Origin of the sequence: Arthrobacter sp. UNC362MFTsu5.1, assembly GCF_000685965.1 — a bacterium.
Lineage (GTDB): Bacteria > Actinomycetota > Actinomycetes > Actinomycetales > Micrococcaceae > Arthrobacter.
The window spans coordinates 1-57,671 of the sequence record NZ_JMLE01000008.1 but is presented as its reverse complement, the minus strand read 5'-3'; the positions used below and the strand labels follow the sequence as shown (position 1 = coordinate 57,671).

The window sequence follows — 57,671 nt, the reverse complement described above, 5'->3', positions numbered from 1 at the left end:
GTCCGACGAAGGCGGCGCAACGCCCGCCGGCGCGGCCACCAACTCGAACCCTGAGCGGACCTAACAAACCCGACAGCAATAAAGCGACGGCAGTCACAGCGACAGCACTACCGCCGGCAGCACCCACGCCGACCCGTCCGGACCATTGGTTCCGGGCGGGTCGGCCTGTTTCCACGGAACCGGCGCAAGGGTCCAAAGAACCTTGCCGGAGGCGGCACGGAAATTTAGAATGTGGGTGGCTAAGCAGTCAGCCGTTGAATCCTCGGTCCGGAGTGAATTCATGAGTTTCCGACGCCTGGCCCCCGTCCCCCCGGCTTTTGCGGTGCGGCCCCTTGCCCGGCGCCGGCCATGAACGGCTGGAACCTGGACACGGCCGGCTCCACCGGCCACAACGCCGTGACCATCGTTGAAGGATCGTCGTTCTTCATTTCCGCCGGCAACGGGGACCTGGATCCCGGAATGGCCCATGGTGTTTTCTACCAGGACACCAGGATCCTGTCCCGCTGGAACCTGCTGGTGAACAACCACGTGGTGGAAGGGCTCATGGCGGTGAACCCGGAACCTTACCGGGCTGTCTTCACCGGCCGGGCGCCGCAGCCGGACGGAGCCGCCGACCGGCCCATGGTCATTGAGCGGGACCGGCAGGTGGGCGACGGCATCCGCGAGACGCTGACCGTGCGCAACTATTCCAACGCCCCGGCGCCCTGCAGCATCAAACTGGCGGTGGAGGCGGACTTCGCGGACCTCTTCGAGGTCAAGGCCGGCCGGAAGACCCGCCAGCTGCGCCCCTCCCACCGGCCGGAAGGCGACCGGCTGGTCATCAGCGGCCGCCACAACAACAGGCTGCTGGGCGTGACGGTACGCGCGCCGGGGGCAGACGTGAACCGCCACGGCGTGATGTACAAAGTGGTTGTTCCCGCGAAGGGTTCATGGACCGCCACCTTGGTGGTCACACCCAGCTCCGACGGCAGCGAACCCGCTGGCAAGTTCTCCGCCAGCACACCGCAGCACGAATCGGCTCCCGCCCTCCGCCACCGGAGCTGGGGCGCCGCCGCGCCGGTAATCAGCATGGACAACCCCTCGCTCGAAAGGATCCTGCGCCAGAGCCAGCGGGACCTGGGCTCCCTGCGGATCGCGGACCCGGCCCATCCGGACCGCACCGTGGTGGCGGCCGGCGCGCCCTGGTTCATGGCACTCTTCGGCCGCGACTCCCTGCTGACCTCGATGATGGCGCTTCCGGTTGATCCCGCCATCGCGCTCGGCACGCTGCAGACGCTTGCCGACTACCAGGGCCAAAAAATCAACAAGCTCACCGAGGAGGAACCCGGACGGATCCTCCACGAGGTGCGCCTCGGTTCAGGCGCCGCCCTGTCCCTCGGCGGAGACAAGACCTACTACGGAACGGCGGACGCCACCCCGCTGTTCGTCACGCTCCTGGGTGAAATCAGCCGCTGGGGACTGGAACCGCGGGCGGTCCAGGAACTCCTCCCCAACGCGGACCGCGCGCTGGACTGGATCACCAACTACGGCGACCGTGACGGGGACGGTTTTGTGGAATATGAGCGCGCCACCGGGCACGGCCTCCTCAACCAGGGCTGGAAAGACTCCTACGACGGAATCAACTTTGCGGACGGTACCCTCGCCGAACCTCCCATCGCCTTGTGCGAGGTCCAGGGCTATACCTACAGCGCCTACGTGGCCCGTGCCCTGCTTGCCCTGGACGCCGGTGACGGCGCACTTGCCCGCAGCTGGGGTGACCGTGCCGCCGCACTGAAGGAGGAGTTCAACCGCAGGTTCTGGCTGCCAAAGCGCGGGTACTTCGCGGTGGCCCTGGATAAGGACAAACGGCCCGTGGATGCGTGCGCCTCCAACATGGGGCACTGCCTGTGGTCGGGAATCGTCGACGACGAGAAGGCACCCCTCGTGGCGCAACGGCTCATGGAACCGGACATGTTCTCCGGCTGGGGTGTCCGCACCCTGGCTTCGACCATGGGCGCGTTCAATCCCGTGAGCTACCACAACGGCTCCGTGTGGCCGCATGACAACGCACTGATTGCTGCCGGCTTGATGCGGTACGGCTTCATCGAAGAATCGCAGCGGGTGGCCATGGCACTCTTCGACGCCGCGGAGGCCTTCGGCGGCAGGCTCCCCGAGCTATTCTGCGGTTTCCCGCGCGAAGCGGGCCGGCCCCCGGTGTCCTACCCGTCGTCGTGCTCTCCGCAGGCCTGGGCAGCGGCCACGCCCATCCACCTCATCCGCGTCCTGCTGCGCTTCGACCCTTCCGCGTCCACCGGGCGGCTTTGGTTGAGCCCCGTGTTTCCGGACGGATTCGGCTACCTGAAGAAGGAACAAGTGCCGCTGGCAGGCTCCCGCCTGACCATCGAGGTTTCGCGTAACGCCGCCCAGGTGACGGGGCTCCCGGCGTCAATTGAACTGCATCTGGGGACGCAGGAACCCCTGGCGGACCTCATCCGGGTCCACCATGACCCCGGCCGGAGGGCCGGCTGATGTAGGAGGCAACATGCGTATTGGCATCCTGGCACCACCATGGATCCCCGTTCCCCCGCCGAGCTACGGCGGGACGGAATCCGTGGTCCACACCCTTGCTGCGGGGCTCGCGGAGGCAGGGCACGACGTTGTGCTTGCCGCCTCGAGCGACAGCACCTGTCCCGTTCCGAGGGTTGCGGGGCTCTCCGACTCGTCCGAACTCAGCATGGACTCGGGGAGGCAGGAGATCCTGCATGTCCTGCGCGCCTACGAATCCATGGCGGACGTGGACATCATCCACGACCACACGCTGCTGGGACCGCTGTGCCAGCGGGAGATGCCCGACGTTCCCCGCGCCGCCACCCTGCACGGGCCTTTCGACGACGAACTCACGCTGATCTACCGTGCCATGCAACGGGAGACAGCACTCGTTGCCATCTCGCACCATCAGGCTTCCACGGCCCGCGGCGTTAAGGTGGACGCGGTCATCCACCACGGGATTGACGTCCGGGGTATCCGGTACAGCCCGTCGCACAACGGCGGTGCGTGCTTCCTGGGGCGGATGCATCCGAACAAGGGCCTCCTGCAGGCCATCATGGTGGCGCGCCGGGCGGGCATTCCGTTGCGGATCGGCGCGAAGATGCGGGAGCCGTTTGAGCTGGACTACTTCCACGACGTGATCGAACCCCTCCTGGGCGCGGACGTTGAATACCTCGGCGAGCTGGGGACGGCGGACAAATTCCAGCTCCTGGGCGAGTCCGTGGCCCTCCTGAACCCGATCCAATGGCCGGAACCGTTCGGAATGGTGATGATTGAGGCCCTCGCCGCCGGCACACCGGTGGTGGCCACCCGCCGGGGGTCCGCTCCGGAAATCATCAACGACGGCGAAACAGGGTTCCTGGCGGACAGCGTCGAGGCCCTCGCGGAGGCACTTCAGGGCGCCGGCTGGCTGCGCCGCAGCGACTGCCGGCGTGCGGCCGAGCAACGCTTCAGTTCCCAGCGGATGGTCCAGGAGTACCTCCGGTTCTACTCTGACCTGCTTGCGGGATCACAGCGGGCTGCCGAGGAACCCGCCGCCGCCGGATTCTGAGCTACCGCCGGTTCTGGGCCGCGTCGCCGATAGAGGCTGCGCCGATCGCTACTGTGGCGTCCAGCTCCGGGTCGCTGGCCAGCCTGGCGGTCAGTCCTGCCCGCCGCATGAGCCCGATAGTCCGGCGCGCCTGCCCCCGGCTCGTCTCGATCAGCACGTGCCCGCCCGGGCCAAGCCAGGCCGGCGCCTCCGCGATGACCCTGCGCTGGATGTCCAGCCCGTCCGGACCGCCGTCCAGCGACATCCGCGGTTCGTGCGTGCGGGCTTCCGGCGGCATGGTTCCGATCGCCGCAGTGGGCACGTAGGGTGCGTTGGCCATCACGACGGCGATGCGGCCCCTCAGTCCGGGCGGCAGCGGTTCGAAGAGATCACCCTCGTGGACGTGCCCGCCCACCGGCTCGATGTTGCCTTTGGCGCACAGCACTGCGGCCGGATCCAGATCCGAGGCATGCAGTTCGATTCCGGTCACCCGGGCCGCCAGCGCCACCCCCACGGCTCCGGAACCGCAGCACAGGTCCACGACGACGGCCCTCCCCGCGGTGCGCCGCCCGCCGTCGTGCGTGCCTCCACCGGAAGTCGCGCCTTCGGAGGTCGCGCCTTCGTGCGCGCCTTCGTGCGCGCGGAGCAGCAGCTCCGCCTGCCGGACCAGGAACTCGGTGCGGCGGCGGGGCACAAACACTCCGCTGGCCACGCCGATGCGGAGTCCGCAGAATTCCACCCAGCCGAGGATGTGTTCCAGCGGCAAGCCGGCCGCGCGCCGTCCGATCATGGTTTCCAGTTCCGCAGCCGAGGCGGCGGCGTCCGTCAGCAGTCCGGCCTCCTCCTCGGCGAACACGCAGCCCGCGGCCCTGAGGCGGCGGACGGCGTCTTCCTGAAAGCCGGCCGAACCGGTCAAGCGGGGCCGGAATGAGCGTTCTGGCGGCAAGAGCAGGCTCCCTCAGCTGCGGGTCGGTGGGTTTCATGCTACCCAACGGGAGCGGATACAAAGCAACCTTGGGATTAGCTGGAAAAAGTCGGTGCAAGCGCTTACAGTTGTGACTTGGCTCTCAGATGCCGCACTCCAGCATCATCCTTCACAACAGCACCGTCGCTCTCCGGAAGGTCTCCTTATCGTGTTTTTCCGCAGTCCACACCACAAGAATCCACCCTGCAGGCAGCACGCCAGAGGCGTCGCCGCGGTGGTCGCAGCACTGGTTGCCGCCGCCTCGCTGGCCGCCCCGGCCCATGCGGCGCCGCAGCCGAAAGACCCCGGCGCACCGGCGGCCTCCCACTCGCTCCGGGCGCCGGTGACGGATGAGAACTTCTACTTCGTGATGGCGGACCGCTTCAGCAACGGAAGCACCGCGAACGACGACGGCGGGCTGGGCAGCGACCCGATGGTTTCCGGCTTCGACCCGACGAAGAAGGGCTTCTACAACGGCGGCGACCTCAAAGGCCTGCTCGACAAGATCGACTACATCCAGGGCCTGGGCACCACATCCATCTGGCTGACGCCCAGTTTTAAGAACAAGGCAGTCCAGACGGAGGACAAGTCGGCCGGGTACCACGGGTACTGGGTCACGGACTTCACCCAGATCGACCCGCACCTGGGCACCAACGCCGAGCTGAAAGCACTGATCGACGAGGCGCATGCACGCGGGATGAAGGTCTATTTCGACATCATCACCAACCACACAGCGGACGTGATTGGCTACAAAGACGGCGCGCGCAAGCCATACGTCTCCAAGGACGCCGCGCCCTACAAAACAGCGGCCGGCGAGGTGTTCGACGACCGCGACTACGCCGGAACGGACACGTTCCCGGAACTGGACCCGTCCACGTCGTTCCCTTACACGCCGGTCTTGGAGAAAAGCGAAGAACACCTCAAGGTGCCGGACTGGCTCAACAACCCCGCGCTGTATCACAACCGCGGCGACACCACTTTCCAGGGCGAGGACTCCTTCTACGGTGATTTCTTCGGGCTGGACGACCTCTTCACGGAGAACCCTGAAGTCGTGGACGGCATGACGAAGGTCTACGAAGACTGGATCAAGGATTTCGGGGTTGACGGCTTCCGGATCGACACCATGAAGCACGTGAACGACGAGTTCTGGCAAAAGTTCGGGCCCGAGGTCCTCGAATACGCCAAGGCACAGGGCAAGGACGAGTTCTTTATGTTCGGCGAGGTCTTCGACACCTCCAAGAGCTTCACCTCGCAGTTCACCACCCGCAACAAGATGCAGGCCGTGCTGGACTTCCCGTTCCAGGACGCAGCCCGGAACTTTGCCTCCCGCAGCCAGTCCGCCAGCCAGCTGGAGACGTTCTTCGCCGGGGACGACTGGTACACGGATGCCGACTCCAACGTCTACGAACTCCCCACGTTCCTGGGCAACCACGACATGGGCCGGATCGGCAGCTTCATCGCCGCGGACAACCCTCGCGCGGACGACGCCGAACGCGTTGCCCGCGACCGGCTGGCCCACGAACTGATGTACTTCTCGCGCGGCAACCCGGTGGTGTACTACGGGGACGAGCAGGGCTTCACCGGTCCCGGCGGGGACCAGGATGCGCGCCAGACCCTCTTCGCCAGCAAGGTGCCGGAATACTTGGACGACGACCTGCTGGGCACCGATGCCAGCCACGCGACGGACAATTTTGATACCGGCCACCCGCTCTACAGCAAGATCAGCGAGCTCGCCGCGCTGACCGCCGAGCACCCGGCACTGCGCAACGGCGCCCACCAGAACCGTTATGCCGCCCAGGGCCAGGGAATCTACGCGTTCTCCCGCACTGACGCGAAGGACCAGCGGGAGTACGTCGTGGCAGTGAACAACAGCGGGTCCGCGCAGACCGCCGCGGTGCCCACCTACATCGCCAAACGCAGCTACACCCGAATTTACGGCGGCACAGGCGACGCGGCTACCGCCGCAGAGGTCAAGACGGCCGACGACGGCAAGCTCACCGTCACCGTTCCGCCGCTGTCCGCAGTGGTGTACGAATCGTCAGGGCGGATCCCCCGCTCCAAAGCGGCTCCCGCCGTCGCCCTTCAGCAGCCGGCCACGGCGGAAGGCGACAACGGCAGGATCCGGGTGGCGGCCGACGTCGACGGTTCCTCGTTCTACGAGGTCACCTTCCAGGCGCGGACCGCGGGCGGAGAATGGGAACCGATCGGAACGGACGATACCGCCCCGTACCAGGTGTTCCACGACGTCACCGGGCTGAACCCCGGCACCGCTGTGGAATACCGGGCTGTTGTCCTCGACAACGGCGGAAACACCTCGCTCAGCGCCGCACGCAGCGGCACCGTACCCGCCCCGGTCCTGGCCATGCAGAAGCCGGCAGAGGGCAGCAGCGTGGACGGCAAGGTGGAAGTCAGTGCCACGGCCAGCCCGGAAAAGGCTGACTACACGGTCAGCTTCGGCCGCAGTGTGGACGGCGGCGAATGGACTCCGATCGGATCAGACAGTTCCTCGCCCGCGTACACGGTCTTCGACGACCTTTCGGCCCTGGGCCTGGCAGACGGAACCAAAGTCCGATACCGGGCCACCATGTCCGTTCCGGGCGCGGAGAACGTGGTGAGCGATATCCGCACCGTGGTGGCCGGGGAGATCCCGCAGCCGGACTCCGTGACCGTGGCGGGCAGCCTGAACTCGGAAATGGGGTGCCCGGGCGACTGGCAGCCTGCGTGCGGAAAGGCCTTTATGACATTGGACCCGGCGGACAAGGTCTGGCGCCTCACAGTGCCTAACCTGCCGGCGGGAACGTACGAGTTCAAGGCGGCACTCAACGGCAAGTGGGACGAGAACTACGGCGCCGGCGGTGCGCTGAACGGCGGGAACATCGTGCTGGAGCATCCGGGCGGTGCCGTGACGTTCCGCTACGACCACACCACGCATGTGCTGAGCCCGGCCTACGCCTCCCAGCAGCCCGGGGCTGTGGCAGCAGCGGGAAGCATGAACTCCGAGCTCGGCTGCCCGGAGGACTGGATGCCCGCCTGCGACCAGGCGCAGCTGAAACTCGACCCGGCCGACCTTGTGTGGAAGCTGTCCGCGGACCTGGCCGCCGGAAACTACGAGTTCAAGGCAGCCCTGAACCGGTCGTGGGATGTCAGCTACGGCGCCGGCGGCTCGCCCAACGGCGCCAACATCAGCCTGGCGCACAAGGGTGGTCCCCTCACCCTCCGCTACGACCACTTCACGCATGTGATGACCGCCGGGTAGCTGTGCCGCCGGCGAAACGGTAATGGCACAAAGCAGCGCCGCCCTCTCCTGAGGACGGCGCTGCTTTCGGTTGTTACCGCGTGGGGTCGCTGACGCGGCCTGGGCTAGCTGAGCGTCGCGGTGTCGATCACAAAGCGGTACCGGACGTCGGAGGCCAGGACGCGTTCGTAGGCTTCGTTGATCTTCTCGGCCGGAATGACTTCAATCTCGGCACCGAGGTTGTGCTCGGCGCAGAAGTCGAGCATTTCCTGGGTCTCGCGGATGCCGCCGATCATTGAACCGGCGAAGGAGCGGCGGCCGCCGATGAGCGCGAACGCGTTCACCGGGAGCGGTTCCGCCGGAGCACCGACGTTTACCAGCGTGCCGTCGAGGGTCAGCAGCTGCAGGTAGGAGCTGATGTCGATCGAGGCGCTGACGGTGTTGATGATCAGGTCGAAGCTGCCTGCCAGGTCGGCGAAGGTGTTCTCGTCGCTGGTGGCGTAGTAGTGGTCGGCGCCCAGCTTCAGGCCGTCTTCCTGCTTCTTGAGTGACTGGGACAGCACGGTGACCTCGGCGCCCATGGCGTGCGCGATCTTGACGGCCATGTGGCCCAGGCCGCCAAGTCCGACGATGGCCACCTTCTTGCCGGGGCCGGCGCCCCAGTGGCGCAGCGGCGAGTAGGTGGTGATGCCGGCGCAGAGCAGCGGCGCGGCGACGTCGAGCTCGATGCCCTCGGGGATCCGGACCACGAAGTCTTCGGTCACCACGACGTGGGTGGAGTAGCCGCCCTGGGTGATGGTTCCGTCGCGGTCCACTGCACCGTAGGTGCCGGTGTTGCCCTTGAGGCAGTACTGTTCCTCGCCCTTCTGGCAGTTGACGCATTCGCGGCAGGAATTCACCATGCAGCCGACGCCGACGCGGTCGCCGACGGTGTGCTTGGTGACTTCAGCGCCCACTTCGGTGACGATTCCGGCGATTTCGTGGCCGGGCGCCAGCGGGTACTGCTGGGGTCCCCAGTCACCGCGGACCGTGTGGATGTCCGAGTGGCAGATGCCGGCAAACCTGATATCGATCAGCACATCGTGGGGGCCGACGTCGCGGCGTTCGATGGTGGTGGGGATGAGGTCTCCGTCAGCGGACGGTGCGGCGTAAGCGTTAGCGGTAAGCAATGTCTTCTCCAATGTTGGGTGTTCGTTGGATTCGTTGGGTATGAGGTTCGGTGGGTGGGTGAACGTCAGCGTTAGGGGCGGATGAGCACTTTGAGCGCTGTACGGTCGGCCATCGCGCGGTAGCCGGCAGCGACGTCGTCGAGGGCCACAATGTGGTCAAACACCATGCCGGGCTGGATTGTTCCCGAGGGAATGTCCGGCATGAGTTTTTCGATGTAGGCCCGGGCCGGGGCCACGCCGCCGGTCAGGGTGATATTGCGCATCACGGTGCCTAAATTCATGGGCACATCGGTGTACTGGGCAGCTCCCACCCTACCAACGGCACCGCCGTCGCGCACGGCGGCGATGATGTCCGTGGCGCCGAGTTCGCTGCTTAGCCGGCGTGCGCCGTCGTCGGCTGCTCTTCCGGCTGTTGTTCTGCCAGTACTTCCTTGAGCGCCATGACGGCTGTCATTGCATTGGGCCAGCCGGCGTAGAACGCAAGGTGGGTGAACATCTCCACCAGCTCGTCGGCGGTGACGCCGTTCGCGAGGGCCAGCCGCAGGTGGGACGGCAGCTGGCCGGTGCGGTAGAGCGCCGTCAGCGTAGCAACGGTGATCAGGCTGCGGTCGCGGGGCGAGAGGCCGGGCCGTTCCCAGACATCGCCGAACAGGACATCGTCGGTGAGCTGGACCAGCTTGGGCGCGACGTCGCCGATCAACTGCTGGGCCCGCGAAGGGGTCTCTGTTGCCATGGTGGTGCTCCTTAGGAAGTTTTCGCTGCGTATCCAGCAAACCGTTTTGCAGCTGAGCGCGGAAGGTTCTGTTGATACAGGTACTGGCAGGGCCTCCCTGCAGCCCGGTGAGGCTCCTATTGTTGAGCAGTGGAAAGCCGCCCCCACAGGGGCGCGTAACCATGGATGGAGGAAAACAGTTGGAAATCCAGCCCAGCACACCAAGCAATAAGGGGCCGGCGGACATGTTCACCGGCGACGTCTGGTTCGACGTCATCGCCAAGGGCGAGGCACCCTCGCAGCTGCGCGTAAACATGGTCCGATTCGCCCCGGGCGCACACACCGCCTGGCACTCGCATGCGAACGGCCAGACCCTGCATGTCACCGAAGGCCGCGGCCTGGTCCAGGCCCGCGGCGGCGAAGTGATCGAGATCCGTCCGGGCGACACCATCTATACGCCCCCGGGCGAAGAGCACTGGCACGGCGCCGCCGCTGACCACTTCATGTGCCACCTTGCCATGTGGGAAGCCCTGGGCGAAGGCCAGGAAGGCCCGGAAACAGCGTGGGGCGAGCACGTGACGGATGAGGAATACGGCGCGAGGTAGCCGGGCTGGTTCGCGCCGGGACTGCGGGGCTTGCGGCGGGACTGCGCGGCCTAAATTGTCGGACCCTCGCGGCAGAGTTATCCCATGGAGGTCTTGGGGGAACTCGCAGAAGCAAGAGGGGCGATGCGGTGGGTAGCATTGCCCGCCGGCGCTTCTGCTTTTCGGCCCGCTTCCGGTCCGGGCCTGCGGAGCGTGCCCGCCGGAGCGCAGCCTTCTCACGCGTTAGCGTCCGACGGCGGTGGGTCCGGTGATCTCGCCCGGAGCCTTGAGCTGTTCACAAGTGCCACTTCGACGGCGGTCCAGCGCGCCGGGGTGATGGGCTTCCGGGAGGCGGCTGACTTTGCCGCCTGGGTCGAGGAACACTCCCGGAACATGGAATACCTGCAGGTGGTTGCGGCCGGGGCAGTGGACCGGACCCGGCGCGAGGCCAGTGCTGCTGCGCGGGCTGGCTCCGGTGCGGGCTCGGGTGCAACGGTTGGTTGGACCACCGGGTGGGGCGAAGCAACCGCCGTGCACGGCCCGATCGGCTGGGCCACCAGTAAAACGGACACGAGCCAAACCGATGGGGACCAGGTTGCCGGGGTGGCGGTGAGCGACGACGCCCCGGACCTCTCCCCAGAACCGGACCCGGCGGATGACGGCTGCCGGAACACCACCGAGTTCCTGCGTGCCCGGTTGCGGATCGGTGCCGGCGAGGCCCGACGGCGGCTGGCGCTGGCCGAGACGCTCCTGCCCCGCACCGGCATCACCGGCCACCCCCAACCACCGGAACGGCCCGAACTCGCCGCCGCCGTCGCCACCGGGACCGTCGCGTCCCGGTCCGCGACCATCATCACCCTCGCCCTGGACCGGGCCGGCCACCACGCGGATGCGGGAGTGACAGCCCGGATGGAACACGCCTTGACCCGGGCCGCGGTGGAGCACGACACCGACTTCGTCGCCCGCGTCGCCCGGCAGTGGACCGAAGCCATCGACCAGGACGGATTCGAACCCACCGAGGTAGAGCTCCGCCAGCGTCAGGGTGTGTTCATCAGACAGCCGCGCCGCGGACTACAGCGGATGGAAATCCTCGCCACCACCGAGCAAACCGAACACCTGCTGACCGCGATGAACATCGCCACCAACCCCCGCACCCAACCAAGCACCGGTGAGGGCAGTTGCGGCGAGGGCAGTGGCGGCGAGTGCGGTGGCGGAGACAGCGACACGACCGGCTCCGGAGGCACGGAGCCGGACCTCGACCAGCGGACCCGCCCGCAGCAGCTCCTGGACGGCCTCGTCAATGCGGTCAAAGCAGGACTAAGCACCGGCGGCCTTCCTGCCGCGGGCGGGCTCCGCCCCCAGGTCATGGTCACCATCGACTACCGCCACCTCCTCGCCCGGCTCGAGAACCGCGAACACACCACCGAGACTTCAGACACCGGCACGGGTACAGGCATGCGCGCAGCCACCGGCATCCCGGGGACGGGCTCCTTCACGTTCACCGGCCCCGTCACGCCCGCCATCGTCCGCAAAATCGCCTGCGACGCGGACATCATCCCCGTCCTCCTCGGCAGCCAGGGACGGATCCTCGACATCGGACGGACCACCCGGGTCTTCCCGCCGCACATCCGCAAAGCCCTCACCGCACGCGACCAAGGCTGCACCTTCCCCGGCTGCACCATCCCCGCCCCCTGGTGCGAAGCCCACCACATCACCTACTGGTCACACGGCGGAACCACCAGCACAGACAACGGCACCCTGCTCTGCAGCCATCACCACCACCTGATCCACAAGGAACAGTGGCAGATCCACGTCAAAACCGGGATCCCCTGGTTCATCCCGCCACCCCACATCGACCCACGCCAGACCCCGCGGCGAAACACCTACTTCAGATGCTGAAAGTTGAGTGTCCTGACTAGTGGCTGCCCCACGCCGAAATGTATTTCACTCATTGGAAAGCCCGACGCCCCGGCGCCTCGTTTGAGGGCATGCTGGTGACCACGCCACGGCGAAGCTCCGGACTGGAAAGAAGGAACCAATGTCCCTCAGCGTTGAGGAAATGAACACACAACTCCCGGTGGCGAACGCGCTGCCCGGCGAGGCTGTCCCCTATTACATGGCGTCCGGCGAGGGCGCCCGGTACGAAATCAACGGGCAGCTTGTCACCGTCATCGCCCGATCCGCGGACACCGGCGGCATCTTCAGTGCCGCCTACGTCTCGGGCGGAATGGGGGCCGAGTCTCCCTTCGTCAGCCACAAGGTGGAGCACAAAACCCTGTACGTCTTCGACGGCATCCTGCACGTGTGGCTGCCCGGCGAGAGCCGCATCCTCACGCCCGGCGACTCCGTAGTCATACCGCCAGGAACCCCGCACGCCTACCGCATGGCCAGCCACTACACACGCTTCCTGAACTGGATGACGCCCGGCGGCGCCGAGGCCTACTACGAACGCGTCGGCACTCCCATCGATTCGCATGTTCCGCCAGTGCATGCCGGCCACAAACGCAGCGCGCAGGAGCAGGCCGAAGTCGGCGCCGAGTTCGGCATCACGTTCCCTGAAGTGGAGCGTGCTGCACCCACCTTCCAGCAGGACGCCGGCCTTCCCTCCACCCAGAGCCCGTACTTCCTCAGCGCGGGCGAAGGCGAACGCCTGGTGAGCTACCAGACCATGTTCACGTACCTCTCAAGGCCTGCGAACACGGGCTCAAACTACTTCGCGGTGCACACCAAGGGAGCCAAGTCGCCCTACATTCCGCTGCACTTCCACTCGGAACATACCGAGAACTTCCTGTGCACCGAGGGCCGGATGTGGCTCTACGCCAACGGCCGCGAGATGCTCCTGACCAAGGGCGACTTCGTGCACGCGCCGGCCGGGACCGTCCACTCCTTCGCGTTCGACTCACACCACACCCAGATGGTGGGTTTCCTGACGCCGTCGGTCTTCAACGGCTTCTTTGAGTACTTCAACAAGCCCACGGACGATTACATGTACACCGAAGGCGGCACGCCGTACATGGATATGGAAGGCTTCGGCCGCGCCCAGGCAGAGATGGACCTGACCGTCGTAGGACCCCCGCCGCAGCGTCGGGCTGCCCTGGACATCTGAGAAGGACCACCAAACGCCAATGGCCCGGACTTCCGAAAGGAAGTCCGGGCCATAGTTGGTTTCCGGGAGCCATCGATTGCTCCGTGGGCGCCCTTTTCACCCCGGAAAACGGCTGTTACGGAGCAATCGACGGGAAGTGGCGCACGAGTTCGCGGCCATAGTCGTTGCCATGGGGCGTGCGCAGGACCGTATGCATGTGGAACGGTGCAGGCTCTTCGTTGCTGAGGAAGACCCCCGTGTGGTGGTCCAGTTCCATCACCACCACCGGGCTCTGCAACCGGAAGTAGAAGGCCTCCTGCCCCTCCCAGCCGCCGATCCAGCTGAACCAGCTCTCGCCGAAGTGCTCCTGGATCTCCCTGCGCCGCGCAGCCCTGGGTCCGTCCGGCAGGTAGGCGATGAAATCCTCCACCACCTCCTCCAGCACGGCCAGCGCTACAGGCGGCATCGAGCTGACCGGGATGCCCTCGTAAGGAATCACCCGGTTGTCCTGGAAGCAGCCGCCCAGGTGCCGTTCATCCCCCGGGTGGATGCGCCCCTCGGGCATGGCCGGGTCCACCATGGCGGCGTACACGGTCGCCTCCTTTCGGAGCCCCTCGGGCAGCGCACCCATCAGTTGCCGGGCCAGCGCGATGCGTTCCTTGAAGACCTTGACGCCCCGGTGCGGGCCGGCGTCGATCACGTCCGGTTCCGCGCCGAGGAACACGGGCGAAATCACCAGTTGCGTGCCCGCGACCAAACAGTTGAGCGCCACGTGATGGCCGAAGAGCTGCCAGCCCCACGGTTCCGTCTCCGAAGGCTCACCGAACAAGGCGAAGTTGTAACTGAACTCGTTCATCAGCAGCGGAAGCTCCACCAGTTCACCCAGGAATCCGTTGATCCGCATGAGGTTCCTGGCCAGGTCGAAGCCGGCCGGGCTCAGGCTCTCCTCCACCACGGCCAGCGCGGCATCGCGGACCGGCGGATCCAGTTCATCAAGGCGCAGTCCGGTGTCGTGCTGCATGAACTCCGGATTCGCCCAGCTCTTCCACTCGTGGGCGTCCACGGCGTAAGTCAACCGGGTCACCTGCTCCCGTGTGGCCACCTCCAGCAGCTTCCGGCCGGCGGCAACCATCGACGCTGTGGGCGCTTCTTCGCCGTCCCGTGCGGGTGCCAGCGGATAGAGCCCCGGGCGGAGGACGCCGTCGTTCGTTATGCCGCTAAAGGGTTCCGGGTAGAGCGCGTCCCAGCCTTCGATCATGGGCCCGGCAAAGGAATCGGTCTTGGCGGCCTCGGCGTAGTCCCGGGCGGCCAGGCCGCGGATCCCGGCCACCCGCGGATGGTCCGGGGCGAAGAGAAAATCACGGAATGACGGCGCTGACACGGGAGCCCCTTTCGTTGACGTGTGAGGGGTTGGACGGAGAAGGGACGGGCTGCGAGGAGTTGTGCCCCAAAGAGTGCCGGGACGCTGCGCTCCAGCCGGCGGCAACGGCAAGCGCTGCCGCGGCCGCCTCTGCGGAAGTACCGCGCCAGGCCACGTGCTGGTCCGGGCGGACCAGCACCGAGTCGGCTCCCCACAGGTCAGCCATGGGCGTCCCGTCCTCGGAAGGTCCGACGGCGGTGATGGTCACCGGGATGCCCTGCCGGGCTGCAGCTTGGACCACCGGCGCAAAAGCCTGGGCTTCCGGCACCCCGCCCAGCGCAGCGGCGTCGGCCAGGAGGGTGAACCCTGCCCCCAGCAGACTGTAGACGGACGTGGAGTCGTCCAGCCATGCATGCGGCAGCAGGGCCCCCGGGCTGGCCGAAGCGACGTACCGGATGGGGTCCTCAGCGGGAACCGGCGACCCGTCCGGCACCACCAGGGGCGAATCCGCGTAGGAGTAGCCGAGCACCAGTCCCAGCGAATCGAACTCGCTCTGCTTGACCGAGAGCGCCTCGTACGCCGCCTGCCTCGCCCGCACGCCGTCGCTGCCGGTACCGCGCAGTGCCGGATCCGCGAAATGGTAGGCGAGCGCCTCGCCGTTGCTGGCGGCGTCGCGGATGGTCCGCGCCGCCACCGGACGGCGTTCCAGCCCGTAACTGGCCAGGAGTTCCGGCCCGCCCCAGCCGGCCACGCTGGCCGCGATCTTCCACGCAAGGTTCGCGGCATCGCCGATGCACGTGTTGAAGCCGTGCCCGCCCCACGGAGGATTCAGGTGCGCCGCGTCGCCCACCAGGAACACGCCGTCACGGCCGTAGCCGGGGGCAAGAAGCATGCGGGCGGTCCAGGGATCCGTGGCCACCACGTCAACGTCCACCTCTGCCCCCACCAGTTCGCGGACCATGGCGACGGCGGCATCATCCGCCAGCGCGCCCGCAGCTTCCGCGTCCACGCCCTGCACGATGGCCCACCACGTATCGGCGAGGTCCATCCGGCCCACCATCCCGGCGGTTTCCCCGCCCACCACCCAGTACTGGACGGCAGGTTGCAGCGCGATCGCGGAACCAAGGTCCTTCGAACGGAACATGATGCTGATGTTGGACAGCTCCGCGGAGCCGCCTTCCAGGCGGATGCCCAGGCTGCGGCGCACGGCGGAGGAACCGCCGTCGGCCCCGGCCACGTAGTCGGCGGTGATGGTGCGGGTCCGTCCGGTACTGTCCGCCACCACCACGGCGGTCCGGCTTCCGGTGCCGGCGGTCCGGCTTCCGGTAGCGGCGGTTCCGCTTCCGGTGCCGGCGGTTCCCGAAGGAACCGCACCGGAATGAACACTGACGTCCTGCACGTGCCACCCGGTCAGCAAGGTGACCAACGGGGCCTCGGCCGCGGCAGCTCGGAGGACCTCCTCCAGGACAGGCTGCGGGACCTGCTGGCCGCATTCAGGCTGCGGCCCGTAGCGGCCCGGCACCAGCTGGAATGCGTGCCGGAACGTCCGGAGTTCATGGGCGGAAGGGCCGGTAAGGCCGGTGCAGAAGGTCACGTCCTGGGCGTAGTCCACGGCAAGCGGGGCCGCGGCGCGGAGTGCGTCGGCCAACCCCAGCCGGCGGAGGTGGGTCATGGTGCGCGCGTTGGTGGTCTTGGCCCGGGGCCGGGCCGGATCCACGGTGGTCCGTGGTTCAACCACCGTGCTCGGGATGCCGCGGGATGCGAGGTCCAGGGCGAGGAAGAGCCCGCTGGGGCCGCCGCCGGAGATCAGGACCTGCACCTCCTCCGGCAGCTCGTCGGGAGAGGCGGATTGCAGCGTGACCATCAGGCACGGCCACGGAGTGAGATGTCGCCAACGGGGGTGGTGAGCGTGCCGAGGCGGTCGATTTCGACTTCAACGGTGTCGCCCGGCTGCAGCAGCCACTGCGGTGTGCGGGCGTACCCCACGCCCTCCGGGGTTCCGGTGGCGATCACATCGCCGGGGTGGAGCGTGAGGGTCTGGCTGATCAGCGAGATGATGGCCGGCACGGAGAAGATCATGTCCCGCGTGTTGCCGTTCTGGACCTCGGTGCCGTTCACCCGCGTGCGGACCTGGAGGCCGTCACGGAGATCGCCCACGTCGTCCCGGCTGACCAGCGGGCCGAGTGGCCCGGTGAGGTCGCCGTTCTTACCCAGGGTCCACTGCGTGGTGAGCTTCTGAGCCCGGCGGGCGGTGAGGTCATTGAATGTGGAATAGCCGAAGACCGCCCCGGACGCTTCGGCCTCGTCCGCGGATTCCACTCGCCGGCCGATGTACGCCGCCACTTCGCCTTCCCAGTCCAGTCCCGCTTCGCCGGACGGCACGGGCACCGGCACATTCCCTACTGACAGGGAAGCCGTCCAGCGGCCGAACAGCGTGGGATACGGAGGGAGCTCCTGGTCCTTGTAGCTGCCTTCCGCGGCATGGGCTTTGTAGTTGAGGCCCACACAGATGACGCGGGCCGATGCGGGCACCAGGGGCACTTCGGTGACGCTGCCGCGCCCAAGCCAGCCGCCGCCGTCGGGCTGAGAGGTACCGGACGTCAGGGAGACAGACTTGTCTTGCCAGCCGGCGGCGTCTGCCCAGAACTCGCCCACGGGTGCCAGCGGGAAAACGCGGGAGTCCGCCACGACCGCTGCCCAGGGTTCGCCGCGGTGGTTGATGCCGATGTACTGCATGTGGAGCCTTTCAGGTCTAGCCCGGGCACCGGGAATGCCGGTCAGGCTGGTTCAAATTCAAGAGGTTCAAAATCAGTGGGTGCAAAATCAGGAGGTGGCTGGTCACCAGGTGCCGGGTCAGGTGATCCGGGCATGCCTGCGGAAGAAATCGATGGTGGCGTCCAGGACCTTCTGCGCCGCTGCCGGGCTTTTGTCCGGCAGCAACCACATGTGGTCGGCACCTTCGATGAGGAGAAGTTCGACGTCGGCGCCGGCGGTTTCCAGCGCCGCGGCAAACGTGGTGGCCTGGGCCGGCGGGACGAACCGGTCCGCCGTGCCGTGGGCCAGGAAGAACGGTGGCGCTTGGCCGCCCGCATAGCTCAGCGGGCTCGCCGCGGCTGCCCTGTCCGGGGCATCAGCGGGCTGGGCTCCGAGGAGGAGCGCTTCGCGGGAACCGGGGTCGTCGGCCGTTGCCACGGCATCCGGCAGGGCCTGGCTGCCCATCCGGACAAGGTCTGTTGGCGCGTACCAGGCCGCGACGGCGGCGACTGCGTTCGCACCGGACGCCGCGGTGCCGGACCCGTCACTGCCGGGCACGTGAGCGCCGAGGCCCACCAGGCAGGCCAGGTGCCCGCCTGCCGAATCGCCCCAGGTAAAAATCCGGCCCGGGTCAACGTTGTACTGGGCAGCGTGGGTCCGGAGCCACGAGACCGCCGCTGTGGCATCCTCGTGCTGGGCCGGAAAGACGGCCTGCGAGGACAGCCGGTAGTCCGCCGAAACCACTACGAACCCGGCAGCAGCGAGGCGCTCGAAAGGCATCAGCGCAAAGGCGTCGGTCAACGGGCCCAGGGAGGAACGCTCCCCCATGCGCCAGCCGCCGCCGTGGAAATGCACAACCGCCGGCACCGGACCTTGGGGGGATCCCTCCGCCGGCAGGTAGAGGTCCAGCAGCAACGGCACTCCGCCGGGACGTGAAAACTCTATCCCCTTCAGGACTTGTCCTGCAGTCATCAATGACTCCATCCGTTGCCATGGCCGGAATCAGGATCGATCCGGCGTCTTCTTCCCTAAGCCTGCTGGACGGAAGCCCCGGCGGAAACGGGAATTTCCAATCATTGAAATGGCTTCGCCGACGCCACTTCACCGGCCAGGAACTGCAGGCCGCGCTGCACAATGCGCAGTCCGGCCGAGTGGTTGAGGAAGCCGTGCGTGGCGCCCGGTTCCATGCGCGCCTCCACGGCGATCCCGGCCGCCCGGAGACCGTCCACGAACAGCTCGCCGGAATGGCGCAGGTCATCGTATTCGCACACCAGAACGGCAGCCGGCGGCAGGCCGGCAGGGTCCGCGTAGCCGGGCATGGCGTAGGAAGACGCCATCAGGAGGGGACCTCCGATGTAGTTCTCCACCATGGCGCGGCAATCGTCCGCCGTGAAGCGGAGGATACGCGGAAGACCGGCGATGCCCTCCTCCCGAAGGTCCCCTGACCCCGGATCTCCCGGCTCCGGCAGGTCCGGCGGCACCGGCAGCTCCGCATGCAGGAACGGGTAGGCGAGCACCAGCTTCGCGGGCAGCTGGCGGCCCGCATCCTTCAGAAACAGGGCAGCACCGACCGCCAGGTTGCCACCGGCACTGGCTCCGCCCAGGCAGAGGGTCCGGGCGTCAGCCCCCAGCTCAGCAGCGTGCTCCACGGCCCACAACCAGGCTGCCAGGACATCCTCGTGCGGCACCGGAAAATGCACCCCGCCGCGTGCCAGCCGATAGCCCACGGACAGCACCACCCCGCCGGTCCTGTCGGCCACTTCCCGTGCCAGCTGGTCCGCTTCCCGCATGTCCAGGCCGCCCCCGGCAAAACCGCCGCCGTGAACCCACACGAGGGCCGGGAGCCCGTCTCCGGCAGCGGCCGGGCTGTCCCCGGAAGTGTCCGGGGCGCCGACGTAAATGCGCACCGGCACCGGGCCGTTGGGGCCCGGCACGTCCACGGTCCGGACTGCGACCTCCGGCGCCGCATACGCGGCCGTTCCGGCGCTGAAGGCCTCCAGCCGCTCCAGGCCGGAGGGATCTGCCAGGAGCTCGGCGAAGGACCCTGCACCGGCCACGTGGTGCATGAGGCCCGCCAGCTCCGGATCCAGTGTCATGGCTGCGCCGCGAGCTCAGGTGCCCTGACAGCGCGGTCGGGCATCACAGTGCAGCTGAACGAGTGCGTCCCCGAACCCACCTCGTGCGCTGTCGCGTCCATGTCCGGCAGCACCACCGTTGCGGTGCAGCCCGCCGGCACGGTCACCTGCAGCGTGAAGTCCGCACCGGCCAGGTCCCAGCTGGCCTCGGCCGTCCCGTACGGCGTTTCGTGACTGGCCCGTGCCCATCCCAGCCCGCCGCCGGGCCGGGGCCGGACCAGCAGTTTCCGGTAGCCGGGTCCGGCCGGAGCCAGTCCCGCCAGGCTGCGGTGCATCCAGTCGGCCACGGCACCCAGGGCGTAGTGGTTGAAGGACGTCATTTCGCCCTCGTTGATGCTGCCGTCCGGAAGCATGGAGTCCCACCGCTCCCAGATGGTGGTGGCACCCATGGTCACCGGGTAAAGCCACGACGGGCATTCCGTCTGGAGCAGGAGCCGGTAGGCGGCCGTCGAGTAGCCGTGGTCGGTCAGTGCGTCGCAGACCAGCGGGGTCCCTACGAAACCCGTGGCAATCCGGTAGCCGTCGGCTTCCACCGCGCCGGCCAGCCCCGCGGCCGCGGCCGCCCGTTCCCCGCCTTCCAGCAGTCCGAAGCTCAGCGCGACGGCGTAGGCCGTCTGCGTGGGCGGCATCAGCAGCCCGTCACCGGATATATAACGCCTACGGAATACATCGGCGGCCCGCTGCGAGAGCTCATCCAGAGTGGAGGAGTCCTCCCCCAGCAGCCGCGCGGCCTCGCCGGCCACCCGCGCCGAGTACGCCAGGTAGGCCTGCGCCACCAGCTGCCACGGCGTCCGGGCAGCGCCGGGATCGTTGGGCGGCGCTGCCGGGTCCAGCCAGTCGCCGAACTGGAACCCCTGCTCGAACCGCAGTTCCGGTCCGGCAGCCTGGGCGGCGGCATCCAGCCACGCGATCATTCCCGGCAGCTGGCGCCGCAGGAACTCCAAGTCACCCGTTCGCTGGTACAGCACCCAGGGAACCAGCACGGCCGCGTCACCCCACGCGGCCATCACCGGCCGGACAGGGAACGGCGGCTTATCGAACGTTACTTCGGGGACCACCAGCGGCGGAGGACCGTCGGTACCCTGCTCGGCGGCCAGGTCTTTCAACCAGGAGGCCGTGAACCCGGGGATCCGGTAGAGGAAGGACGCCGTTGCCGCGAAAATCTGGAAGTCGCCGGTCCAGCCGAGCCGTTCGTTGCGCTGCGGGCAGTCCGTTGGAACATCGACGAAGTTGCCGCGCATGCCCCACACCACGTTGGAATGGAGCTGGTTCAGCATGGGGTCGGAACATTCGAAGGAACCGGTCCGCGCGAGGTCTGAGTGGACCACGACGGCGGTGAACGCGTCCGGGTCCAGGTCACCGGCCCAGCCGGTCACCTCCGCGTAGCGGAAGCCGTGGATGGTGAATTCAGGTTCCCAGATTTCCTCACGGCCGCCGCGCAGGATGTACCGGTCGGTCTGCCTGGCCACCCGCAGCGGCCTGGTGCCGAGTTCTCCGTGTTCCAGGACCTCGGCGTGGCGCAGCACCACCTCCGCGCCGGCCTCTCCGCTGACCCGGAGGCGTACATGTCCCACCAGGTTCTGGCCGAAGTCCAAAATGGTCTTCCCGGACGGTGTGGCCAGCACTGCGGCCACGGGCAGTTCTTCTGTGGCGCGCACCGGCGGACCGTCCGGCGCCACCAGCACCGACGCATCGAAGTCCTCCACGGCCACCGGGCCGAGGGCGGCGTCTTCGGCACCTGCCCAGCCGCCATCTTCCAGCCGGGCATCATACGTTTCGCCGTTGTAGAGATCGGAGCCGAGCACCGGGCTCCTGCCAGCCAGCCAGGAACTGTCGGTTCCGATGATCGTGATGCTGCCGCCGTCGTCGGCGATTTCCAGTTGCGCGATCGCCGCCGTGCGGTCGCCGTAGGTGTTGCGCTTGTCCTGGAAGCCCAGGTTGCCGCGCCACCAGCCGTCGGCAAGTTCAAGTCCGATGACGTTGGTGCCGGGCTGCAGGTAGTCGGTGACGTCGTGGGACTGGTAGCGGAGGCGGTGGTGGTAGCTGGTCCAGCCCGGCGCCAGTCGCTCGCGGCCGACGCGCCGGCCGTTGATCGAGGCCACGTAGACACCGTGGGCGCTGGCATAGAGGCGTGCGGAGGCCACGGAGCCCGTGACTTCGAACGTGCGGCTCAGCCGGGAGGCGGGCTCGGTGTCTTCGCTGGCTTCATCCCGGGCCGGCCGGATCATGGCCGCCTGCCAGTCTTCCGGGTTCAGGAGCCCGGCTTCGACGTAGGTGACGGGACCCCACTCGGAGGGACCGCCGTCGTCGTTGCCCCACACACGGACCCGGACCGCGACGCGCTGGCGGCTGGTCAGCGCGGGTGCCGGCCACGGCTGCAGGAGCTGTTCCACGGATTCGGTCCGGCCGTAGCTGACCAAGCGCGTTTCATCAGCGCCCAGCTCGAGTTCGTAGGCGCACTGGACCCAGCCCGGCGTTTCGGCGGTGACCCGCCAGGAGAGCCGCGGCTGCTCCTCGCCGATACCGAAGGGCTCTTCGTGGTGTTCGAAGCGGAGGGCGGAAGGTCGGAATGGTTGAGTCAACGTCGGCTCGATTCGTTACGAAGGGGAAGTTTCGGGGCTTCCCCAAGCGTCCCGGGAACGGCCTTGCGCCCGCTAGCGGAGTTTCATTGACTGAAAACTGCGCCCGTGGACCCCTGGAATCCGGCGACGCGGAACCGTCAGCTCAGGCAGAGGCAAAACGGGTGGCCGGCAGGGTCCAGGAAGACGCGGAAGGTGGTGCCGGGCTGCGTCTCAGCCTTGGTGGCGCCCAAGCTGATGGCCTCTTTTTCGCCGTGGTCCAGGTCCTCCACCACCATGTCCATGTGCATCTGCTGCGGGTGGGCCTGGCCAGGCCACTCGGGCGCCTGGTAGCCGTCCACCTGCTGGAAGGCAATGCAGTTGCTGCCGTCGTCGGGCCGGATCTCCACCCAGCCATCGTCGACCCTCTCGTTCCAGCCGAGCAGGGCACCGTAAAAGCCCGCGAGGGCTTTCGGATCGGGGCAGTCGATGACAAAGCTTGGGAAGCGTGCGATAGCCATAGCGGCATGCTACCGGCCCGCCGTCGGGCCTGTCCTTAAAGCTCGCTGACGAAAAAATCCACTGCGGTGCTGAGGATTCCGTCCAGCTGGTCTTCGGCGAAGAAGAAACAGTGGTCGCCGCCTTCGACGGTGACCAGCTCGTTGCGGACACCGGCATCCGTCAGCGCCGCGGCCAGCAGTTCGCTCTGGGCCAGCGGGACCAGGCCGTCGCTGTCGCCGTGGATGAGCAGGAACGGCGCCGCGCCGGCAGTGACGTAGCCCAGCGGGCTGGCCGCCGTTAGCAAGGCAGGATCGGCGCTGCCGCCCACCAGCATGGGGCCGGGTTCCATGGTCATCCCCGGTGGCACTGCAGCCACGAGCGGGCCGGACATGAGCCCGGCGGGCGTGTCCATGGGCGGCATGTCCGGCAGCGAGGACACACCGTAGAAGTCGACGACGGCGCTGACGCTGCTGGAGTGCCCCTGCACACCAATCCCTCCCTCGAGTTCCCCGCGGGCCCCGGTGACCCCGAGCAGTGCAGCGAGGTGCCCGCCGGCCGACTCGCCCCAGGCGCCGATGCGGTCCGCGTCGATGCCCAGGACCTCGGCGTGGCCGCGCAGGTAGCGGACCGCGGCTTTGAGATCGTGCAGCTGCGCCGGGAAGGGCGCTTCCAGTGCATGGCGGTAGTCAACTGTGGCGCAGGCGATGCCGGCCTCGTTGAGCAGCTTGAAGACCGAATCCGGGGCGAACGTGGGCGGCAGGTCGCGGCGGTCACCAAGCTGGAACGCGCCGCCGTGGATCCACACCACCACGGGGACGGGTCCGGCGGTTTCGCGCGGCAGCCAGATGTCCATTGCCAGGCGCCGGAAGCCGACCGCGATCGCGTAGCTGACCTCGCGGTGCACCGTGGACACGGCCGATGCCACCTGCGGGGTTGCCGGCGCGTGGAAGGCCGGGAACGGCGGCGGCGCAGGCATCCGTTTCCGGTGATCCGCGGTGGTGACTGTTTCAGGGGTCATCGTGCGCTCCTTGCGAGGTCAGGGGCCGCCAGTGCGGCGGCAAAGGAATGAGTTCCGGGCCCGACGGCGGCAATCGGCTCACCGGGCAGGCGGATGTCCGCTGTGGTTCCGGAGGGGACGGCGGCCGTCAGCGTCAGCACGCCGTCGTCGATGGCCCAGTCCACCTCGATGAGGCCCTGCGGGCCCCGGTGCGACGTGCTGGAGGACGTCAGTCCGGCGCCCGGCCGGGGTTCGATGATGATCCGCTGCCAGCCCGCACTCCCCGGCGCCTGGCGCAGCCCGGCGGTGTAGCGGTGCAGGAACGAGACCACGGCACCCTTGCTGTAGTGGTTGAGCGAGCCCGTGGCACTGCCATCGGCACCGATGCCGTTCCAGTCCTCCCACATGGTGGTGGCGCCGCGGTCCACCATCACCAGCCAGGAGGGCTCAGAGTCCTGCATCAGGAGCTCATAGGCGAGGCCCAGGTGGCCGTTGTCGGCAAGTGTTGGAAGCAGGTACGGCGTGGCCAGGAAGCCGGTGCCCAGATGGGTGCCCGCCGCCCTGACCAGGCCCGCCAGCTGATCCGCGACGGCAGGACGGGCAGTGTCCGGCACGAGGTCGAAGGCGAGCGCCCGCACGCAGTTGGCCTGCGTGCCGCCGCGCACCGTTTGCCCGGATACGGTTCCGTCAGCCTGCAGGTATTCCCGCTGCCACGCGCGGCGGACGTTCTCGGAGAGGTCCCCAAGTTCGCCAGCCTCGGCGGTTCTGCCCATCACGGCGGCAATCCGGGCCATGATGGCGGAGGAGTGCCGGTAGTAGGCGGTGGCCACGATGCCGTTGTCCGCGGACCGGGAGGCGAAGAGGTCCGGCGCCGGCCCGCCCGGTTCCATCCATTCGCCGAAATGGAAGCCGGTGTCCCAGAGGTACTGCTCATGCTCTTCGGGGGCGGGGCGGCCGGCTGCCCTGGCCGGGTGCCGGTTCCCCTGTGCGGTGCTTCGGATGAAGCCCAGCCACCGGTTCATCGCGTCCCAGTTCTCTTCGAGTATGCCGGTGTCCCCCGTGGCGAGATAAAGCTCCCAGGGCACCGTGACGATCGCGTCTCCCCACCCCGCTGACCCGTTGGTGAAGGCCATGAACTCGGCGCTGGTGACCCCCGGTCCGGGCGACGGCGAAATGTTGGCCACCACCCCGTTCTCCCATTGGTCGGCACGGACATCGTTGAGCCACTTCCGCGAAAAGCCCGCCACGTCGTAGAGGTACGCGGCGGTGGGCACAAAGAGCTGCCAGTCGCCGGTCCAGCCGGCCTTCTCGCGCTGCGGGCAGTCGGTCGGGACCTCGCAGGCGTTGCCGCGGAAGCTCCAGTCCACGATGTCATGGAGTTTATTGAGCCTGCCGTCGCTGCAGCTGAAGGTGCCCAGCCGTTCCAGGTCGGTCTGCACCATGCAGCCGGTGATGTCCCCGGGCTGCAGCGTTTCGGCCAGGCCGCGGACGGAGACGAACTGGAACCCGTGGGCGGTATGGCGCGGCTCGAAGACCTCACCAGGAGTGCCTCCGGACACCACCGAATCCACCTGCCCGGCACCGAGGAACTGGCCGGGGTTCTTGAAATCGATGGGGCGGAGGTGGTCCTGGGTGACCTCGCCGGCCGCGTCCAGGGCCTCGCCGTGCACCAGGGTCACTTCGGTGCCTGCTGCGCCCAGCCGGCTGAGCCGGACCCAGCCGTTGATGTTCTGCCCCAGGTCCACGATCTGATTGCCGTTGGCCAGGCGGGAGATGGACACCGGTTCAAGCTCCGCCACAATCCGGGTGGGCGGTGCCACCGGACCGGTGAGGGTGGCGAAGCTGCCATCGCGCAGCACGGCGGGCCGGGCTGGCTCACCTTGAACAGCTGCCCGGAGATCCACTCGCTGGCCTTCCATCAGGTCAGCGGAGAGGATCTCCGTGGCGGAAACCAGCCATGATTCGTCGGTGCCGATAACGGTCAGCGCTCCCCCGGACTCCATTTCCAGCTGCGCCAGGAAAGCAGTCTGCGTTCCGTACATGTCGGCGTCGCGAGTGAACCCGAAGGACCCGCGGAACCAGCCGTCCGTGAGGACGGCCCGCACGGTGTTGGTGCCGCGGCGCAGCAGGTGCGCGATATCGAACGTCTGGAACTGCAGGGTGCTGTGGTAGCTCGTGGAGCCGGGGGTGAGCTGCTGGTCCCCCACCCGGTGGCCGTTGAGGAAGAGCTCATAGATGCCGTGCGCCGTGGCGTAGGCCCGCGCAAAATCCGGCACGGCGTCCACGGTGAAGTCCCGGTGCAGGGCATAACCGGGGCGCTGCCCCGGCGCCGGGACCAGGGGCTCGTCCGGCAGGCCCGGCTCGTCGGGCCCGATCCACCGGGCGCTCCAGTCCGAGGCGTCCAACAGGCCCAGCTCCACGGCCATCGGCTCGGACCAGCCGGACAGGACCTCGGTCCCGTCCGCGGCCACGTTCCAGGCCCGGACTTTCCAGTCGAAGCGGTCGCGGGAGCCAAGGTCCGGCCCGCGGTAGGGCACGAAGCTGTGCACCTCCGAGTCCACGCGGCCCGTGTCCCAGCCGTTGCTCGTGCTGAGCTGGTAGGCCGTCTGCCGGACGGTGCCGTGCGGCGGCGTCCAGCTGAACCGCGGGGCGGTGTTGGTGATGCCGACGGCCTGGCGCAGGTTTTCGGTCCGAAGGCGGGTGGGCTGAGCGGATGCGTGATGGTCAGGCAACGGTGCCCCTTTCAGGCGTAGTGGCAGGCGACGTCGGAGGCCCCGACGCGGCGCAGCGCGGGCCGTTCGGAGGCACACAATTCCGTGGCCAGCGGGCAGCGCTGGCTGAAGGGGCAGCCGCCCGGCGTGGCCGCGACAGCGGCGGCAGTGCGAACCCCCAGGGCTTCGCGGACAGCGCGCCGTTGGGCCTGTTCCGCGGGCCTCGGCACCGGCGAGGCTGCCACGAGTGCCTGCGTGAACGGGTGTTTGGGTGCCTCCGTCACGGCTGCCGCCGGTCCGCTTTCCATGACCTGGCCGCGGTAAAGGACCACCACGCGCTGGGCGAGGAACTGGACCACCGAAATGTCGTGGGCGATGAACAGGTAGCTCAGGCCGCGTTCGTCACGGAGGTCGGCCAGCAGGTTGAGCACCTGGGCCTGGGTGGAAAGGTCCAGGGCGCTGACCGCCTCGTCGCAGACCACCAGTTGGGGGTCGCAGATCAAGGCGCGCGCCACCGCGATGCGCTGGCGCTGGCCGCCGGAGAACTGGCTTGGATAGCGGTCCACTGCTTCGCGGGGCAGGCCCACGCGTTCCAGCATGGCTTCGGCCTTGTCCCGGGCTTCAAGGGCAGTGGCTCCGCGGAGTCGCAGCGGTTCGGCCAGCGAAGCACCGATGGTCTGGCGCGGATTCAGCGAGGAATTGGGGTCCTGGAAGACGGCCCGGAGTTCTCCGCCCAGGGCGCGGCGCTCCGCAGCTCCGGCGCGGGTGATGTCCTTGCCCTGGAAGGTGATGGTGCCGCCGGCGCTCTTCTGGAGGCCCAGAATGGCTTTGCCGATTGTTGACTTTCCGGAACCTGACTCCCCCACCAGGCCCACGGTCTCGCCGCGGAGGATGCTGAAACTCACCCCGTCCACCGCTGCCGGCACCGCCGCAGCTTTCCGCCCGCGGCCGTAGCGGACCACGAGGTCCTTGACTTCCAGCATGGGCTGCTCGGGCGCAACCGCCGCTGTGTCCTGCCGTTCTGCCGTCTCGATGATCATGCCAGGTCCTTTTCAACGATTTTCAGTACTCGGTGCGTGGGCACTTCGGTGGCAAGCCACTCGAGGCCCTCCACGGCCAGTTCGTCGGCTTTGACGCAGCGGACCAGCCCGTCCTCGGAGCCGGAGGCCAGCAGCGGCACCGGGGTGGCACAGGCCGATCCGGCGAACTGGCAGCGGGCCGCAAAGCGGCAGCCGGCGGGCCAGTCCTTGGGCTGCGGCACCTGGCCGCTGATGGTGGCCAGCCGGTCGGGCATGTCCGCCGCGGAGTTGGCATGCGGGTCCGCGGCAAGAAGCGCCAGCGTGTAGGGGTGGCGGGGGCTGTCCAGGATGTTGGCGGTCCGGCCGCTTTCCACCACCTGGCCCGCGTACATGACGGCGACGTTGTCGCAGATGTCCGCCACGACGCCGAGGTCGTGCGTCACCATCACCACCGACATGCCGGTGTCCTTCACCAGCGAGCGGAGCAGGGACAGGATTTCCGCCTGGACCGTGACGTCCAGCGCGGTGGTGGGCTCATCGGCCACCAGCAGCCGGGGCCGTCCGGAGAGGGCCAGGGCGATGGCCACGCGCTGGGCCATGCCGCCGCTGATCTGGTGCGGGTAGGTCTTAAGGATGCGTTCGGCGTCCACGATGCCCACCTTTTCCAGCAGGCTGAGGGCTTCCTTCCGGGCGTCCGCCTTGCCCGTTTTCCGGAGCCGACGGATGGCGGAAGTGAGCTGGTAGCCCACCGTGAACATGGGGTCCAGGGCCCGCATGGGTTCCTGCGAGATCAGGGCGATCTCACGGCCTCGGATGGCTTCCATCTCGCGGTCGGTGGCGGCGGCCAGGTTCTTGCCGTTCCACAGAATCTGCCCGCCGGCCGCGGCCACCCCGGAGGGGAGCAGGCCCAGCAGCGACAGCGCGGTCATGGTCTTGCCGCACCCGGACTCCCCCACGAGCCCCAGCACGGTTCCCTGCTCGACGTCGAAAGAGACGTCCGTGACCAGGCGAGGACCGCCGTCGACCCCTACCGAGAGTCCGCGGACGCTGAGGTGGCCGTTCGCGGGTGCGGCGTCAGAGTCGGCTGCCGTTGCGGCCACGGCCAGGGCTGAAACAGCCTTGACCCGCTGGCGGCGGGCCGCCGCTGACGGCAGGTGAGACGCGCTGGCGTTGGGCGCCTTGCCCAGGGCGTTGCCGATGGCGTTGGCGGCCAGGACGGTCAGCGCGAGCACGGCGCCGGTGGGGACCATCAGCCACGGGGCGTCGTAAACGTGCTGCGATGCGCCCTGGATCATGCCGCCCCAGCTGGGCTGCGGGATGGGCGGGCCGAAGCCGATGAAGGCCAGGCCGGCCTGGATGAGCATGCCGACGGCGAAGATGAGGGCGGACTGCACCACGATGGTGTTCGTCAGGCCGGGCAGGACGTGCCGGAGGCTGATGCCCAGCGTGCTGACGCCGTCAACCTTGGCGGCGTCCACGTAGAGCTGGGACTGAAGGGACTTCGCCTGGCCGAGCATCACGCGGTAGATTCCGGCGGAGATGAGGACGCCGAGGATCGCCATGATCAGCGGGATGTTGGTCCCCACTGCGCCGATGACGGCCAGGATAATCACCGTACCGGGCAGGGACATCATGATTTCGGTGACGCGGCTGATCACCGCCTCAGCGCGTTCGCCGGCGGCGGCCGCCAGCATCGCCAGGACCGTTCCAAGCCCGACGCCGACAATCACCGTGATCAGTGAGGTTCCGAGCGTGCCTGCGGCGGCAGCGAAAATGCGGCTCAGGAGGTCCCGGCCGAGTTCATCGGTACCGAGCCAGTGGGCAGCGGTGGGGCCGGAGAGGACGGCGGTGAAGTCCTGGTCTTCGGTTTTGAACGGCAGCCACCACGGGGCAGTCAATGAAGCGGCCACGATGGCCGCCAGCCAGATGACGCCCGCCAGGCCGGCCGGGGAAGCGAAGAGGCGGTGGGCGGAGAACCGGGCGAGGGCGTTCTTGCGCTGGAGCGGGGCGGGAGCGACGGAGGGGATCATGAGGCACGCAACTTCGGGTCGAGGAACTTGGTGGCGAGTTCCAGCACCAGGTTTACGGCCACCACCACAACGGTGGCGATGACCACTACGCCCTGTACGGAGGGGGCATCGTGGGTGCTGACGGAGTTTTGGACTGCCTGGCCCAGGCCCGGCATAGCGAACAGCTGCTCCGCGATGACGGAGCCGCCGAACAGTCCGATGAACTGCAGGGCGATGCCGGCCACGATGGGGAGGCTGGCGTAGCGGAGGGCGTGGATGTAGAGGATCTTCCAGGTGGGCGTGGCCGTGGCGCGGAGCGTACGGATATGTTCCTGCTGCAGCGCCTCAAGCATGGAAGCCCTGGTCTGACGGGCGATGAACGCCGCACCGCCCACGGCCAAGGTGATCACCGGCAGCGCCAGGGACATGGCCCAGTCCTGCGGGGAGACTTCGAAGGGAACGTAGCCGGTGGCGGGAAACACCGAGGACTGGACAGCGAAGAGGTACACAAAGATGATGCCGATCCAGAAGGCGGGCAGTGCCACGGCCAGGCCGCAGATTCCGCCGACGATCCGGTCCGCGAGGCCTCCGCGCACAGCGGCGGTCACGCCGAGGAGAACCCCCAGTACAGCGCTCAGCACGGTGGCGCCGGCCGCGAGCGACGCGGTCACCGGGAGCCTACTGGCCAGGTCAGCGGACACGGAACGGCCGTCGATGAGCGAGACCCCGAGATCGCCCTGGACCGCGCCACCCAGCCAGCCGAAAAACTGGACCAGGAGGGGATCGGACCAGCCAAGCCGACGGTTGACCTCGTCGATGGCTTCCTGGGATGCGCCGGCTCCGAGCGAGACCGCTCCGGGGCTGCCGGGCATTGCGTGCACCAGCAGGAATGCCAGCACCGCGACCACCAGCACGGTGGCGAGCGCCATCAGCAGGCGCTTGGTAATGAATAGTGCCATGGTGACCTCCATCGGTCAGGACCTGCCGGGCCGCCCTCCGTTGAGGACAGCCCGGCAGAGCCGGTGTTGGCTTGGTTCGGGTATTAGCTGGCGGGTGCGTAGGACGAGAGCAGCGGGTAGGCGTTGGTGCCGGCGAACTCCACCTGCTTGATCTTCTTGGTGTTGTAGCCCTGGTTGGTGAGTGACTCGTAGAGCGGGATCATCCAGCCGGATTCCACCAGGCGGGTGTTGAGCTTGGTGAGCGCGGTCTTCCTGGCGGCGTCGTCCTTCGCGGCAGCAGCCTCGCCCGTGGCGGCGGTCAGCTGCTCATCGGTGGCCTTCTGGACGTTGGTGAAACCGTTCAGGACGACGCCGTACATCAGGCCCACCGGGTTGTCCCAGCCGAGGGAGGCGTAGCCGAGGGGCGTGGTGGCAACTGCCGCGAACGCTTCATCGGTGGAAGCGGCCATCTTGACGTTCATGGTGATCCCGACGGCGGCCAGATCCTTCTGGACGGCCTGCAGGTCCGTCTGGGTTTCAGCGCTGCCAACAATGGTGAACTCGAAGCCGTCAGCGAAGCCGGCCTCAGCCAGGAGGCTCTTCGCCTTCGCCGGATCATAGGCGAACTTGGTGTTCAGCTCTTCGGTGAAGCCGGCAGAATCCTTGGGAAGTGCATTCCAGGCGGGGATATCCCCCTTGTGCAGTGCGTCCACCAGTGACTGGCGGTTGATGGCGTACTGGAACGCCTGGCGGACTTTCTCGCTGGCGAAGGCGGGGGCGGTCTTCCCGGTCTTGTCGAAGGAAACCATGGTGTGCAGGGTTCCTCCGATCTGGGAAACGCCCAGGCCCTTGGACTTTGCGAAGTCCACCGTGGGGGAGGTGAGCATGGCGACGTCGGCCTGGCCGGAGACGAGGGCGTTGGCACGCGCCTGGGGATCCTGGATGACGCTGAAGGTGACCTTGCTGAAGGCGTACTTTGAAGCGTCCGGGCTCTTCTCGTTCTTGACCAGCACGTACTTGTTGCCCTTCACCGTGGACGCGTCAAGGGTGTACGGGCCGGAGCCGTCCGGGGTCGCGGCCAGGCTGGCGGTGTCCGCCACGCCGGTCTTGCCGACGATCATGCCCATGGTTCCCGTGAGGTTCTTTTCAAAGCCCGGCTGGGCCTTTGCGAACGTGAGGGAAACCTGCGCGGGGCTGACGACGTCAACCGAGGTGATCTCCTGGGCGCCGCCCTTGGCCACGGCGGAGTACGCACTCAGCGCCGGATCCGTGCGGCGGTCGAAGTTGGCTTTGACCAAGGCTGCGTCCAGGGTGGAACCGTCCGTGAATGTGACACCCTCTTTGAGGGTGAGCGTGAGAACCGTGTTGTCCGCGTTGTAGCTGAACTCCTTGGCCAGGCCCGGACCCGCGGATCCGTCCGGCTGCAGGGTCATCAGGTTCTCGTAGAGGCCTTCGAAGAACTGGCGCTGCGCGTCGGCAACCCGCAGCGGATCAAACCCGAAAGAAGCAGCATCGCTGTCGACGGCGAGGGTCAGGGAGCTCGTGTCCGCCTTGGCAGTTGCCTGGCTGGAACCGCCGCAGGCGGTCAATGATCCCAGGAGGAGCGCTCCGGCCAGGACGGCGGAGCTCCCGCGTGCGGTGGAGTTCAGAAGTTTCATGTAGTGCGCCTTTGCATTCTGATGTGACAACGGGAAGAACAGTTAGGGGCGCCAGGCGGGTGGCCGGCTCCCCTCAAGCATCAGCGGGCGCTGTTTGATGGAGACACGAGGATTTCATTGGTTGAAATACTTCTGTGGCGGGCGTCACGGCATCGCATCAGGGGCCGGCAGCTCAGGCGATGAGTCTTTCAATCAATGAAAACGGCTGCCCATGGTCCGGCGCCGGGCACAGAGGATGGACAGTCAGCCCCCCGCACAGTCGCCTGGGGCTCGCATCGAAAGGAACCAGATGACCGACTCTTTTGCCTTCCCGCAGGATTTCCTTTGGGGCGTCGCCACGGCAGCCCACCAGGTCGAGGGAAACAACGTCAACAGTGACTGCTGGTTCCTGGAAAGGCTTCCCGAAACGATCTTCGCCGAACCGTCCGGGGACGCCGTGGACCACTACCACCGGTACCGCGAGGACATCGCCCTGATCGCCGGCCTGGGGTTCACCAGCTACCGCTTCTCGCTGGAGTGGGCCCGCATCGAGCCCGAAGAAGGACATTTCTCGGTGGCGGAACTGAACCACTACCGCCGCGTCCTGGAGGCCTGCCATGAGCACGGGCTCACCCCGGTGGTCACGTTCCACCACTTCACCTCGCCGCTGTGGCTTCTGGCGGCCGGCGGCTGGGAAGGTCCGAGGACCGCCGGGCTCTTTGCCCGCTACTGCGACCGGGCCATGGCGCACCTGGGCGACCTCATTGGCATCGCCTGCACCCTGAATGAACCCAACCTTCCCTGGCTACTGAAATCCATCGGACTGTTCAGCGAGGCCCCGGAAGACCGCGGTTCTGTTCCGGTTTGGGCTACAGCCGCGGAGCGTTTGGGCGTGCCCGCCAGTACGGTGGCCCCGTTCCAGTTCACTGCCACAGAGGCCGCGTTTGACGTAAAGCTGGCGGCGCACCGGGCCGCCACGGCAGCCATCAAGGCCAGGCGGCCGGAGCTGCAGGTGGGCTGGACGCTTGCAAACTCCGATATCCAGTCCATCGACGGCGGCCAGGACTTTGCTGACTCGGCCCGCCGCGACGTCAACGAACGCTTTCTGGAAGCCTCCCGCAGCGACGACTTCGTGGGAATCCAGACCTATGGCCGCACCGTCTTCGGTCCGGACGGATTGGCTCCGGCTGCGGAGGGCGTCCCCACCAACCAGATGGGCGAGGAGATCTACCCCCAGGGCCTTGAGGCCACCATTCGGGAAGCTCACCGCGTTGCCGGCATTCCCGTGATCGTCACGGAGAACGGCCTTGCCACCGAGGACGACACCCAGCGGCTTGCCTACCTCCGCACGGCGGTGGACGGCGTTGCCTCCTGCCTGGCGGACGGGATCGACGTGCGCGGCTACATTGCGTGGACTGCCTTCGACAACTACGAGTGGATCTTCGGTTACCGACCCAAGTTCGGCCTCATCGCGGTGGACCGGACTACCCAGGAACGGACCCCGAAGGAAAGCGCCAGGTTCCTCGGCAGCCTCGCCCGGGCGAAAGTGGTGGAGTCCGTCTGAACCGGTGCTGGTGACGCCCCGCCCAGTGAGCGCGGAGACCATGGAACACCGGCTAGGAGTTTCATTGGGCGAAACACTATTGTGGTGGGGGTCACTGGCGACGAAGAAGGAACGGTGTGAGATGACAGCAGTCCCGACTAGCGGTCCGGACGTTGCCGCTCCTGTCCGCGGCAAGCGCCCCAAGCAGGGCGAACCGGTCATTGACCGGGCCCTGAGCCTCCTCGCGGTCTTCACCGACCGTCGTCGTGCCCTGACGCTGTCCGAAATGGCCAGGTACGCAGACATGCCGGCGCCGACGGCGCTCCGGTTGATTGCCCGGCTGGTGGCGTGGGGCGCCTTGGAAAGGCTCGACGACGGCCGGTACGTGGTGGGCGTGAGGCTCTGGGAAGTCGCATCGCTGTCGCCCCGCGGCCACGGTGTGCGGGAAATCGCGCTGCCCTATCTGGAGGACCTCTTTGAAGTAACGCGCCACCACGTCCTGCTGGCGGTCCGGGACAAAAACGAGGCCGTGCTGATTGAGCGGCTGTCCTCCAAGGAGGCCACCGAGGTGGCCTACCGGGTGGGCGGCCGCGCGCCGCTACGGTCCACCGCCGTCGGCCTGGTTCTCCTCTCCGGCGCGGACGCGGATTTCCAGGAGGCTGTGATCCGTCAGCCCGCCGACGTGGAGGCCGGGGTGGACGCCATGCCGGAGGGCCAGCTCAGGCGAACGCTCTCCGACGTCCGCCGCACCGGCGTCGCGATGATCAGACGGTCTGCGCCCTCCCGGACCGTTTCCGTGGCGTCACCCATATTCGATGCCCAGGGTGCCGTGGTTGCCGCACTGTCCATTGTGGTCCCCGACGGCGCCACTCCCCCGAACGTCCTGGCGCCGGCAGTCCAGGCTACGGCCAGGGCGGTGTCCCGAAACCTCGGGTACCGGGCCGAAGTCAGCTCCGGCGTGCGGGACGCGGGGCGGCCATAACAGCCCGTCTTACGTTCCAACCATTGAAATCCCCGGTCCAGCCGCCGGACCGGGCGCCCTAACGTAGGAACTGCCGGCCCCAGAAAGCCGGCAGTGAACACTTTGCTACGGATGGAGCCCTGATGATTGACAGTGCAGCGGAACTGGCGCGGCCAGCCACATCGTCCGCCGCCATCACACCGGTCATCCCCGGCTTCTTCCCGGACCCCACCATCTGCCGCGCGGGCGACGACTATTTCCTGGCTACGTCCAGCTTCGAATACTTCCCCGGGGCGCCCATCTTCCACAGCCGCGACCTCGTCAGCTGGGAGCAGATCGGGAACATCCTCACGCGGCGGAGCCAGTTTGCCGCCGGGGACCGCCGGCCTTCCGGCGGGATCTTCGGATCGACCCTGAGGTACCACAACGGCCGGTTCTGGTTCGTGACCACGAACATGAGCGACTTCGGCGGCGGCCACCTGCTGATGCATGCCGGCAACGCGGCGGGGCCCTGGAGCGACCCGGTCCGGATTCCGGGGACCCTGGGCATCGACCCGGACATCGCGTGGGATGCGGACGGCAATTGCTACCTCACCTGGGTGGGCTTTGGACCCGCTGAGAACGAATCGGGGATCGTCCAGGCGCTCCTGGATCCCCTGTCCGGTCAGCTGCTGGAACGTCCGCGGAAGGTTTGGCAGGGAACCGGGCTCGCATTCCCCGAAGGCCCGCACCTTTATCAGCACGGCAACTGGTGGTACCTGGTCCTCGCCGAGGGCGGCACCGAACGGGGCCATGCCGTTTCGGTCAGCCGGAGCAGCTCGCCGGCGGGCCCCTTCGAGCCGTATCCGGACAACCCGGTCTTCAGCCGCCGCAGCACTGCTGCCACGGTACAGAATGCGGGGCACGCCGACCTGGTCGAAACGGCCGACGGCGGTTGGGCGGCGGTCTACTTGGGCGTACGCCCCCGCGGCGTGGTCCCCGGCTACCACGTCCTGGGGCGGGAAACCTTCGTCGCGGGCATCAACTGGGCTGACGGCTGGCCCGGGTTCGACGAGGACCGCTACCAGGTGCCAGCCGTGGACACCTCCTTTTCCGATGATTTTTCCGCGGACCAGCTCCATCTGCGGTGGATCTCCCCGGGCAATGATCCGGCGTCCTTCACGGCCCCGGCCACAGGCGGTCTCCTCGTCAGCAGCGGGGACCCCGGCGCCGCCGGAGATTCCGGCGGCGCCGGTGGGCCCGTGGGCTCCGCACCCGTCCTCGCGACCAGGGTCAGGGACCACGCCTGGAGCGCCAGCGCCACTGTCCGCCTGGCGGCAGGCACGGCGGTGAGGCTGGTGCTGAGGATCGACGACTCCCACTGGTATGCGGTTGAAGCGTCCGACGGCGAAGTCAGGGCCGTGGCCCAGATCGGGCCGCTGCGGCAGGTGCTGGCGACGGCCCCGCGGGATCCGTCAACGAGCCCTGTATCAACGAGCCCTGTCCGGCTGGAGGTCAGCTGCACCGACGCTCCCTTCGCGGGCCAGCCGGGCAAGAACACCGGCCCGGACCAGATCCTCCTCGGATTTCAGCAGGGCGGCACCACCGTGACGCTGGCCCGGCTGGACGGGCGGTATGTGTCCACCGAAGTCGCAGGCGGTTTCACCGGCCGCGTCGTCGGCGTGTGTGCAGTCGGGGGGAGCGCCGTCGTCGAACGGTTCGACTACGACGCCGCCCCCTGACCTGCGCGCCTCAGCCCGGTCGTTACCGGAGGGCGCCCACGGCGAGGTGCTGCGCCTGCCCGTCCACGAACGTGGCCAGAACCCGGGCGGCGGCCAGGTCATCCGGGGAAACCGTCAGCGGGTCGGCGTCGAACACCGTGAAATCCGCGCGCTTGCCCACGGTGACGGACCCGGAAACAGCCCACTCCCCGGCGGCCCGGGCAGCGTGCGAGGTGTAGCCTTCGAGCGCCTGCAGGGCCGTGAGGGCCTGGCCCGGAACCACCGGTTGTTCGCCCGGATGGCCGGACCGCCGTCGTAATTGCGCGTCCGCCAAAATCGGCAGCGGCTCGAAGGGGGCGATCGGCCAGTCGGAGCCGAGCCCCAGGGTGGTTCCCGCGGCGCGGAGGTCCGCGCACCGCCAGGCGTTGTTCGCGCGCTCCTCCCCCAGGCGCGTGGACCAGTTGTCCGTGTGGTCGGCGCGGGAGTAGTGGGTGCAGTGCGTCGGCTGCATGCTCGCCACCAGGCCGGCGCGGGAGAACCGCTCAATGAGGGCGTCCGGGACGGTTTCGAGGTGCTCGATCCGGTGCACGGCCTCCTGTGCAACCGGCCACGCCGCGGGAGGCAGGGACTCGAAGGCGTCCAGGACCGCGGCCACACCGGCGTCGCCGATCGCGTGGGTAGCCGTGGAAATCCCGCGGCCGGCGAAGAAGCGCACCGCGGCCGCATACTCCTCCGGGCGGGGCCAGAACGGGGTCACCGACTGCCCGTAGGTATCGGGCTCAAAGAGCCACGCAGTGCCGTTGTCCACCGTTCCGTCAACGAAAAGCTTGATGCCGGCTACCTCCCAGCGTTTCCCGCCCACCCCGATCTGTTCCGCAAGCCGCTGCCAGTCCTGCTCGACGCTGCCGGGCATGCACCACGGTGAGATCCGCAGGCGCAGCGGAAGGCCGCCGGCCCGATCATGCCCGGGGTCCTCTTCTTCGAGGGCCTCTTGTTCCAGAGCACGGTAAAGCTCCAGCGAGCCCTCCCCGCAGTCCATCACGTGCGCCCCGGTCAGCCCGGACCGCGCGAACTGTGTGAAGAGTTCCGCCAGCCTCGCCTTCCGTTCGCCGAAGGACTCCGCCGGCATCACCTGCGCAACAAGCTCGACGGCGGCGGCCTCCAGCAGGAGCCCGGTGGGCCTGCCGCTGCGGTCACACACCACTTCCGAGGCCTGGTCGAAAGCCCGCGGGCCGGTGACTCCGGCCAGTTCGAGTGCCCGGGAACTGGCCAGCGCGGAATGCCCGTCGAAGAGGCGGATGAGGCACGGGAGCCCGGAGACGACGTCGTCAATCAGTTCGCGGTGGGCAGTGGCAGATCCGAACACATTGGGATCAAGACCCCAGCCCCGCACCCACTCCCCTGCGGGGGTTGCTTCCGCTTGGGCACGCAGCAGTGCGCGCACGCCAGCAAGGTCGGTGGCGCCGGACAGGTCGATGCCGCGCGTCAGTTCGAGGCCGAAGACAGGGTGCATGTGGCAGTCCACCAGGCCGGGAGTCAGCACGGCGGCACCGAAGTCGATGACCTCCGCGGCCGGCCAGTTCTCGGCATCGTCACGGCTTCCGACGGCGGCAATCACGCCGCCCTCGACGGCCACCGCCTGCGGGGCGGGACCTCCGGAGGAACTGCCCTCCATGGTGTGGATGGTGTCGGCCAGGATGATCACATCAGGATTCATGGGTTTCGAAGCTTCCAATCTGCGCGAAGGTTTCGGGACGGCAGCGGCGGACCCAGCGGGCAGCCGCAAGCCCGGCGAGAAAGACGACGGGTGTCACCAGGATGAGGATGGTGTTGGTCAGTGCATCGGCGAAGGTGAGCAGCTCGATGTTGATGCCTATCAGCAGCACCACGCCGAAGAGCAGGATGGCCGAGGCCAGGCTGAGCGGCACCATGAGTTTGTGCGTCGCGGCGTCGGGGTTCCGGCGCAGGTACAGGAAGGCCGCCACCGAAACCAGGCCCTGGAGTCCCACGATGCCGAAGATCCCGGGGGTGTTCACCCAGATCAGCAGCTGCTGGTAGGGGTCGGCGTTGAGCAGGGCGCAGATGGCGATCACCAGGGCGGCCAGGACAGTCTGCAGCTGGCCGGCCCGGTGCGGGGACTGGAACCTGTGGTGCGTCCTGCCGAGGAAGGCAGGCAGCACTCCGTCGCGGGCCAGCATGTAGACGTAGCGGTTGATCGCGTTGTGGAAGGCCAGCTGCGAGGCGTAGACGCTGGTGACGATCAGGAGATACATCACCACTTCTGCCCACGGGCCAACGTAGTGGTTGATGGTCTGGAAGAACATCCCGCCGGCCATTTCGCCGGCGGCCTCGACCACGGCGCCCTCGCCGTAGGCCTGGACCACGGTCCAGACGATGAAGGCGTAGAAAACGGACATAAAGCCGACCGCGATGTACATGGCCCGCGGCACGGATTTGTCCGGGTTGCGCGCCTCGGACCGGTACAGCACGGTGGACTCGAAGCCCATGAAGGCGGCGAAACAGATGCCAAGGATCGCCAGCACGCCCGGGCCGAACGCGTTCTCCGGGCTGAAGGAACCCACGCTGATTCCGTGTGCGCCGCCGCTGCCGAGGATGCCCACTCCCATCACGGCCAGGATGCCGGTCTCGGCGACCAGAAGCACGCCGAGCACCTTCGCACCGACGTCGATCCCCCGGTAGCCGAGGAACCACACGGCGGCGACGGCGGCGAGCGCGATGGCCGGCCACGGCACGTCGAGTCCGAACAGTACCTTGAACATGTCGTGGGTCTGGACCGCGAAGAGGCCGTAGACGCCGATCTGCAGGCAGTTGTAGGAGACGATCGCCAGGATGGCGGACGCCAACCCCACGGTCTTGCCCATGGCCAGCGAAATGTACGTGTAGAAGCCGCCGGACGCCTTGACGTGGCGGGTCATGGCCATAAACCCGATGGCGAAGAGGGTGAGCACGATGCCTGCCAGGAGGTAGCCGGCCGGGGCGCCGATGCCGCCGACCCCAATAGCTACGGGGGCCACACCGGCCATCACGGTGAGCGGCGCTGCTGCCGAGATGACGAGGAAGGCAATGCCGCCTGTGCCGAGGGCATTGCGCTTGAGGGCGCCGTCCGCGGACGACGTCGGTGGTCTGGTTTGGGTATCCGGCACTGGTCCGTCCTTTCTGGGGAGCCCTGTTAAACGAAAGGCTTTCGTTTATTATGAATGCGTGTGGCGCAGAGCACAATACTTTTCCCAAAACGGACCCGGGGAGTCGTGCCGACTAGGCTGGTCCTGACCTTGAAGAGCTGCAGTCAGGAGAACCCATGGGGCGCCCGCTCCTCCCGCTGATATCCGTGGAGGCCCTCACCACCGCCGCCCTCGAGCTGGTTGATGAGGGCGGCGACTTCAGCTTCCCTAAGCTGGCGAAGAAGATCGGAGTCAGCCAGTCTTCCATCTACAACCACGTCAGCGGCCGGGACGAGATCCTGGAGCTCCTGCGCCACCGGATCATCACCGAAGAGCCGTATCCGCCGGTGGACCACAGCGACTGGGAGGCGGCCCTGCGGGTCCTGATCCGCGCCTACCGGGATGCGTTCGTCCGGCACCCGCGGCTGGCGCCGCTCCTGGTCCTGCAAACGATCACTGATCCGGACGTCATCGGGCTTTACGAAGACCTGGCGCTGGCCCTCGAGGCGGCGGGGTTCCGGGGGCGGGACGTGGTGGCGGCCATCTCCACCATCGACAGTTTTGCCCTGGGCGCGGCCCTGGACCTCGCGGCCCCGGAGATTGTCTGGGACCCGCCGGCGGAGGGTTACCCCACACTTAAGCGGGCAGTCGGGAATGCGGGACCGTCGGAGGAACGGGGCGGGCACGCCTTCGACTTCGGCCTGGACGTGATCATCGGCGGGCTTCGGGCCAAGCTGGCCGGTTAACGCCGGGCCGCGCTCAGCCGGGGTCCGCAGGGGCCGGGCTGGCCTCGAGGTTTCGGGTGGCCGGTCCCTGGATAACGGTGCCGTCGGTGCTGAACCGGGAACCGTGGCACGGGCAGTCCCACGTCACGTCGGCCGCATTGAACTCCACCGTGCAGCCCAGGTGCGTGCAAACAGCCGAAACGGCGCTGATGCCGCCCGCAGGGCTGACGTAGACGGCGGTCTTTGCTCCGTCCACGTCCACGACTCTTCCTTGCCCCGGGGCGATCGTGGGCGGTGCGGCCGGCGCCTCCGGAAGAGGCGCCTCCCGAAGTGCCTTCTCCCGAAGAGCCGCCTCCGGCGCCACGGCACCCCGTGCCGGGACGGCCCTGGTGCTGTCAAGCAATGCCGCCCACGGGTTGGTGCGGCCGCAGAGCAGATCCCGGAGGATCAGGGCGGCGGCCGTTCCGTTGGTCAGCCCCCATTTGCGCAGCCCGGTGATCACGTGGACATGCCGGAAGTCCGGCGACAGGCGCCCGACGAAGGGCATCCCGTCGGCGGGCATTGCGTCCTGGGTGGACCAGCGGAAGGCGATCTCTTCGGCGCCGAGACGGTCCCGGGCGAAGGCGGCGAGCCTGCCGTACCGTTCGGCGGAGTCAACCGGCTCCGAGGCGGGGTGCCCTTCACCACCGGCCAGAACATAACTGATCCCGCCGATGTCGGTAGTCAGGATGGAGCGCATCGGCTCGTCAACGCTGACAAACGTCGAATCCAAAGGGGCAGCGTCAGAGCGGGCGGCAACGATGTACGAGCGGTGCGCGTAGGTTCGCCCGGCGAAGAATCCGTTGTCCCCGAACGGCATATTGGTGGCGACAATGATTTCCTGCGCCCGGACGGAGCCGCGCTCCGTGTCGACGACGGCCGGCGAGCCGTCCCGGAAACCCGTGGCGGGCGAGTCCTCGAAGACGAAACTTCCGCCCCCGTCCACCGCGCTGGCCAGGCCCTGGACGTACCGGAGTGCGTGGATCTGCGCCTGGTTCTCAAAGCGGACCGCCCCTGCGACCGGGAACGATCCAACCGTGAACGGAAGCGGCACCTCGGTAGTGAAGGACGAGGGAAGTCCCAGCCTGGCAGCGAGCGCCGCTTCCTCGCGGACCAGGGCCAGCGAATCCTCCGATTCCGCGTACGTGTAGTTGGAAACCCGCCGGAAGCCGCAGTCGATCCCCTCCGCGCCAACTGTTCCGGCCACGTGCTCAATCGCGGCTTCGTTGGCCTGCCCGTAGAGGCGGGCCGCCTCGTTGCCGTGGCGGCCCGCAAGCTCGGTGTAAGCCAGCCGGTGCAGGGACGTGACCTTGCCGGTGGTGTTCCCGGTGACTCCGGTGCCCACGCGGGCTGCTTCAAGCACCGCCACTGTCTGGCCCGCCTGCTTCAGGGCCAGCGCAGCGGTGAGGCCGGCGATGCCGCCACCGATCACGGCCACATCCACTTCGAGGGCACCATGGAGGTCTTCATCGAGGGCGGCGTATCCCGTGGATGCGCTCGTGGCCGCCCAGAGGGAGGCGAACTTACCTGCAGGCTGCTCACTCACGGTCCCCGCCTTTCACGTAGCTGGCTTCCCTACTTGGAGCCTTCCCGGCCTGGAGCCTTTCGGCGCCGCAGCCGTCCGGCCGTCGCCGTCAGTCCCCGGCGGACTTCGCAGCCTTGGCAGCAGCTTTGGCAGCCTGCTTGCTGGCGCGCACCTTGGTCAGCGACTCCGGATCAACGATGTCGGCCACGGACAGGTACGAATCCTGCTGGCCGTAGTGGCCAGCGGCCTCGCGCCAGCCTTCTGCCTGGAGTCCGCACTGCTTCCCCAGCAGCGCCAGGAAGATCTTTGCCTTCTGCTCGCCGAATCCCGGCAGGGCCTTCAGCCGGCGCAGCACCTCCTTGCCGTCGGGATCGCCCTGGGTCCAAATGGCCGTGGCGTCCCCGTCCCAGTCCTGGTGCACCGTTTCCGCGAGGGCCTGGACACGTCCGGCCATGGATCCGGGGAACCGGTGGACGGCCGGGCGTTCCTTGAACATCTCGACGAAGTCCTGGGGGTTGTACCCGGCGATCGCCGCGGGGTCCATGGAGCCGATGCGCGTCCGGATCTTTTCGGGACCGGCAAATGCCGATTCCATGGTCACCTGCTGGTCAAGCAGCATGCCGGTGAGCAGCGCAAACGCGTCGTCGCTGAGTAGTTTGTCCGCCGCGGGGTCCCCTGTGATGTGCAGTTCCATGCGTCCTATCCTCCCACCCGGCCCTGTCCGCGTCATGGGGTCCAACAGCCCGGGTCTCCACAGCCGATCTCAAGTGCTTGCAATCGACTGTCGCCAGGTAATACCGTCCCAACCAGCGGTCGAAACCCACAAGCGGAAGGCATGTCATGCTGAAGCACGTCGCTGAGGGCGTCCTCGTTCATGTGAGCGAGTTCATCCAGAGCAATTCCATCGTCGTGCAGGGCCGGGACGGGGTGTTGCTCATCGACCCCGGCATAACGGGCGACGAAATGGCGGCCCTCGCGAACGACCTCCGCGAGCTGGGCCGGCCCGTGGCCGCAGGCTTCTCCACCCATCCTGATTGGGACCACGTTCTCTGGCACCCGGACTTCGGCGACGCGCCCCGCTACGGTACAGCCCGTTGCGCGGCCTCCCTCCAAGACCTGCTCTCGCATGCTGATTGGGAAGCCCGTGTAGCCGAGGGGCTGCCGCCTGAGTACGCCGACGAGATCCCGATGGATCTGCTCGGCCTCGTCACCGGCCTGCCTGCCGGGGCTACGCATATTCCGTGGGACGGCCCCACGGTCCGGATCATCGAGCACCACGCCCATGCCCCGGGCCATGCGGCGCTGCTGATCGAGGACCGCCGCGTCCTGGTCGCCGGCGACATGCTTTCGGACATCCTGATGCCGTTCCTCGACCTGGCGGCCGCGGATCCGCTCGGGGACTACCTCGCGGCGCTGCGGCTGTTCGAGAACGTGGCCGACGCCGTTGACGCCGTCATCCCCGGTCACGGCTCAGTCGGCGGAGCCGGGCAGCTGCGGGCACGCATCGAGCAGGATCGCGCCTATGTGCAGGACGTGCGGGACGGCCGTGTTCCCGACGACCCCCGGATCGGCCCTTCGGCCCCGTTGGATTGGCTGCCTGATGTGCACAAATGGCAACTTCTGCGGCTCGCTGAGAGGCAGCAGAACCAGACACCCTAGGCGGCTTGGGAACGGACCTTCAACCGCCCCCGCCACGCGGCAACGCCCCACACGGCCAGCAGCACCGCTACGAGCAGCAGGCCGGCCTCGCCCAGGTCCACCGCACCCAGCCACGTGGTGAGGGGATCCTCCAGGCCAAAGGCCGCGTTGAAGAATCCACCCAGCGTGATGGCCGAAATGAAAAGCGCGGACACGGCGGAGATACCGGTGATCAGGGCGTTGAATCCGAGCTTCCGCCGCGGATTGTGGATGGCTGACCGGTACATGCGCATCATGGCCACACCGTTGACGGTGTCGCACAATGTCATGGCAGCAGTGAAGGCCAGTGGCAGCGCCAGAAGGGCCAGCGGGGAGACCCCGGCGAGGGATGCCGCCGTCGTCATCACCAGAAGCCCGATGGTGGTGGCGGTATCGAATCCCAGCCCGAACAGGAAGCCGATGACGTAGATGTTCCGCGGCCTCTGGACCCTGGACAACGGTTTGGCCAGCAGGCGTGCCACGAATCCCCTGGCCTCCAGGTCCCCGTCCCGCAGTTCCCCGCCGCCCTGCACGTTCCGGTACGCCCGCGCGGCCCGCAGGAACGCCGAGCCGTTGAACAGGCCCATGGCCAGCAGGAACAGCCCGGAGACGCCGCTGCCGATCAGGCCCAGGACCAGGTTTCCGGTGGTTCCCTTCTCCATGAACTCGCCCACCATCGCGGCGCCGCCCACCACCAGCGCTCCGGCCAGGATCACTACCGAGCTGTGGCCCAGGCTGAAGGCGAACCCCACGCTCACGGGATCCTTGTGCTGGGCCACGAACTTCCGCGTCGAGTTGTCGATCGCGGCGATGTGGTCCCAGTCGTAGCTGTGCTTGATGCCTGCCAGGTAGGCGGTGAGCACCAGCCCCAGTGCCAGCGGTTGCGCGGCACCCGCCGAACTGGCAAGCAACAGGACGACGGCGGCAACATGCAGTGCGGCCACCGCACCCAACGCGAACAGCAGGCGCGTCCGGAGCGGCAGTTGCTCCCGTTCCCGGTACATCGCGGCGAACCCGCTGAGCACGGTCATCAGTACTTCCTCAGGTTCAGGGGTGGCTGCCCGTACCAGCGTTCACGCAGCAGGGCGGTGCAGGCGCCCAGCAGCCGGTTGAGTTCCTCCGTGGAGTTGGACAGCGACCGCAGCACCACGCCGGTGGTCCCGCCAACGCACGCGGTCAGGGACACCCCGGTATGGGCGTCGTGCCCGGCCGTGAGCGCATGGAACTCATCCGCGAGCGCCTGGTCCACCCGGGCGTCCACCACCACCAGCGACCCCAGGTGGCTGTAGCCCTCCATAAATCCCATGCCGGTGACGTCGTTGAGCGGCGGCCGGATCAACAGGTTGTCCAGCGCCAGCATTTTGGTGCCGTCCGGTGTCTCCACGTGGATCTCGTTGCGGAGCCGCAGTTCCTCGTACCGGAACGACGCCCCGTCCGGCGACCACCCCGGCGTCACCACTTCAGCCATCACCAGGCTCGACGACGGCCGCACGGTGATGTGCGTGTTCTGCCGGTAGCTGGCCTCCCGGTAGGCGATCAGCTGGTCCGGAGCCAGTTCCAGCTGTGCCCCCTCCCCCAGCCGGAGGGTCATGCGCTGCTCGGCGAACGACCCCGGGGTCCGGTAGATCTTCGTGGCCGACTGCGTGGTCAGCAGCACTTTGGCCCCGTCGCCCGCCTCCACGTCGATGACATAGAGGTCGGCCCCCAGATACGCCCCGCCCGGATTCACGAGGACGTAGCAAACCTGGCCCGAGTCATCCAGGTAATGCGGCCGCAGGACACGGAGGGCACCCCGATGGTACTGGTGCGCGGCCACGGACCGGCCGCCGCGCACGGCGACGACGAGCTCAAGCTCCCCCATCGGGGACTCAACCGCGGCAGCAACGGCCGCCGTCATCGGGCCAGGTCGAGCATCAGGACGTCGCGCCGCACCCATTCGATGACCGCGTCCAGGCCTTCGTCTGTCTTCAGGTTCGTGAAGCAGAACGGCTTCTCGCCCCTGAACTCCTTCGAATCGCGCTCCATCACCGAGAGGTCCGCGCCCACGTGCGGGGCGAGGTCGGTTTTGTTGATGATGAAGAGGTCGGACTTGATCATGCCCTGGCCTGCCTTGCGCGGGATCTTTTCGCCCTGCGCCACGTCGATGATGTAGATCGAGAAATCCACCAGCTCCGGGCTGAACGTGGCGGACAGGTTGTCGCCGCCGGATTCCACGAAAATGACCTGCAGGTCCGGGTGGCGCTTTTTGAGTTCCTCGATGGCCGCGGTGTTCATCGAGGTGTCTTCGCGGATGGCCGTGTGCGGGCAGCCGCCGGTTTCGACGCCGATGATCCGGTCCTCGGGCAGGATGCCGTTGGCGGCCAGGATCTTGGCGTCCTCGATGGTGTAAATGTCGTTGGTGATGGCGGCCATGGAAATCTCGCGGCTCATGTGCCGGGTGAGCCGCTCCACGAGCTGGGTTTTGCCGGCGCCGACCGGTCCGCCGATGCCGATCTTGATGGGTTCAGACATGCTGTCCTCCTCAGTAATATGCACAGTTAGCTCATGAACATGCGGGCACGTTGACGCTCGTGCCGCATCTGCGAAATTTCCAGTCCGGGGCTGACGGCCCCGAAGTCGTCCGGCGCCAGGCGCCCCACCCGCTCGACGGCGGCAGCGACGTCGTCGGCCGCTTTCCGCAGCAGCCGCTGGCCGGCGTTCTGCCCCAGCGGAATGGCACGGACGGCGTTCTGGGTCAGGGACGTGACCGCGGCGAAAAGGTAGGCGGCCAGCGCTTCGGTGCGCGGCACACCCAGGGAACGGGCGACGACGGCGAACGCCAGCGGCTGATGGCCGGCGGCCCGGCCGGCGGTCACCAGCTCCCGGTACTCCGCCAGCTCCGGGGAAGGGAACACTTCGGACCCGATCTCCAGCAGCCGGGTGCCCATCTTGGTGCTCGCCTCCCGCAGCTGCCGCGGCAGGAGCTGCGCAGTCAGCAGCGGGTCCAGCTCGGCAAGGGGAACGCCGTCGTAGAGGAACCTGATGGCCAGGCCGTCGGAGTACGTGAGCTGCTGCCCGATGAACGCGGACAGCCACACCCCGAAGGACGCCTCGTCATGGACCAGGCCGCGCTCGATGTAGGTCTCGAAGCCGAGCGAGTGCGCAAACGCTCCTGTGGGCAGGGCGGAGTCGGTCAGCTGCTGCAGCGCGAGCTGGTAACTGCCTGCCGCGGCCACGGCGTCAGTGCGAGTGTTCAGCATGGCGGAACGGAACGGGCATCACGCGTTCCTGGCGCTTGTAGGGCACTCCGACGTGTTTGAGGTAGTCCTCCACGGTGTGGTCGTACTGGCACACCATCACCTCGGCCGCGTACTCGGAGGCGGCGTCGAAGAACTGGGCCTGCAGGTGCCGGTTCCCCAGCGAGTGCGCCACCACCCCCATCTCGTGGATGGTCCGCGGCGCCACCACCAGGACGTCGGTGGGCAGCACGGACACCACGATCATGTTGGTTTCGGCCACGTGCAGGATGTCGCCGTCGCGGAGGTCCCCGGAACCGGACGGCAGCCGGATGCCCAGCTCCTTGCCGTGGTCCGTGGTGACGCGCTGGATGCGCTTGACCAGCTGGGCGCTGGGCAGCACCACCTTCTCCCGGTGCAGCCCGGCGAAGGCTGCGGTTTCGGCGGCAGGGAGGTCGTGCAGGTTGCCGAGGATCTTTTCGATAATCACGGGTGCTCCGGTGCTCGGGAGGTTAGAAGAGGAAGTAGCGCTGCGCCATGGGCAGCACGTCCGCCGGTTCGCAGGTCACGTCCTCGCCATCCACGGTCACCTGGTACGTTTCCGGGTCCACCTGGATGTCCGGAGTGGCGTCGTTGAACTTGAGGTCGGCCTTGGACAGAGTGCGGATCCCCGACACGGGACGGATGACCTTCTGCAGGCCCAGCTGTTCCGGCACACCGGCGTCGATGGCGGACTGGGACAGGAAGGTGATGGAGGACTGCTGCACGGCCTTGCCGAACGCGGCAAACATGGGACGCATCGTCCGTGGCTGCGGCGTGGGGATGGAGGCGTTGGCGTCACCCATCAGCGCGTAGGCGATCTGGCCGCCCTTGAGGACGAGCTCGGGTTTGACCCCGAAGAACGCGGGGTCCCAGAGCACCAGGTCGGCGAACTTGCCTTCCTCCACCGAGCCGATGGAGTCGGCCATGCCCTGCGCGATGGCGGCATTGATGGTGTACTTCGCCACGTAGCGCTTGAGCCGGAAGTTGTCGCTCTCCTCGGAACCATGGGCACCCCCTGCCGGATCCTTCAGGACGCCGCGCTGCTTCTTCATCTTGTCCGCCACCTGCCAGGTGCGCGTGATCACCTCGCCCACCCGGCCCATGGCCTGGGAGTCGGAGGAGGTGATGGCGAAGATGCCCAGGTCCTGCAGGACGTCCTCGGCGGCGATGGTCTCGGCGCGGATGCGGGAATCCGCGAACGCCACGTCTTCCGGGATGTCCGGGTTGAGGTGGTGGCACACCATCAGCATGTCCAAGTGCTCTTCGATGGTGTTGCGCGTGTACGGCAGGGTGGGGTTGGTGGAGGCGGGCAGGACGTTCGGGAGCCCGGCGATCTTGATGATGTCCGGGGCGTGTCCGCCGCCGGCCCCTTCGGTGTGGAAGGTGTGGATCACCCGGCCGCCGATGGCCCGGATGGTGTCCTCCACGAAGCCGCACTCGTTGAGGGTGTCGGTGTGGATGGCCACCTGGACGTCGTATTCGTCCGCCACTTTCAGGGAGTTGTCGATTGATGAGGTGGTGGAACCCCAGTCCTCGTGGACCTTGAGCCCGATGGCACCGGCGCGGATCTGCTCGGCCAGCGGCTCGACGGCGGAGGCGTGGCCCTTGCCGAACAGCCCGATGTTGATGGGCATCCCTTCGGTGGCCTGCAGCATCCGCTGGATGTGCCATTTGCCGGGTGTGACCGTGGTGGCCTTGGTTCCTTCGGCCGGCCCGGTCCCGCCGCCCACCATGGTGGTCACGCCGCTGGTGAGGGCGGTGGGCACCTGGTCCGGGGAGATGAAGTGGATGTGCGTGTCCACGCCGCCGGCGGTGAGGATCTTCCGTTCCCCGGCAATGATCTCGGTGCTGGCGCCGATGACGATGTCCACGCCGTCGGCGATCTGCGGGTTGCCAGCCTTGCCGATCTTGAAGATGTGGCCGTCCTTGAGCGCGACGTCGGCTTTGTAGATGCCGGTGTAGTCCAGGATGACGGCGTTGGTGATGACGGTGTCGGGAACGGCTGCGCCCTGGACGTTCCCGTCCCGCGTCACCTGGCCGTTCTGGCCCATGCCGTCGCGGATCACCTTGCCGCCGCCGAACACCACTTCCTCGCCGTACACGGTGAGGTCTTTTTCGATCTCCAGGAACAGCTCGGTGTCCGCGAGGCGGATGGCGTCGCCCGTCGTCGGGCCGTACAGGTCCGCGTACTGCCTGCGGCTCAGTTCGAAGCTCACTTGGCGTCACCCTTTTCTGCGTTGGGACCAGCCGTTGCCAGCTTGCCGTTCACGGCGTTGCTGAGACCGTACACCTCGCGGCTGCCGGCCAGTTCGATCAGCCGGACGGTCTTGCTGTCCCCCGGCTCAAACCGCGCCGCAGTGCCGGCCGGGATGTCCAGCCGCCGGCCGTAGGCGGCCAGCCGGTCAAACTCAAGGGCGGCATTCGCTTCGGCGAAGTGGTAGTGCGAGCCCACCTGAACGGGCCGGTCACCGGTGTTAACCACGACGACGTCCACCGCCTCGCGTCCGGCGTTCACCACAACGGGCGCTGACCTGAGAACGTACTCACCTGGAATCATCGCCTGCCCCTAGCGGATCGGATCGTGGACGGTGACGAGCTTGGTGCCGTCCGGGAACGTGGCCTCGATCTGGACGTCGTGGATCATTTCCGGCACGCCCTCCATCACGTCGTCCCGGGTCAGCAGCGTGGTGCCGTAGCTCATGAGGTCGGCCACGGTGCGGCCGTCCCGGGCGCCCTCGATCAGTTCGTAGCTGATAATCGCCACGGATTCCGGAAAGTTCAGCTTCAGGCCGCGGGCCTGGCGGCGCCGGGCGAGGTCGGCGGCGACCACGATCATGAGCTTTTCCTGCTCACGGGGCATCAGGTGCATCGGAATCCCTTCAACGTACTGCTTTGTGACAACAGTAGGCCGGTCACGTTTCCGTGAGATTTCAGGGGACCGTCTCCCGGTTCAGGGACAGCGGGAGACGGTGCGGCGCCCCTTAGCCTTCGCAATCAACGCAATAGGCGTGACCGTTCTTTTCGCGGGCGATCTGGGACCGGTGCCGGACCAGGAAGCAGGAGTAGCAGGTGAATTCATCCTGCGCCTGGGGGATGACCTGGACCACCAGTTCCTCGGCGACGAACTCCCCGCCGGGGACCATGCCGTCGTCCAGCGCGTCGGTCTCATCCAGTTCCCGGACAACGCTTCGCGCGTCGGGGGCGTTGGCGGACTGAAGCGCCTCCAGGGAGTTCTCCTGGGATTCCTTGACGTCGGATCGTACTTCGTCGTAATCGGTTGCCACTTTGGGTGTTTCTCTTTTCTGATGTTCGTGCCCTGACGGGAATGCAACCTACACCATCGCACCCTTATTCCCGATATACCACAACGAACTAAGTCGAAGTGGTGTAATGTGCGGCACGCTGCAGGAAGAAATCAGCCGGCGGGCGCCGCCGTGGAGTCCCTGACCACCAGCTGGGTGGCGAGTTCAACATGGGTTGATTCCAGGGCTTCCCCGTTGGCCAGCCGCAGGATGGACCGGAGCGCCGTGCGCCCCATCTCCTGCAGCGGCTGGGCCACGGATGTCAGTCGTGGCACGGATTGTTCGGTGATGTCGGTGCCGTCGAAGCCCACCAGGCTCAGGTCCCCGGGCACGCTGATCCCCTGCGCGCGGGCTTCGTCCAGGATGCCCAGCGCGATGGCATCGTTGCCGGCAAATATGGCCGTGGGCCGGTCTGCAAGGGCGAAGAGCCGGCGCGCACCGGCGACGCCGAAGTAGCGCTGGAACTGGCCCGACACAATGTAGTCCGGATTCGCCGGGATGTTGTTGGCGCGCAGGGCCGCCAGGTAACCGTGGAGCCGGGCAACGCTGCATTCCGCGGCCTCCGGGCCGCCCAGGAAGGCAATTTTCGTGTGGCCCAGGGCGATCAGGTGCTCTGCGGCTTCCTTGCCGCCCGCCCAGTTGGTGGCGCCCACGCTGACAAAGCCGGAACGTGGCGGGTTCAGCGGGTCGATCACCACCACCGGGATGCTCCTGCGCCGGAAGGATTCCAGCTGGACGGGAGTGATTTCGGAGGTCACCAGGATGAGGCCTTTGCGGCCGGCGTCGAACAGCCGCTGGGACCACTGCTCGTGGTCTGTGTTCTTGAGTTTGTCCGGGGTCACGCTGCTCAGGACCACCTCCACGCCTTCCTCGGCGGCGCAGGCCACGATGCCGGACATCACTTCCAGGGAGTACGAACTGTCCAAGCCGTCAAAGACCAGGTCCACCAGGACAGGGCCGGCGGACCTGACCCTGCGCTGCATCGGCGACTCGTAGCCAAGCTTCACGAGGGCCTTCTGGACGCGGACGCGCGTCGGCTCGGCGACGTCGTCGCGGCCGTTGATGACCTTGGAAACGGTGGGCGCGGACACCCCGGCCAGCGCCGCGACATCGGCCAGGTTCAATTTGGCCTTCGGTGTCTTTGCAGGCATCACAGCAACTTTCTCGAAATATTTCGGTAGCTGAAGTCTGCACCAGTCGCGGCAGTGCCGTCAATATTTGGGCGGAAACCCTTGACGCTGGGACCAAAACGGGGCTAACTTCTATTTCAGTCAACGAATTAGTTGCGAAATATTTCGAAAGCCTCTGTTCATTGCTGGTGCCGCCCGCCCGGGCAGCACCGCCACCGGCGCCGCAATGCCGCGGCTCTTTTCAATGGAGATCAGAATGGAATCACGTCTTTCCTCACGCAGGTCATTCCTTGCCCTTGCAGCCCTCACTCCCCTGGCCGCCTGGACGGTGACCGCCTGCGGCACCTCCGGCCCCGGCACGGCACCGGCAGGCGGCGCCACGTTCTGGTCGCTGACCGGAGAACCCAACGAGTCCATCCGGAAGAAGAGCCTGGATGCCTTCAACGCGGCCAACCCCGATTCCAAGATCGTGGCCACCGTCTTCCAGAACGATGCCTACAAGACCAAGATCAAAACGGCCATCGGCGCAGGCCAGGCGCCCACCATCATTTACGGCTGGGGCGGCGGAACGCTGAAGACCTATGCACAGGCGGGCCAGGTGGAGGACCTCACCGGCTGGTTCGACGCCAATCCCGACATCAAGGCCAAGCTCTTCCCGTCCTCGTTCGGCGCGGCCACGGTTGACGGCAAGATCTACGCCGTACCCACGCAGACCGTGGCGCCGATTGTCTTCTACTACAACAAGGAACTCTTCGCGAAGGCCAACGCCCAGCCGCCCAAGACCTGGGACGAGCTGATCGCCCTGACCAAGACCTTCAATGACATGGGCGTTGCCCCGCTGTCGCTCGGCGGCCAGTCGCGCTGGACATCCATGATGTGGCTGGAATACCTGCTGGACAGGATCGGCGGACCGGAAGTCTTCCAGGCGATCTTCGACGGCAAGGCCAAGGCCTGGTCCGATCCGGCGGTGCTGGAAACGTGTGCCAAGATCCAGGAACTGGTGTCCGCCAACGGCTTCATCAAGGGCTTCTCCTCCATCACGGCGGACAGCAACGCGGACCAGGCACTCCTCTTCACCGGCAAGGCCGCCATGATGCTGCACGGGGCCTGGACCTACGGAGGCATGAAGCACGACGGCGGCACGTTCGTGAAGGACGGCAAGCTCGGCTGGTTCGACTTCCCCACCGTCAGCGGCGGCAAGGGTGATCCGCTCAACACCGTGGGCAACCCCGCCCAGTACCTGTCCATCTCCGCGAAGGCCAGCGACGCCGAAAAGGAGGCCGCCAAGAAGTTCTTCAAGGACGGCCTGCTGACCACGGACGAGATCACCGCCTACATCTCTTCCGGCGCTGTGCCAATTGTCCAGGGCATCGAGGACAAGCTCGCCTCCAGCGAGGACAAGGACTTCCTGAAGTACGTGTACACGCTGAGCAAGAACGCACCCAGCCTGCAGCAGTCCTGGGACCAGGCCCTCAGCCCCACCGCCGCCGAGGCGCTGCTGAGCAACATCGACCAGCTGTTCCTCAAGTCCATCACCCCGGCGCAGTTTGCCGAAAACATGAATGCGACGCTTGGGAAATGAGCGCCGGAGCACTCACTGCCCGCGAGCCGGCGGAGCAGCAACTTGCCGGGCACCACAGCACCACAGGCACTAAGGCCCAGGGCGGATCGCTAGGCTGGATGGTCCTGCCCGCGCTGCTGTTCTTCGCGGTTTTCGCCGTCCTCCCGCTCCTGGGCGTCGTTGCCCTGAGCTTCACCAACTGGGACGGCATCGGTGCGATCAGCGTGGCCGGCATGGACAACTGGCTCGCCGTCCTGTCCGATCCCGTCATGTACAACGCGGTGTGGCTGACATTCGTGATCATGGTGGTGTCCTGGCTGGTACAGACACCCATCAGCCTGCTGCTGGGTACCTTCACGGCAGGCAGCCAGAAGTACCGGGCGGTGCTGGCGGTGCTCTACTTCCTGCCGCTGCTGCTCTCCTCAGCAGCCATCGCCATCGCCTACAAGGCGCTGCTCGACCCCAACTTCGGCCTGGCGGAAGGCCTGGGCCTTCCGTTCCTGGCCCAGGACTGGCTGGGACAGCCGCAGCTGGTGCTGTTCCTGGTGATCTTCGTGATCGCGTGGCAGTTTGTCCCGTTCCACACCCTGATCTACCAGGGCGGCGTGCGGCAGATCCCCAAGTCGCTCTACGAGGCTGCCGAGATCGACGGCGCCGGCCGGGTCAAGCAGTTCTTCTACATCACCGTGCCGCAGCTGAAATACACCATCATCACCTCCTCCACCCTCATGGTGGTGGGATCGCTGACCTACTTCGACCTCATCTTCGTGCTCACCGCCGGCGGCCCGGGCAACTCCACCAGGATCCTTGCCCTGGACATGTACCTGACAGGGTTCCGGGCCAACCTGATGGGCCCCGCCAGCGTCATCGCCGTCATCCTGGTGGTGGTGGGACTCGGCCTGGCCCTGCTGCTGCAGCGGCTGGGCGGCAAGAACGCCGGCGGCAGCCAGCTGGAAGGACTCTGACCATGAGCGTCACCCTCACCAAAGCAACGCCCGCAGCCCTGAAGCCCGCGGAGCCGGCGCCCAACCGCGGCCTCGGCCGCCGGATCCGGAAGCTGAACCTTCCCGGCGGCCTGGCCGGCTGGATCTGGCTCGCCGTCATCATCATTCCGATCTACTACATCGTCATCACCAGCTTCAAGAGCCAGGCGGGCTACTTCAGCGAAAACCCGCTGGCACCGCCGTCGAACCCCACCCTGGACAACTACCGGATGGTGCTGGAAGCCGACTTCGCACGGTACTTCCTCAACAGCGCGCTGGTCACGGCCGGAGCGGTGCTGCCGACGGTGCTGTTTTCCTTCATGGCCGCGTTCGCGATTGTCCGCGGCCGCGGGAAGTTCCTGAAGCTCGTCAACGGCCTGTTCCTGATGGGCCTGGCCATTCCGCTGCAGGCCACCATCATCCCGGTGTACCTGCTGATCATCCGGCTGAACCTCTACGACAGCCTGCTGGCCCTGATCCTGCCGTCCATCGCGTTCGGCATCCCGCTCACGGTGCTGATCCTGGCCAACTTCATCCGGGACGTGCCGGATGAGCTGTTCGAGTCCATGCGGCTGGACGGCTGCAACGAGTGGCAGACCATGTGGCGACTGGCGCTGCCGCTGGTGAAGCCCGCAATCGTCACCGTGGCCATCTACAACGGCCTGGGGGTGTGGAACGGCTTCCTGCTCCCGCTGATCCTCACGCAGAGCCCTGAACTGCGCGTGCTTCCGCTGGCGCTCTGGACCTTCCAGGGCCAATACAGCGTGAACATCCCCGCCGTGCTGGCCTCCGTGGTCCTCACCACCCTGCCCATCCTTGTCCTGTACATCGTGGGCCGCCGCCAGCTGCTGAGCGGCCTCACCGCCGGCTTCAGCAAATGACCCTTGGAGATCACCCACATGAGTACGCCTGAAAGCAGTACGCCCGCAAGCACTACGCCAGAATCGCCGACGGCCACAGACGCCCCGCCGATCCGCATCGGCATGGTGGGCCACGCCTTTATGGGCGCAGCCCACTCGCACGCCTGGCGCACCGCGCCACGCTTTTTCGACCTCCCGCTGGTCCCGGAGCTGAGCGTGCTCGCCGGCCGGGACGCTGACCGGGTGACGGCTGCCGCCCGCCGCCTGGGCTGGGCCGGCACGGAAACGGACTGGCGGGCACTCGTGGAGCGGGACGACGTCGACCTCGTGGACATCTGCACTCCCGGCGACACCCATGCGGAGATTGCCATCGCCGCGCTGCGGGCCGGCAAGCACGTGCTGTGCGAGAAGCCGCTGGCCAACAGCGTTGCGGAGGCCGAGGAAATGGCGGAGGTTGCCGCCGAGGCAGCTGCCCGCGGGGTTTTCGCCATGTGCGGATACTCCTACCGCCGTACGCCGGCCCTTGCACTGGCCCGGAACATGGTCCGGGACGGCAAGCTCGGAACCATCCGCCAGGTGCGCGCACAGTACCTACAGGACTGGTTGTCGGACGAGAACGCTCCCCTGACCTGGCGGATGGACAAGGCGAAGTCGGGCTCCGGTGCCCTCGGTGACATCGGCGCCCACAGCATCGACGCCGCCCAGTTCGTCACCGGCCAGAGCATCACGGGCGTCTCTGCCATCATGGAGACCTTCACCAAGGAGCGTCCCGTCGGCGGGGACTTCGTGGGCCTTGGCGGCAGCGGCGCGGTGGGTGCCGACGTCGAGCGCGGTCCGGTGACCGTGGACGATGCGGTGATCTTCAGTGCACGGTTCGACGGCGGCCCCATCGGCGTCTTCGAGGCAAGCCGGGCGGCGCTGGGCAGGAAGAACGCCATGCGCCTGGAGGTGAACGGCTCGCACGGGTCGATCGCCTTCGATTTCGAGGACATGAACTACCTGAACTACTACGACGGCGGCAGCGGCGCCGATCCGGAGTCGCTCGGCTTCCGCCGGATCAACGTTACGGAGGCCCACCACCCGTACACCGGCAACTGGTGGCCGGTGGGCCACGGGCTCGGCTACGAGCACGGCTTTACGCACCAGGTGGTGGACCTGCTGACGGCCATCGGGGCCGGAAGCCAGCCCACGCCGTCGTTCTCCGACGCCCTCCAGGTGCAGCGGGTGCTGGCGGCAGTGGAACACAGTGCGGGCAAGGATTCCCGCTGGACTTCAGTGGACTGACGAAAAGGACATCAAATGACTGAGACAAAGAATGCCTTGGTGGTGCGCGGCGGCTGGGACGGACACCAGCCCCTCGAAGCCACGGACCTTTTTATCCCGTTCCTCCGCGAGCAGGGTTTCATTGTGCGGGTGGAGGAGTCGGCGGCGGTGTACGCGGACGCCGAGTACATGGCCGGCGTGGACCTGATCGTGCAGTGCAACACCATGACCACCATCGAAAAGGCCGAGTTCGAGGGGCTCCGCGCCGCGATCGAGGCTGGCACCGGAATGGCCGGCTGGCACGGCGGGATTGCCGATTCCTACCGGAACAATTCGGACTACCTGCACCTGATCGGCGGCCAGTTCGCCTGCCATCCGGTCAAGGACCACGGTGAGCTGCACGGGGATGCCACGGACAACTTCCGGACGTACACCGTGAACATGCTGCCGGCCGCTGCGGAGCACCCGGTCACTGCGGGGATCGGCGACTTTGAGCTCTTCACCGAGCAGTACTGGGTGCTCTCGGACGACTACATCGACGTGCTGGCCACCACCACGCTGCCCGCCAGGGACAAGGACGCGTGGCACCGGGACGTGGTCTCGCCGGCGGTGTGGACGCGGTCGTGGGGCGAAGGCCGGATCTTCGTGGCCACACCCGGCCACAGCGTGGAGATCCTCAAGGACAATAACGTCCGCACCATCATTGAAAGGGGCATGCTGTGGGCCAGCCGCTAGGAACCACCGAATTGGAATCACCGACTGCGTCACCGCTCGAGTCACCGTCTGCGTCACCGCTGCGGATCGGCGTGGTGGGCTGCGGCAACATCATCGCCGCCTACCTGGCCACGTTTCCGCGGCTGACCACCGTCAAGCTGGTGGCGGTGGCGGACCTCGATCCCTCCCGTGCCGAGGCCGTGGCGGCCGGGCAACCGGGCGTGCGGGCGCTGGGTGTGGACCAGCTGCTGGCGGACCCGGACGTGGACCTGGTGCTGAATCTGACCATCCCGGCAGCCCACGCGGACATCGCCCTGCGCGCCATTGCCGCCGGGAAGGCGGTCTACGGCGAGAAGCCGCTGGCTGCCACGACTGACGAGGCACGCAAGGTGCTCGAGGCCGCGGCGGCGGCCGGCGTCGTCGTCGGCTGCGCGCCGGACACGGTCCTGGGGACCGGCATCCAGACCGCCCGCAAGGCGATCGACGACGGCCTGATCGGGGCGCCGATCTCGGCCACGGCCACGATGGTGACACCCGGGCATGAGCGCTGGCATCCGCAGCCGGACTTCTACTATGTGCCCGGCGGCGGGCCGCTGCTGGACATGGGGCCGTACTACGTCTCGGCGCTGGTGACGCTGCTGGGTCCGGTGGCCTCCGTCATCGGAGCGGCGAGCCACACCCGCGAGACGCGGACCATCGGCACCGGACCGCGTGCCGGCGAGACCGTTCCGGTCAGCACGGACACGCATGTGACGGGTGTCCTGGTGCACGAATCCGGTGCGCTGTCCACGCTGGTGATGAGCTTCGACGCGGTGGCCACACAGTCGGCCAACCTGGAGATCCACGGCGAAACGGGGTCTCTGGTGGTGCCGGACCCCAACCATTTCGACGGCGACGTCAAGCTGCGCAGCCTGGGCGGCGAGGACTGGGAGGTGCTTCCGGTTTCAGCAGGCTATGTGGATTCCGCCCGCGGTTACGGCCTGCACGACCTCGCCCGGACCCCGGCCGGAAGTGAGCCGCGGGCCGGCGGGGAGCTGGCCTTCCACGTGCTTGAGGTGATGGAATCCGTGCTGGAGTCAGCGGCCCTGGGGCAGTCGGTCAAGGTGGCGAGCCGCTGCGAACGGCCCGAGGCGGTGCCGCTGACCGACCTCGGCGGTTAACAGCCACGGCGGTTAGCAGCCCCGGCGGTTGGCGGCTTCCGCCGGCATCTCCCCGGCGAGGCAGCGGCGAATCCGCCAGCCGCCGTCGTACGCGCCAGGTGACCAGGGCAGCCGCCGCCACTGCGGCGACAACGACGGCGGCGGCGCTGCCGGCAGTGCGCGCCA

49 protein-coding genes (1 of these 49 running past the window's edge) are annotated in these 57,671 nt (G+C 67.4%); 18 read left to right on the top strand and 31 right to left on the bottom strand.

All coding sequences use genetic code 11. From position 1 onward, the window contains the following. From BS38_RS0109550 to BS38_RS0109540, 3 genes are all read left to right on the top strand, one after another. Nucleotides 1–64: the final stretch of a YtxH domain-containing protein gene (locus BS38_RS0109550; protein ID WP_028270596.1), read on the top strand. 428 nt of this gene lie to the left of the window's left edge; the window shows 64 of its 492 coding nt (coding positions 429–492); the start codon falls outside the window, past its left edge; it ends in the stop codon at nt 62–64. A 284-nt stretch (nt 65–348) separates the two neighbouring features. Next, the gene (locus BS38_RS0109545; protein ID WP_028270595.1) at nt 349–2,508 is read left to right on the top strand and encodes an amylo-alpha-1,6-glucosidase; all 2,160 of its coding nucleotides are present in this window, start codon (nt 349–351) and stop codon (nt 2,506–2,508) included. A 13-nt stretch (nt 2,509–2,521) separates the two neighbouring features. Beyond that, nucleotides 2,522–3,577: a glycosyltransferase family 4 protein gene (locus tag BS38_RS0109540; protein ID WP_028270594.1), complete on the top strand. Its 1,056-nt coding sequence runs from the start codon at nt 2,522–2,524 to the stop codon at nt 3,575–3,577. Between the two features lies 1 nt (nt 3,578). On the opposite strand, the gene BS38_RS24825 is transcribed toward BS38_RS0109540, so the two are convergent. Then, the gene (locus tag BS38_RS24825) at nt 3,579–4,472 is read right to left on the bottom strand and encodes a putative protein N(5)-glutamine methyltransferase (RefSeq protein WP_043438249.1); all 894 of its coding nucleotides are present in this window, start codon (nt 4,470–4,472) and stop codon (nt 3,579–3,581) included. Between the two features lie 283 nt (nt 4,473–4,755). On the opposite strand from BS38_RS24825, the gene BS38_RS0109530 reads away from it, so the two are divergent. Then, a complete protein-coding gene (locus BS38_RS0109530) occupies nt 4,756–7,776 on the top strand; it encodes an alpha-amylase family glycosyl hydrolase (RefSeq protein ID WP_028270593.1) in 3,021 nt (1,006 codons plus the stop codon). Nucleotides 7,777–7,880: 104 nt separating this feature from the next. On the opposite strand, the gene BS38_RS0109525 is transcribed toward BS38_RS0109530, so the two are convergent. From BS38_RS0109525 to BS38_RS0109515, 3 genes are all read right to left on the bottom strand, one after another. Beyond that, on the bottom strand, nt 7,881–8,924 hold the full coding sequence (locus tag BS38_RS0109525) for an NAD(P)-dependent alcohol dehydrogenase (RefSeq protein WP_028270592.1): 1,044 nt from the start codon (nt 8,922–8,924) through the stop codon (nt 7,881–7,883). A 71-nt stretch (nt 8,925–8,995) separates the two neighbouring features. Continuing rightward, complete coding sequence (locus tag BS38_RS0109520) at nt 8,996–9,205, bottom strand: hypothetical protein (RefSeq protein WP_231511172.1); 210 nt, start codon at nt 9,203–9,205, stop codon at nt 8,996–8,998. Between the two features lie 92 nt (nt 9,206–9,297). After that, a complete protein-coding gene (locus BS38_RS0109515) occupies nt 9,298–9,657 on the bottom strand; it encodes a carboxymuconolactone decarboxylase family protein (RefSeq protein WP_028270590.1) in 360 nt (119 codons plus the stop codon). Between the two features lie 179 nt (nt 9,658–9,836). On the opposite strand from BS38_RS0109515, the gene BS38_RS0109510 reads away from it, so the two are divergent. The 3 genes from BS38_RS0109510 to BS38_RS0109500 all read left to right on the top strand — a co-directional run bounded on the left by BS38_RS0109510 (nt 9,837) and on the right by BS38_RS0109500 (nt 13,326). Continuing rightward, the gene (locus BS38_RS0109510) at nt 9,837–10,241 is read left to right on the top strand and encodes a (R)-mandelonitrile lyase (RefSeq protein WP_028270589.1); all 405 of its coding nucleotides are present in this window, start codon (nt 9,837–9,839) and stop codon (nt 10,239–10,241) included. 372 nt (nt 10,242–10,613) lie between these two features. Further along, complete coding sequence (locus BS38_RS0109505) at nt 10,614–12,119, top strand: DUF222 domain-containing protein (RefSeq protein ID WP_442853340.1); 1,506 nt, start codon at nt 10,614–10,616, stop codon at nt 12,117–12,119. Nucleotides 12,120–12,258: 139 nt separating this feature from the next. Next, nucleotides 12,259–13,326, top strand: coding sequence for a quercetin 2,3-dioxygenase (locus BS38_RS0109500; RefSeq protein ID WP_028270587.1), 1,068 nt, complete (start codon nt 12,259–12,261; stop codon nt 13,324–13,326). Between the two features lie 115 nt (nt 13,327–13,441). On the opposite strand, the gene BS38_RS0109495 is transcribed toward BS38_RS0109500, so the two are convergent. From BS38_RS0109495 to BS38_RS0109435, 13 genes are all read right to left on the bottom strand, one after another. Next, the gene (locus tag BS38_RS0109495; protein ID WP_028270586.1) at nt 13,442–14,686 is read right to left on the bottom strand and encodes a DUF3500 domain-containing protein; all 1,245 of its coding nucleotides are present in this window, start codon (nt 14,684–14,686) and stop codon (nt 13,442–13,444) included. After that, nucleotides 14,664–16,529, bottom strand: a complete 1,866-nt coding sequence (locus BS38_RS24820; RefSeq protein ID WP_081818862.1) for an FAD-dependent monooxygenase — start codon at nt 16,527–16,529, stop codon at nt 14,664–14,666. The genes BS38_RS0109495 and BS38_RS24820 overlap by 23 nt, the downstream gene beginning before the upstream one ends. After that, nucleotides 16,529–17,401, bottom strand: a complete 873-nt coding sequence (locus BS38_RS0109485) for a fumarylacetoacetate hydrolase family protein (protein ID WP_028270585.1) — start codon at nt 17,399–17,401, stop codon at nt 16,529–16,531. Before BS38_RS0109485 ends, BS38_RS24820 begins: the two co-directional genes overlap by 1 nt. A 117-nt stretch (nt 17,402–17,518) precedes the next feature. Further along, a complete protein-coding gene (locus BS38_RS0109480) occupies nt 17,519–18,391 on the bottom strand; it encodes an alpha/beta hydrolase (protein WP_028270584.1) in 873 nt (290 codons plus the stop codon). 101 nt (nt 18,392–18,492) lie between these two features. Beyond that, nucleotides 18,493–19,515 (bottom strand): alpha/beta hydrolase fold domain-containing protein, encoded by a 1,023-nt coding sequence (locus BS38_RS0109475; protein ID WP_028270583.1) that lies wholly within the window; start codon nt 19,513–19,515, stop codon nt 18,493–18,495. Beyond that, nucleotides 19,512–22,136, bottom strand: coding sequence for a glycoside hydrolase family 78 protein (locus tag BS38_RS24815; RefSeq protein ID WP_156037099.1), 2,625 nt, complete (start codon nt 22,134–22,136; stop codon nt 19,512–19,514). Before BS38_RS24815 ends, BS38_RS0109475 begins: the two co-directional genes overlap by 4 nt. A 137-nt stretch (nt 22,137–22,273) precedes the next feature. Continuing rightward, a complete protein-coding gene (locus BS38_RS0109465) occupies nt 22,274–22,633 on the bottom strand; it encodes a VOC family protein (RefSeq protein ID WP_028270582.1) in 360 nt (119 codons plus the stop codon). Between the two features lie 35 nt (nt 22,634–22,668). Next, entirely contained in the window at nt 22,669–23,631 is a 963-nt protein-coding gene (locus tag BS38_RS0109460) for an alpha/beta hydrolase (protein WP_028270581.1), read from the bottom strand. Next, on the bottom strand, nt 23,628–26,342 hold the full coding sequence (locus BS38_RS24810; RefSeq protein ID WP_043438242.1) for an alpha-L-rhamnosidase: 2,715 nt from the start codon (nt 26,340–26,342) through the stop codon (nt 23,628–23,630). The genes BS38_RS0109460 and BS38_RS24810 overlap by 4 nt, the downstream gene beginning before the upstream one ends. Nucleotides 26,343–26,353: 11 nt before the next feature. After that, nucleotides 26,354–27,361: an oligopeptide/dipeptide ABC transporter ATP-binding protein gene (locus BS38_RS0109450; protein WP_028270580.1), complete on the bottom strand. Its 1,008-nt coding sequence runs from the start codon at nt 27,359–27,361 to the stop codon at nt 26,354–26,356. Then, entirely contained in the window at nt 27,358–29,370 is a 2,013-nt protein-coding gene (locus BS38_RS0109445) for a dipeptide/oligopeptide/nickel ABC transporter permease/ATP-binding protein (protein ID WP_028270579.1), read from the bottom strand. Before BS38_RS0109445 ends, BS38_RS0109450 begins: the two co-directional genes overlap by 4 nt. After that, nucleotides 29,367–30,320 (bottom strand): ABC transporter permease, encoded by a 954-nt coding sequence (locus BS38_RS0109440; protein ID WP_028270578.1) that lies wholly within the window; start codon nt 30,318–30,320, stop codon nt 29,367–29,369. Before BS38_RS0109440 ends, BS38_RS0109445 begins: the two co-directional genes overlap by 4 nt. Nucleotides 30,321–30,391: 71 nt before the next feature. Beyond that, entirely contained in the window at nt 30,392–31,945 is a 1,554-nt protein-coding gene (locus tag BS38_RS0109435; RefSeq protein WP_028270577.1) for an ABC transporter substrate-binding protein, read from the bottom strand. Nucleotides 31,946–32,234: 289 nt separating this feature from the next. Between BS38_RS0109435 and BS38_RS0109430 the strand changes: the two genes are divergently transcribed. The 3 genes from BS38_RS0109430 to BS38_RS0109420 all read left to right on the top strand — a co-directional run bounded on the left by BS38_RS0109430 (nt 32,235) and on the right by BS38_RS0109420 (nt 36,149). After that, nucleotides 32,235–33,488: a glycoside hydrolase family 1 protein gene (locus tag BS38_RS0109430; RefSeq protein ID WP_028270576.1), complete on the top strand. Its 1,254-nt coding sequence runs from the start codon at nt 32,235–32,237 to the stop codon at nt 33,486–33,488. A 121-nt stretch (nt 33,489–33,609) separates the two neighbouring features. After that, complete coding sequence (locus BS38_RS24805; RefSeq protein ID WP_051628821.1) at nt 33,610–34,449, top strand: IclR family transcriptional regulator; 840 nt, start codon at nt 33,610–33,612, stop codon at nt 34,447–34,449. A gap of 122 nt (nt 34,450–34,571) precedes the next feature. Further along, nucleotides 34,572–36,149 (top strand): glycoside hydrolase family 43 protein, encoded by a 1,578-nt coding sequence (locus BS38_RS0109420; protein WP_051628820.1) that lies wholly within the window; start codon nt 34,572–34,574, stop codon nt 36,147–36,149. 22 nt (nt 36,150–36,171) lie between these two features. Here the strand turns inward: BS38_RS0109420 and BS38_RS0109415 are convergent, their stop codons facing one another. Together BS38_RS0109415 and BS38_RS0109410 are read right to left on the bottom strand one after the other, a co-directional pair. After that, nucleotides 36,172–37,845 (bottom strand): amidohydrolase, encoded by a 1,674-nt coding sequence (locus tag BS38_RS0109415; protein WP_028270574.1) that lies wholly within the window; start codon nt 37,843–37,845, stop codon nt 36,172–36,174. Further along, complete coding sequence (locus BS38_RS0109410; protein WP_028270573.1) at nt 37,835–39,292, bottom strand: APC family permease; 1,458 nt, start codon at nt 39,290–39,292, stop codon at nt 37,835–37,837. Before BS38_RS0109410 ends, BS38_RS0109415 begins: the two co-directional genes overlap by 11 nt. A gap of 155 nt (nt 39,293–39,447) precedes the next feature. Between BS38_RS0109410 and BS38_RS0109405 the strand changes: the two genes are divergently transcribed. Next, the gene (locus BS38_RS0109405; protein WP_028270572.1) at nt 39,448–40,056 is read left to right on the top strand and encodes a TetR/AcrR family transcriptional regulator; all 609 of its coding nucleotides are present in this window, start codon (nt 39,448–39,450) and stop codon (nt 40,054–40,056) included. 13 nt (nt 40,057–40,069) lie between these two features. Here the strand turns inward: BS38_RS0109405 and BS38_RS0109400 are convergent, their stop codons facing one another. Beyond that, on the bottom strand, nt 40,070–41,620 hold the full coding sequence (locus tag BS38_RS0109400) for an FAD-dependent oxidoreductase (protein WP_028270571.1): 1,551 nt from the start codon (nt 41,618–41,620) through the stop codon (nt 40,070–40,072). Nucleotides 41,621–41,708: 88 nt separating this feature from the next. Continuing rightward, nucleotides 41,709–42,293, bottom strand: a complete 585-nt coding sequence (locus BS38_RS0109395) for an HhH-GPD-type base excision DNA repair protein (protein ID WP_028270570.1) — start codon at nt 42,291–42,293, stop codon at nt 41,709–41,711. A gap of 146 nt (nt 42,294–42,439) precedes the next feature. Here BS38_RS0109395 and BS38_RS0109390 point away from each other — a divergent pair, with 146 nt between their 5' ends. Continuing rightward, the gene (locus BS38_RS0109390; protein WP_028270569.1) at nt 42,440–43,258 is read left to right on the top strand and encodes an MBL fold metallo-hydrolase; all 819 of its coding nucleotides are present in this window, start codon (nt 42,440–42,442) and stop codon (nt 43,256–43,258) included. Here BS38_RS0109390 and BS38_RS0109385 read toward each other — a convergent pair. The 10 genes from BS38_RS0109385 to BS38_RS0109340 all read right to left on the bottom strand — a co-directional run bounded on the left by BS38_RS0109385 (nt 43,255) and on the right by BS38_RS0109340 (nt 50,986). Next, complete coding sequence (locus BS38_RS0109385; protein WP_028270568.1) at nt 43,255–44,307, bottom strand: HoxN/HupN/NixA family nickel/cobalt transporter; 1,053 nt, start codon at nt 44,305–44,307, stop codon at nt 43,255–43,257. The two genes, BS38_RS0109390 and BS38_RS0109385, sit on opposite strands and share 4 nt — an antisense overlap. Next, the gene (locus BS38_RS0109380) at nt 44,307–45,173 is read right to left on the bottom strand and encodes an urease accessory protein UreD (RefSeq protein WP_051628819.1); all 867 of its coding nucleotides are present in this window, start codon (nt 45,171–45,173) and stop codon (nt 44,307–44,309) included. Before BS38_RS0109380 ends, BS38_RS0109385 begins: the two co-directional genes overlap by 1 nt. Beyond that, entirely contained in the window at nt 45,170–45,787 is a 618-nt protein-coding gene (gene ureG / locus BS38_RS0109375) for an urease accessory protein UreG (protein ID WP_028270566.1), read from the bottom strand. The genes BS38_RS0109380 and ureG overlap by 4 nt, the downstream gene beginning before the upstream one ends. Before the next feature lie 26 nt (nt 45,788–45,813). Then, nucleotides 45,814–46,515 (bottom strand): urease accessory protein UreF, encoded by a 702-nt coding sequence (locus BS38_RS0109370; protein ID WP_051628818.1) that lies wholly within the window; start codon nt 46,513–46,515, stop codon nt 45,814–45,816. Then, a complete protein-coding gene (gene ureE, locus BS38_RS0109365; protein ID WP_028270564.1) occupies nt 46,496–46,981 on the bottom strand; it encodes an urease accessory protein UreE in 486 nt (161 codons plus the stop codon). The genes BS38_RS0109370 and ureE overlap by 20 nt, the downstream gene beginning before the upstream one ends. Before the next feature lie 22 nt (nt 46,982–47,003). Beyond that, nucleotides 47,004–48,749, bottom strand: a complete 1,746-nt coding sequence (ureC, locus tag BS38_RS0109360; RefSeq protein ID WP_028270563.1) for an urease subunit alpha — start codon at nt 48,747–48,749, stop codon at nt 47,004–47,006. After that, nucleotides 48,746–49,090, bottom strand: coding sequence for an urease subunit beta (locus tag BS38_RS0109355; RefSeq protein ID WP_028270562.1), 345 nt, complete (start codon nt 49,088–49,090; stop codon nt 48,746–48,748). Before BS38_RS0109355 ends, ureC begins: the two co-directional genes overlap by 4 nt. A gap of 9 nt (nt 49,091–49,099) precedes the next feature. Next, a complete protein-coding gene (locus BS38_RS0109350; protein ID WP_011690112.1) occupies nt 49,100–49,402 on the bottom strand; it encodes an urease subunit gamma in 303 nt (100 codons plus the stop codon). Between the two features lie 112 nt (nt 49,403–49,514). Continuing rightward, a complete protein-coding gene (locus BS38_RS0109345) occupies nt 49,515–49,817 on the bottom strand; it encodes a DUF4193 domain-containing protein (protein WP_028270561.1) in 303 nt (100 codons plus the stop codon). Nucleotides 49,818–49,948: 131 nt separating this feature from the next. Beyond that, nucleotides 49,949–50,986: a LacI family DNA-binding transcriptional regulator gene (locus BS38_RS0109340; RefSeq protein WP_028270560.1), complete on the bottom strand. Its 1,038-nt coding sequence runs from the start codon at nt 50,984–50,986 to the stop codon at nt 49,949–49,951. 235 nt (nt 50,987–51,221) lie between these two features. Between BS38_RS0109340 and BS38_RS0109335 the strand changes: the two genes are divergently transcribed. From BS38_RS0109335 to BS38_RS0109310, 6 genes are all read left to right on the top strand, one after another. Further along, on the top strand, nt 51,222–52,547 hold the full coding sequence (locus BS38_RS0109335) for an extracellular solute-binding protein (protein WP_028270559.1): 1,326 nt from the start codon (nt 51,222–51,224) through the stop codon (nt 52,545–52,547). Nucleotides 52,548–52,645: 98 nt separating this feature from the next. Next, complete coding sequence (locus BS38_RS0109330; protein ID WP_051628832.1) at nt 52,646–53,491, top strand: carbohydrate ABC transporter permease; 846 nt, start codon at nt 52,646–52,648, stop codon at nt 53,489–53,491. Between the two features lie 2 nt (nt 53,492–53,493). Beyond that, nucleotides 53,494–54,390 (top strand): carbohydrate ABC transporter permease, encoded by an 897-nt coding sequence (locus BS38_RS0109325; protein ID WP_028270557.1) that lies wholly within the window; start codon nt 53,494–53,496, stop codon nt 54,388–54,390. A gap of 102 nt (nt 54,391–54,492) precedes the next feature. Then, on the top strand, nt 54,493–55,653 hold the full coding sequence (locus BS38_RS0109320; protein ID WP_043438237.1) for a Gfo/Idh/MocA family protein: 1,161 nt from the start codon (nt 54,493–54,495) through the stop codon (nt 55,651–55,653). A 15-nt stretch (nt 55,654–55,668) separates the two neighbouring features. Beyond that, entirely contained in the window at nt 55,669–56,367 is a 699-nt protein-coding gene (locus tag BS38_RS0109315) for a ThuA domain-containing protein (protein WP_028270555.1), read from the top strand. 11 nt (nt 56,368–56,378) lie between these two features. Further along, entirely contained in the window at nt 56,379–57,506 is a 1,128-nt protein-coding gene (locus BS38_RS0109310; protein WP_051628831.1) for a Gfo/Idh/MocA family protein, read from the top strand. Nucleotides 57,507–57,671 lie beyond the last annotated feature (165 nt).

Excerpts from the sequence above, each read along its gene's own strand:
- BS38_RS0109485 (WP_028270585.1), bottom strand. The coding sequence starts at position 17,401 with ATGCAGTACATCGGCATCAACCACCGCGGCGAACCCTGGGCAGCGGTC.
- BS38_RS0109350 (WP_011690112.1), bottom strand. The coding sequence starts at position 49,402 with ATGCACCTGATGCCCCGTGAGCAGGAAAAGCTCATGATCGTGGTCGCC.
- BS38_RS0109405 (WP_028270572.1), top strand. The coding sequence starts at position 39,448 with ATGGGGCGCCCGCTCCTCCCGCTGATATCCGTGGAGGCCCTCACCACC.
- BS38_RS0109340 (WP_028270560.1), bottom strand. The coding sequence starts at position 50,986 with ATGCCTGCAAAGACACCGAAGGCCAAATTGAACCTGGCCGATGTCGCG.
- BS38_RS0109390 (WP_028270569.1), top strand. The coding sequence starts at position 42,440 with ATGCTGAAGCACGTCGCTGAGGGCGTCCTCGTTCATGTGAGCGAGTTC.
- BS38_RS0109505 (WP_442853340.1), top strand. The coding sequence starts at position 10,614 with ATGGAATACCTGCAGGTGGTTGCGGCCGGGGCAGTGGACCGGACCCGG.
- BS38_RS0109415 (WP_028270574.1), bottom strand. The coding sequence starts at position 37,845 with ATGAATCCTGATGTGATCATCCTGGCCGACACCATCCACACCATGGAG.
- BS38_RS0109475 (WP_028270583.1), bottom strand. The coding sequence starts at position 19,515 with ATGACACTGGATCCGGAGCTGGCGGGCCTCATGCACCACGTGGCCGGT.
- BS38_RS0109520 (WP_231511172.1), bottom strand. The coding sequence starts at position 9,205 with ATGAATTTAGGCACCGTGATGCGCAATATCACCCTGACCGGCGGCGTG.
- BS38_RS0109445 (WP_028270579.1), bottom strand. The coding sequence starts at position 29,370 with ATGATCCCCTCCGTCGCTCCCGCCCCGCTCCAGCGCAAGAACGCCCTC.
- BS38_RS0109320 (WP_043438237.1), top strand. The coding sequence starts at position 54,493 with ATGGTGGGCCACGCCTTTATGGGCGCAGCCCACTCGCACGCCTGGCGC.
- BS38_RS0109500 (WP_028270587.1), top strand. The coding sequence starts at position 12,259 with ATGTCCCTCAGCGTTGAGGAAATGAACACACAACTCCCGGTGGCGAAC.
- BS38_RS0109430 (WP_028270576.1), top strand. The coding sequence starts at position 32,235 with ATGACCGACTCTTTTGCCTTCCCGCAGGATTTCCTTTGGGGCGTCGCC.
- BS38_RS0109395 (WP_028270570.1), bottom strand. The coding sequence starts at position 42,293 with ATGGAACTGCACATCACAGGGGACCCCGCGGCGGACAAACTACTCAGC.
- BS38_RS0109450 (WP_028270580.1), bottom strand. The coding sequence starts at position 27,361 with ATGATCATCGAGACGGCAGAACGGCAGGACACAGCGGCGGTTGCGCCC.
- BS38_RS0109325 (WP_028270557.1), top strand. The coding sequence starts at position 53,494 with ATGAGCGTCACCCTCACCAAAGCAACGCCCGCAGCCCTGAAGCCCGCG.
- BS38_RS0109435 (WP_028270577.1), bottom strand. The coding sequence starts at position 31,945 with ATGAAACTTCTGAACTCCACCGCACGCGGGAGCTCCGCCGTCCTGGCC.
- BS38_RS0109355 (WP_028270562.1), bottom strand. The coding sequence starts at position 49,090 with ATGATTCCAGGTGAGTACGTTCTCAGGTCAGCGCCCGTTGTGGTGAAC.
- BS38_RS0109545 (WP_028270595.1), top strand. The coding sequence starts at position 349 with ATGAACGGCTGGAACCTGGACACGGCCGGCTCCACCGGCCACAACGCC.
- BS38_RS0109385 (WP_028270568.1), bottom strand. The coding sequence starts at position 44,307 with ATGACCGTGCTCAGCGGGTTCGCCGCGATGTACCGGGAACGGGAGCAA.
- BS38_RS0109330 (WP_051628832.1), top strand. The coding sequence starts at position 52,646 with ATGGTCCTGCCCGCGCTGCTGTTCTTCGCGGTTTTCGCCGTCCTCCCG.
- BS38_RS0109460 (WP_028270581.1), bottom strand. The coding sequence starts at position 23,631 with ATGACCCCTGAAACAGTCACCACCGCGGATCACCGGAAACGGATGCCT.
- BS38_RS0109420 (WP_051628820.1), top strand. The coding sequence starts at position 34,572 with ATGATTGACAGTGCAGCGGAACTGGCGCGGCCAGCCACATCGTCCGCC.
- ureG (WP_028270566.1), bottom strand. The coding sequence starts at position 45,787 with ATGTCTGAACCCATCAAGATCGGCATCGGCGGACCGGTCGGCGCCGGC.
- BS38_RS0109315 (WP_028270555.1), top strand. The coding sequence starts at position 55,669 with ATGACTGAGACAAAGAATGCCTTGGTGGTGCGCGGCGGCTGGGACGGA.
- BS38_RS0109540 (WP_028270594.1), top strand. The coding sequence starts at position 2,522 with ATGCGTATTGGCATCCTGGCACCACCATGGATCCCCGTTCCCCCGCCG.
- BS38_RS0109440 (WP_028270578.1), bottom strand. The coding sequence starts at position 30,320 with ATGGAGGTCACCATGGCACTATTCATTACCAAGCGCCTGCTGATGGCG.
- BS38_RS0109335 (WP_028270559.1), top strand. The coding sequence starts at position 51,222 with ATGGAATCACGTCTTTCCTCACGCAGGTCATTCCTTGCCCTTGCAGCC.
- BS38_RS0109465 (WP_028270582.1), bottom strand. The coding sequence starts at position 22,633 with ATGGCTATCGCACGCTTCCCAAGCTTTGTCATCGACTGCCCCGATCCG.
- BS38_RS0109370 (WP_051628818.1), bottom strand. The coding sequence starts at position 46,515 with ATGCTGAACACTCGCACTGACGCCGTGGCCGCGGCAGGCAGTTACCAG.
- BS38_RS24805 (WP_051628821.1), top strand. The coding sequence starts at position 33,610 with ATGACAGCAGTCCCGACTAGCGGTCCGGACGTTGCCGCTCCTGTCCGC.
- BS38_RS0109480 (WP_028270584.1), bottom strand. The coding sequence starts at position 18,391 with ATGACTGCAGGACAAGTCCTGAAGGGGATAGAGTTTTCACGTCCCGGC.
- BS38_RS0109380 (WP_051628819.1), bottom strand. The coding sequence starts at position 45,173 with ATGACGGCGGCCGTTGCTGCCGCGGTTGAGTCCCCGATGGGGGAGCTT.
- BS38_RS0109515 (WP_028270590.1), bottom strand. The coding sequence starts at position 9,657 with ATGGCAACAGAGACCCCTTCGCGGGCCCAGCAGTTGATCGGCGACGTC.
- BS38_RS24820 (WP_081818862.1), bottom strand. The coding sequence starts at position 16,529 with ATGGTCACGCTGCAATCCGCCTCTCCCGACGAGCTGCCGGAGGAGGTG.